At 44.7% G+C, this 57,671-nt stretch carries 54 protein-coding genes (2 of these 54 running past the window's edge); 6 read left to right on the top strand and 48 right to left on the bottom strand.

Annotated elements, in window-relative coordinates; genetic code table 11:
* Together dnaE and HMPREF9698_RS01370 are read right to left on the bottom strand one after the other, a co-directional pair.
* Positions 1-478, bottom strand: partial view of a DNA polymerase III subunit alpha gene (gene dnaE / locus HMPREF9698_RS01375; protein WP_003776548.1) — the start only. 2,801 nt of this gene lie to the left of the window's left edge; the window shows 478 of its 3,279 coding nt (coding positions 1-478); the start codon lies at positions 476-478; its stop codon lies off the left edge, out of view.
* A gap of 138 nt (positions 479-616) precedes the next feature.
* Positions 617-958, bottom strand: coding sequence for a metal-sulfur cluster assembly factor (locus tag HMPREF9698_RS01370; RefSeq protein ID WP_003776546.1), 342 nt, complete (start codon positions 956-958; stop codon positions 617-619).
* A 128-nt stretch (positions 959-1,086) separates the two neighbouring features.
* Between HMPREF9698_RS01370 and HMPREF9698_RS01365 the strand changes: the two genes are divergently transcribed.
* Positions 1,087-1,899, top strand: a complete 813-nt coding sequence (locus tag HMPREF9698_RS01365) for a Cof-type HAD-IIB family hydrolase (RefSeq protein ID WP_003776545.1) — start codon at positions 1,087-1,089, stop codon at positions 1,897-1,899.
* Positions 1,900-1,988: 89 nt separating this feature from the next.
* On the opposite strand, the gene ltrA is transcribed toward HMPREF9698_RS01365, so the two are convergent.
* From ltrA to HMPREF9698_RS01310, 11 genes are all read right to left on the bottom strand, one after another.
* Positions 1,989-3,284 (bottom strand): group II intron reverse transcriptase/maturase, encoded by a 1,296-nt coding sequence (ltrA, locus tag HMPREF9698_RS01360; protein WP_003776543.1) that lies wholly within the window; start codon positions 3,282-3,284, stop codon positions 1,989-1,991.
* A 545-nt stretch (positions 3,285-3,829) separates the two neighbouring features.
* Positions 3,830-5,740, bottom strand: a complete 1,911-nt coding sequence (locus tag HMPREF9698_RS01355) for an oligopeptide ABC transporter substrate-binding protein (protein ID WP_003776541.1) — start codon at positions 5,738-5,740, stop codon at positions 3,830-3,832.
* Positions 5,741-5,768: 28 nt separating this feature from the next.
* Complete coding sequence (locus tag HMPREF9698_RS01350; RefSeq protein ID WP_003776539.1) at positions 5,769-6,728, bottom strand: ABC transporter permease; 960 nt, start codon at positions 6,726-6,728, stop codon at positions 5,769-5,771.
* A 20-nt stretch (positions 6,729-6,748) separates the two neighbouring features.
* A complete protein-coding gene (opp4B, locus tag HMPREF9698_RS01345) occupies positions 6,749-7,711 on the bottom strand; it encodes an oligopeptide ABC transporter permease (RefSeq protein ID WP_003776537.1) in 963 nt (320 codons plus the stop codon).
* Positions 7,711-8,709, bottom strand: coding sequence for an ATP-binding cassette domain-containing protein (locus HMPREF9698_RS01340; RefSeq protein WP_003776536.1), 999 nt, complete (start codon positions 8,707-8,709; stop codon positions 7,711-7,713). Before HMPREF9698_RS01340 ends, opp4B begins: the two co-directional genes overlap by 1 nt.
* Positions 8,706-9,713: an ABC transporter ATP-binding protein gene (locus HMPREF9698_RS01335; RefSeq protein ID WP_003776533.1), complete on the bottom strand. Its 1,008-nt coding sequence runs from the start codon at positions 9,711-9,713 to the stop codon at positions 8,706-8,708. The genes HMPREF9698_RS01340 and HMPREF9698_RS01335 overlap by 4 nt, the downstream gene beginning before the upstream one ends.
* A gap of 163 nt (positions 9,714-9,876) precedes the next feature.
* Positions 9,877-10,119 carry an acyl carrier protein gene (gene acpP / locus HMPREF9698_RS01330; protein WP_003776531.1) on the bottom strand — a complete coding sequence of 81 codons (243 nt, stop codon included), beginning with the start codon at positions 10,117-10,119 and terminating at the stop codon, positions 9,877-9,879.
* A gap of 106 nt (positions 10,120-10,225) precedes the next feature.
* The gene (gene plsX / locus HMPREF9698_RS01325; RefSeq protein ID WP_003776527.1) at positions 10,226-11,230 is read right to left on the bottom strand and encodes a phosphate acyltransferase PlsX; all 1,005 of its coding nucleotides are present in this window, start codon (positions 11,228-11,230) and stop codon (positions 10,226-10,228) included.
* A 10-nt stretch (positions 11,231-11,240) separates the two neighbouring features.
* A complete protein-coding gene (gene recG, locus HMPREF9698_RS01320) occupies positions 11,241-13,268 on the bottom strand; it encodes an ATP-dependent DNA helicase RecG (protein ID WP_003776526.1) in 2,028 nt (675 codons plus the stop codon).
* Between the two features lie 72 nt (positions 13,269-13,340).
* Positions 13,341-15,011, bottom strand: coding sequence for a DAK2 domain-containing protein (locus HMPREF9698_RS01315; protein WP_003776524.1), 1,671 nt, complete (start codon positions 15,009-15,011; stop codon positions 13,341-13,343).
* Positions 15,012-15,035: 24 nt separating this feature from the next.
* The gene (locus tag HMPREF9698_RS01310; protein WP_003776522.1) at positions 15,036-15,398 is read right to left on the bottom strand and encodes an Asp23/Gls24 family envelope stress response protein; all 363 of its coding nucleotides are present in this window, start codon (positions 15,396-15,398) and stop codon (positions 15,036-15,038) included.
* Positions 15,399-15,651: 253 nt separating this feature from the next.
* Between HMPREF9698_RS01310 and rpmB the strand changes: the two genes are divergently transcribed.
* Entirely contained in the window at positions 15,652-15,840 is a 189-nt protein-coding gene (gene rpmB / locus HMPREF9698_RS01305) for a 50S ribosomal protein L28 (RefSeq protein WP_003776521.1), read from the top strand.
* A gap of 39 nt (positions 15,841-15,879) precedes the next feature.
* On the opposite strand, the gene HMPREF9698_RS01300 is transcribed toward rpmB, so the two are convergent.
* From HMPREF9698_RS01300 to HMPREF9698_RS01200, 21 genes are all read right to left on the bottom strand, one after another.
* Positions 15,880-16,521 (bottom strand): thiamine diphosphokinase, encoded by a 642-nt coding sequence (locus HMPREF9698_RS01300; protein WP_003776519.1) that lies wholly within the window; start codon positions 16,519-16,521, stop codon positions 15,880-15,882.
* An 8-nt stretch (positions 16,522-16,529) separates the two neighbouring features.
* Entirely contained in the window at positions 16,530-17,177 is a 648-nt protein-coding gene (gene rpe / locus HMPREF9698_RS01295; protein WP_003776517.1) for a ribulose-phosphate 3-epimerase, read from the bottom strand.
* 18 nt (positions 17,178-17,195) lie between these two features.
* Positions 17,196-18,077 carry a ribosome small subunit-dependent GTPase A gene (gene rsgA / locus HMPREF9698_RS01290; RefSeq protein WP_003776515.1) on the bottom strand — a complete coding sequence of 294 codons (882 nt, stop codon included), beginning with the start codon at positions 18,075-18,077 and terminating at the stop codon, positions 17,196-17,198.
* Positions 18,078-18,089: 12 nt separating this feature from the next.
* Positions 18,090-20,084 carry a Stk1 family PASTA domain-containing Ser/Thr kinase gene (gene pknB / locus HMPREF9698_RS01285; RefSeq protein WP_003776513.1) on the bottom strand — a complete coding sequence of 665 codons (1,995 nt, stop codon included), beginning with the start codon at positions 20,082-20,084 and terminating at the stop codon, positions 18,090-18,092.
* Positions 20,065-20,832, bottom strand: a complete 768-nt coding sequence (locus tag HMPREF9698_RS01280; RefSeq protein WP_003776511.1) for a Stp1/IreP family PP2C-type Ser/Thr phosphatase — start codon at positions 20,830-20,832, stop codon at positions 20,065-20,067. Before HMPREF9698_RS01280 ends, pknB begins: the two co-directional genes overlap by 20 nt.
* Before the next feature lie 5 nt (positions 20,833-20,837).
* Positions 20,838-22,229, bottom strand: coding sequence for a 16S rRNA (cytosine(967)-C(5))-methyltransferase RsmB (gene rsmB, locus HMPREF9698_RS01275; protein WP_003776509.1), 1,392 nt, complete (start codon positions 22,227-22,229; stop codon positions 20,838-20,840).
* Positions 22,204-23,160, bottom strand: coding sequence for a methionyl-tRNA formyltransferase (gene fmt / locus HMPREF9698_RS01270; RefSeq protein ID WP_003776507.1), 957 nt, complete (start codon positions 23,158-23,160; stop codon positions 22,204-22,206). Before fmt ends, rsmB begins: the two co-directional genes overlap by 26 nt.
* A gap of 13 nt (positions 23,161-23,173) precedes the next feature.
* Positions 23,174-25,600 (bottom strand): primosomal protein N', encoded by a 2,427-nt coding sequence (gene priA / locus HMPREF9698_RS01265; RefSeq protein ID WP_003776505.1) that lies wholly within the window; start codon positions 25,598-25,600, stop codon positions 23,174-23,176.
* A gap of 23 nt (positions 25,601-25,623) precedes the next feature.
* Complete coding sequence (coaBC, locus tag HMPREF9698_RS01260) at positions 25,624-26,829, bottom strand: bifunctional phosphopantothenoylcysteine decarboxylase/phosphopantothenate--cysteine ligase CoaBC (protein WP_003776504.1); 1,206 nt, start codon at positions 26,827-26,829, stop codon at positions 25,624-25,626.
* A 177-nt stretch (positions 26,830-27,006) separates the two neighbouring features.
* A complete protein-coding gene (gene rpoZ / locus HMPREF9698_RS01255) occupies positions 27,007-27,231 on the bottom strand; it encodes a DNA-directed RNA polymerase subunit omega (RefSeq protein ID WP_003776502.1) in 225 nt (74 codons plus the stop codon).
* Positions 27,231-27,896: a guanylate kinase gene (gene gmk / locus HMPREF9698_RS01250; protein WP_051011767.1), complete on the bottom strand. Its 666-nt coding sequence runs from the start codon at positions 27,894-27,896 to the stop codon at positions 27,231-27,233. The genes rpoZ and gmk overlap by 1 nt, the downstream gene beginning before the upstream one ends.
* A gap of 4 nt (positions 27,897-27,900) precedes the next feature.
* The gene (locus HMPREF9698_RS01245; protein WP_003776499.1) at positions 27,901-29,253 is read right to left on the bottom strand and encodes a patatin-like phospholipase family protein; all 1,353 of its coding nucleotides are present in this window, start codon (positions 29,251-29,253) and stop codon (positions 27,901-27,903) included.
* Between the two features lie 242 nt (positions 29,254-29,495).
* Positions 29,496-30,161, bottom strand: a complete 666-nt coding sequence (locus HMPREF9698_RS01240; RefSeq protein WP_003776495.1) for a V-type ATP synthase subunit D — start codon at positions 30,159-30,161, stop codon at positions 29,496-29,498.
* A gap of 6 nt (positions 30,162-30,167) precedes the next feature.
* Entirely contained in the window at positions 30,168-31,547 is a 1,380-nt protein-coding gene (locus HMPREF9698_RS01235) for a V-type ATP synthase subunit B (RefSeq protein WP_003776492.1), read from the bottom strand.
* Complete coding sequence (locus tag HMPREF9698_RS01230; RefSeq protein ID WP_040292373.1) at positions 31,540-33,327, bottom strand: V-type ATP synthase subunit A; 1,788 nt, start codon at positions 33,325-33,327, stop codon at positions 31,540-31,542. Before HMPREF9698_RS01230 ends, HMPREF9698_RS01235 begins: the two co-directional genes overlap by 8 nt.
* A gap of 13 nt (positions 33,328-33,340) precedes the next feature.
* Positions 33,341-33,652: a V-type ATP synthase subunit F gene (locus HMPREF9698_RS01225; protein WP_003776488.1), complete on the bottom strand. Its 312-nt coding sequence runs from the start codon at positions 33,650-33,652 to the stop codon at positions 33,341-33,343.
* A complete protein-coding gene (locus tag HMPREF9698_RS01220) occupies positions 33,642-34,646 on the bottom strand; it encodes a V-type ATPase subunit (RefSeq protein ID WP_003776487.1) in 1,005 nt (334 codons plus the stop codon). Before HMPREF9698_RS01220 ends, HMPREF9698_RS01225 begins: the two co-directional genes overlap by 11 nt.
* Before the next feature lie 12 nt (positions 34,647-34,658).
* Positions 34,659-35,240 carry a V-type ATP synthase subunit E gene (locus tag HMPREF9698_RS01215; protein ID WP_003776485.1) on the bottom strand — a complete coding sequence of 194 codons (582 nt, stop codon included), beginning with the start codon at positions 35,238-35,240 and terminating at the stop codon, positions 34,659-34,661.
* Positions 35,241-35,276: 36 nt separating this feature from the next.
* Complete coding sequence (locus HMPREF9698_RS01210; protein WP_003776483.1) at positions 35,277-35,756, bottom strand: V-type ATP synthase subunit K; 480 nt, start codon at positions 35,754-35,756, stop codon at positions 35,277-35,279.
* A gap of 24 nt (positions 35,757-35,780) precedes the next feature.
* Positions 35,781-37,727, bottom strand: coding sequence for a V-type ATP synthase subunit I (locus HMPREF9698_RS01205; protein WP_003776482.1), 1,947 nt, complete (start codon positions 37,725-37,727; stop codon positions 35,781-35,783).
* Positions 37,714-38,040 carry a hypothetical protein gene (locus HMPREF9698_RS01200; RefSeq protein WP_003776481.1) on the bottom strand — a complete coding sequence of 109 codons (327 nt, stop codon included), beginning with the start codon at positions 38,038-38,040 and terminating at the stop codon, positions 37,714-37,716. The genes HMPREF9698_RS01205 and HMPREF9698_RS01200 overlap by 14 nt, the downstream gene beginning before the upstream one ends.
* A gap of 246 nt (positions 38,041-38,286) precedes the next feature.
* Here HMPREF9698_RS01200 and HMPREF9698_RS01195 point away from each other — a divergent pair, with 246 nt between their 5' ends.
* Positions 38,287-38,607, top strand: coding sequence for a hypothetical protein (locus tag HMPREF9698_RS01195; protein ID WP_003776479.1), 321 nt, complete (start codon positions 38,287-38,289; stop codon positions 38,605-38,607).
* Between the two features lie 133 nt (positions 38,608-38,740).
* Here HMPREF9698_RS01195 and HMPREF9698_RS01190 read toward each other — a convergent pair whose 3' ends face one another.
* The 5 genes from HMPREF9698_RS01190 to HMPREF9698_RS01170 form a co-directional block, all read right to left on the bottom strand.
* A complete protein-coding gene (locus HMPREF9698_RS01190) occupies positions 38,741-39,442 on the bottom strand; it encodes an ABC transporter permease (protein WP_003776477.1) in 702 nt (233 codons plus the stop codon).
* 1 nt (position 39,443) lies between these two features.
* On the bottom strand, positions 39,444-40,403 hold the full coding sequence (locus tag HMPREF9698_RS01185; protein WP_003776475.1) for an osmoprotectant ABC transporter substrate-binding protein: 960 nt from the start codon (positions 40,401-40,403) through the stop codon (positions 39,444-39,446).
* 13 nt (positions 40,404-40,416) lie between these two features.
* Positions 40,417-41,058: an ABC transporter permease gene (locus HMPREF9698_RS01180; RefSeq protein ID WP_003776472.1), complete on the bottom strand. Its 642-nt coding sequence runs from the start codon at positions 41,056-41,058 to the stop codon at positions 40,417-40,419.
* 13 nt (positions 41,059-41,071) lie between these two features.
* The gene (locus tag HMPREF9698_RS01175) at positions 41,072-42,253 is read right to left on the bottom strand and encodes an ABC transporter ATP-binding protein (protein ID WP_003776471.1); all 1,182 of its coding nucleotides are present in this window, start codon (positions 42,251-42,253) and stop codon (positions 41,072-41,074) included.
* Between the two features lie 316 nt (positions 42,254-42,569).
* Positions 42,570-44,249 (bottom strand): ribonuclease J, encoded by a 1,680-nt coding sequence (locus HMPREF9698_RS01170; protein WP_003776469.1) that lies wholly within the window; start codon positions 44,247-44,249, stop codon positions 42,570-42,572.
* Between the two features lie 147 nt (positions 44,250-44,396).
* Here HMPREF9698_RS01170 and HMPREF9698_RS01165 point away from each other — a divergent pair, with 147 nt between their 5' ends.
* The 3 genes from HMPREF9698_RS01165 (at position 44,397) to HMPREF9698_RS01155 (ending at position 47,453) form a co-directional block, all read left to right on the top strand.
* A complete protein-coding gene (locus HMPREF9698_RS01165) occupies positions 44,397-45,380 on the top strand; it encodes a biotin--[acetyl-CoA-carboxylase] ligase (RefSeq protein ID WP_003776467.1) in 984 nt (327 codons plus the stop codon).
* Positions 45,381-45,687: 307 nt separating this feature from the next.
* Positions 45,688-47,151, top strand: coding sequence for an SLC13 family permease (locus HMPREF9698_RS01160; protein WP_040292370.1), 1,464 nt, complete (start codon positions 45,688-45,690; stop codon positions 47,149-47,151).
* A 14-nt stretch (positions 47,152-47,165) separates the two neighbouring features.
* Positions 47,166-47,453 carry a chorismate mutase gene (locus tag HMPREF9698_RS01155; protein ID WP_003776463.1) on the top strand — a complete coding sequence of 96 codons (288 nt, stop codon included), beginning with the start codon at positions 47,166-47,168 and terminating at the stop codon, positions 47,451-47,453.
* Between the two features lie 62 nt (positions 47,454-47,515).
* Here HMPREF9698_RS01155 and pnp read toward each other — a convergent pair whose 3' ends face one another.
* The 9 genes from pnp to HMPREF9698_RS08620 form a co-directional block, all read right to left on the bottom strand.
* Positions 47,516-49,636 carry a polyribonucleotide nucleotidyltransferase gene (pnp, locus tag HMPREF9698_RS01150; protein WP_003776461.1) on the bottom strand — a complete coding sequence of 707 codons (2,121 nt, stop codon included), beginning with the start codon at positions 49,634-49,636 and terminating at the stop codon, positions 47,516-47,518.
* Positions 49,637-49,789: 153 nt separating this feature from the next.
* A complete protein-coding gene (gene rpsO, locus HMPREF9698_RS01145) occupies positions 49,790-50,059 on the bottom strand; it encodes a 30S ribosomal protein S15 (RefSeq protein ID WP_003776459.1) in 270 nt (89 codons plus the stop codon).
* Between the two features lie 167 nt (positions 50,060-50,226).
* Positions 50,227-52,221 carry an excinuclease ABC subunit UvrB gene (gene uvrB, locus HMPREF9698_RS01140; protein WP_003776458.1) on the bottom strand — a complete coding sequence of 665 codons (1,995 nt, stop codon included), beginning with the start codon at positions 52,219-52,221 and terminating at the stop codon, positions 50,227-50,229.
* A 263-nt stretch (positions 52,222-52,484) separates the two neighbouring features.
* The gene (gene rpsT, locus HMPREF9698_RS01135) at positions 52,485-52,736 is read right to left on the bottom strand and encodes a 30S ribosomal protein S20 (RefSeq protein WP_003776455.1); all 252 of its coding nucleotides are present in this window, start codon (positions 52,734-52,736) and stop codon (positions 52,485-52,487) included.
* 87 nt (positions 52,737-52,823) lie between these two features.
* Positions 52,824-53,855 carry a DNA polymerase III subunit delta gene (gene holA / locus HMPREF9698_RS01130; protein WP_003776453.1) on the bottom strand — a complete coding sequence of 344 codons (1,032 nt, stop codon included), beginning with the start codon at positions 53,853-53,855 and terminating at the stop codon, positions 52,824-52,826.
* Positions 53,845-56,181, bottom strand: coding sequence for a DNA internalization-related competence protein ComEC/Rec2 (locus HMPREF9698_RS01125; RefSeq protein ID WP_040292330.1), 2,337 nt, complete (start codon positions 56,179-56,181; stop codon positions 53,845-53,847). Before HMPREF9698_RS01125 ends, holA begins: the two co-directional genes overlap by 11 nt.
* Before the next feature lie 15 nt (positions 56,182-56,196).
* Positions 56,197-56,676: a ComE operon protein 2 gene (locus HMPREF9698_RS01120; protein ID WP_003776449.1), complete on the bottom strand. Its 480-nt coding sequence runs from the start codon at positions 56,674-56,676 to the stop codon at positions 56,197-56,199.
* A gap of 58 nt (positions 56,677-56,734) precedes the next feature.
* The gene (locus HMPREF9698_RS01115; protein WP_003776447.1) at positions 56,735-57,373 is read right to left on the bottom strand and encodes a helix-hairpin-helix domain-containing protein; all 639 of its coding nucleotides are present in this window, start codon (positions 57,371-57,373) and stop codon (positions 56,735-56,737) included.
* A gap of 212 nt (positions 57,374-57,585) precedes the next feature.
* Positions 57,586-57,671, bottom strand: partial view of a metallophosphoesterase gene (locus tag HMPREF9698_RS08620; protein WP_003776444.1) — the final stretch only. 3,262 nt of this gene lie beyond the right edge of the window; only the last 86 of its 3,348 coding nucleotides appear in the window; its start codon lies beyond the right edge, outside the window; it ends in the stop codon at positions 57,586-57,588.

Genomic DNA, 57,671 nt, shown 5'->3' with positions numbered 1-57,671 from the left:
AAATTTTTTGATCTTGGTCTGGCACCAGACCCAAATATGCATGGGGCAGGTTCTGAGTCATCGCGGTCAAATTGCTTGCCTGCTTATCTAAGAGGTCTGCTTTCACTTTTGGGTCAGAGCTTGGGAATATTGTATAGAGGTCCTGGGCCACAGAACGGACTTGGTCAAGCTTGATAGCCTGCTTGTTAACTTGAAGGTCAGTCGATAAGGCTAAGAGAGCCTGGTAGCCAGCCTTGTTTTTAGCCAGGAGGGTGACGGTTATTCCTTCGTCTAGGTCAGCCCGTAGTCCCATAATGGGTTTAATGCCATGCTTTTTGGCTTCTTGGTAAAATTCGACCGCTCCATGCATAACATTGTGGTCGGTCAAGGCAACAGCCTCCATGCCAAGCTCCTTCAGGCGGTCCATCAGGAGGGGCAATTGGATGGTCGAAGCCATCAAGGTGTAAGCACTGGTCACTTGTAAGTGGGTAAAAGTCATCTTGTCACCTCTTCGTCTAAGACATATTTGTTTCAATCTTTTATTTTATCTCGCTAGCTCGTTAGAAGCCTGTTGCAAGCAAAAAGAAAAGGCGCATGACACGACGTGGTCATGGCCCTCTTCTTTTAAAATCTTGTTTTACCGAATACCTAGGGCAATACGGGCATACCGGGTCATGCGAGAAGTATCCCAGGCAGGGTACCAGACGAGCTTGACATCCAGTTCATTGATCTCATCAATCTCTTCCATGGCCTTATGGATATCTTCTGTGATCACATCAGCCAAGGGGCAGCCCATAGTGGTCAAGGTTATTTTCATTTCGCAATAACCACCGTTAAAAACATTAACTTCATAAATCAATCCTAAGTTGACAATATCAATCCCTAATTCCGGGTCGATGACGGCTTCCATGGCCTGCATAATTTTATCCTTGATATGGTCGATCTCTTCTTGCGACCATACTTCTTCTTGTTCAGCCATTTCAATCCCCCTCTATCTAAACTTATCTTTAGTTTACCATAACCATGTCTCTTGTCTAGTCTAGACAACTTAGCTTTTTGCTTCGTTTGTGGTAATATTGGTAAAAATACCCTGACTAGGAGGATAAGATGAATCAAAAATTAATTGCCATTGACTTGGACGGAACGACCCTGAACACCCAGCAAAAAATTTCCAAACGGACCATCCGGGTTATAAAGGCCCTCCAAGAGGCGGGACACCTTGTGACCATTGTGACTGGGCGGCCCTACCGGACAAGCTTTAACTATTACCAAGACCTGGGCCTCAAAACCCCCATGGTTAATTTTAACGGAGCCTACTGCCACCACCCCCAAGAAAAAAACTGGTCGCCTGGCTACCGAATCACCCTGCCTAGCGATGTGGTTAGTGAATTATTCCGGCTGAAGCATAATGACAAGGTCAAGCTAGTTTCAGCTGAAGTGGATGATTCAGTTTATACGTCAAGTCACTATATCCCCTACCCTGATTTTTTCCCACATGGACCAGGTCAAGCCAAGTATCTTGGCAACCAGGTCTTTAACCAAGAAGCCACCTGTGTGAATGTCTTTACCCAAGACAAGTACTTGCAGCGGAAGTTGGAAAAAGAAATTATTGCAGACTACGGTAATTTTGTGGAAGTCCGGACTTGGGGTGGCTTTGCCCCTTGCCTGGAAATTGTCTCCTCCGGCACCCAAAAGGCAATGGGTTTGGAACAAGTGGCTAAGTACTACGGGATAGACCGGGATGACATCTTAGCTTTTGGCGATGAAAACAATGACTATGAAATGATCCAGTATGCCGGCATTGGGGTAGCCATGAATAATGCTATTTTACCGCTAAAAGAGATTGCTAACGACATTACCCCCTACAGCAATGATGAAGATGGTCTGGCTAGGTACCTAGAAGATTACTTCAATGTGTAGTTAAATATCTCAAATCGAGTAGGAGACTAGCCATTAATTGGCTAGTCGACCTCTCACACCACCGTGCGTACGGTTCCGTACACGGCGGTTCAATATCTTGCGTAAGCAGACTCAGCGATAGTGCTTAGTGGAACTAAGCCCCACTTGCTGAGTCTTTCTGTTGTTATTGCACGATGAAATTCATGTGTGCATGACAGTCGCCAGTACTTTTTGCGTGAATACGCAATCCGTTTGGCTGAATCTAAGTCCAGTCCATATTGTTCCAACTTTGGTATAATAGTTCGTGGACGTTTCCACCGTTTAAGAATCAGCTGTCTGATACGGTGATTTAACCATTGCTCAACTTCTTTGATAAAGCTTTTAATGAAGCCTAAACCAAAGTAATTAATCCAACCGCGGGTGACTCGATTAATTTCAGTCATTATCTTTTTAAAAGTACCTGGCCGTTTACGACTGGTCAGCTTTCTCAATCTGCGTTTGAATTTCTGCTTGGCTTCTTTGGTTGGGATAAAACGATAATCCCCATTCACTTGCTTCATCAGACAGCTCAAAAACTTTAAACGGGTAGGAGACCCAACCTGGCTTTTGTCTTGATTGACGATTAACTTTAAGTCTTTTTCAATAAAGCGTGTGATGCTGTTCATTACCCGTTCACCGGCTCGTTTTGATTTAACGTAGATGACAAAGTCATCTGCGTATCGGACAAATCGGTGACCACGGTTAACCAACTCTTTATCCAGTTCATGTAAGTACACATTACTCAAAAGCGGTGATAGAACACCACCTTGTGGTGCCCCTGTTTCACTTGCGATAAATTCGCTAGTCAAATCAATTACACCCGCTCTCAAAAACTTACGGATAATTTTCAGTATCATTTTATTTTGGATGTACTGTTCAAGATAATAGATAAGTTTGTCGTGATTGAGCGTGTCAAAGCATTGTTTGAGGTCACAATCAACTACAACACGATAGCCTTCTTTATAATACTGTGCACATTGCTTGAGAGCACTGTGCGTGCTTTTCCCTGGTCGGAATCCGTGACTGTTGTCATAGAAGTGCGGGTCTATAATCGGTTCAATTACTTGCCGTATGGCTTGTTGAACAACTCTATCCCGCACACAAGGTATACCTAACTTTCGTTTTTCTCCATTCGGCTTTGGTATTTCTACTCGTTTAACTGGTTGAGGCTTATACGTTCCATCAAGTAATTTCTTCCGTAAGGGTTGATAATACGCTTGAATGTGCTCCTCTATCTCAAAAACGGTCATACCGTCAATACCTGCAGCGCCTTTGTTCCGTTTAACGGCTTTGGCTGCTGTTTCCAAGTTTCTTCTGTCAACAACTTGCTCCATTAAGTTTGGAGACTTACGATACATTTCTGTCATTTCACCTAAAGTTTACTAGACGCATCGGCTTACCCTTTCGGTTCCACCTATTCTCTCCACCGATTGCCAATCTCTTCGATTGTTTTCTGTCCTATTCGTAAACTTTAACCTCCGTTCTATACTTTGTATGAATATTGTTCAGTCCTTCGCTACAACGTAGCTACTATGACCTCGGCTGACTTCTCACTATTCGTTGTTACTACTAAACGCTAGTGAGACCTCCCCGAGTAAGGTGTGACAACCTTCCACTCATGTCACTGCTTCATTTACTGAAAGGGACTTGTGCAGTATTGGACTTTACTTTGTTATGCAAGCTCATCCATCCCAAATCAGCCTTGATATGAAGTTTCTGTTCGTCAGTGCGAGTGTTTGCCTCCAGCTTCCTTCAGATTCCACCTCACGATGGACACCCTTGCCTTCAGCTAACAGTTCCTACTGCCAGGCCTGCAATGGACTTTCACCACCAAGTTGTCACCCATGCCGGGCGCACATAAAAAAAGCTTGCAAGTCCGTTTTGGCTTGCAAGCTTTTACTTGATATTGACCTTATTCTGTTACAGGTTGATTTGCTAACAATTCAATTTGGTTGAGCCCGTATTCTTGAGGGTCTGCACCAGGGACTGAACTGTGTACGAATTGGGATACCCGGTCGTTAACCAACTGCAACTCTGTTCGCCAGAATGTCGGGATTGTTGGGGCTTCATCCATGAAGAATTCTTGCCAGTCATAGAAGACTTGGGTGCGGTATTCATCATCAAAGGATTCATCCGATACCAGGTCTGCTAGGAATTGGTTGTTTTCTTCACTTTCGTAACGTGGGTAGTTAAATGGCGCATTTGGTCCGTATAGACCATCTGGTGTAGGGTCGGATCCAACTCCCCAACCCGCTTCATAGACATCAATAGCTGGATCGTCCCCTTGAACTCGGTCGTAGAAGGCATTAACTTCGTGGAGTCGTCCTTCCAAGAGGGAAACGTTAAGGCCAATTTCTTCCCAAGCTTGGATATAGTATTGGGCAATTGGTTCAGCCACTTCTGACCCCGCACGAGCGGCATAGGTAATTTCTAATGGATCACCATTCGGGTCTTCCCGGAAGCCGTCCCCATCAGTGTCTTCATAGCCGGCTTCGTCCAGTAATTGGTTGGCACGGTCTGGATCATATGGGTAGCCCTCTAAGTCATCCCGGTGGAAGTCAGCAAAGTTCGGTACAATGTGGGAGTTGGCCCGGCGTCGTAGACCGTTGTAGAAAGTCTCCCCAACCCGGTCAATGTCCAAAGCATATCCCATGGCTTGACGCAAGTTTTTGTCAGCCATTTTAGCATCTGGGTTAAATTGAACACTTTGACTTTCACTGTCCCATTCACCCATCTTAAAGCCAAGGTAGTCGTAAGACTGTCCTGGATAGCCCAGGGTAGTGTAGCCAGGAATGCCGTCCTGGAAGGTATCAAACTGGTCGGTCGGCATGGAATCAACCCAGTCAAATTCCCCGGCTCTAAGGGCTTCGACGGCTCCTGATACCGGAATCCGTTCAATAGTAATCCCGTCGATCTTCGGCGCTCCGTCATAGTAGTCTTCAAAAGCGGATAGCTCTAAGGACTCCCCAGGGACCACGTTGTCAACTTTGAAAGGACCAAAGCCGATTGGGTTCTCACGGATATTAGGGTGGGATTCTAGGTCGGCAGCTGGAATATCACCCAAGTAGTGTCTAGGGGCAGCATAAGACCAAACGCCCCCGCCGGCCTGGGTCATTTTAGGGTTAAAGTCCTTGTAGTGGATGGTAACGGACATTTGGTCCTCAGACAATTCCAAGCCTGAGATTGAATCAGCTTCTCCTGCCTTGAATTCTTCCATCCCTTCAATATTGGTAAATTCATCCCCATACCGGATACCAGTGTAGTCTGGGTCCCCAATAACTTCGTGGGCAAAGACTACGTCGTCTGCGGTAACCTGCTCGCCGTCATGCCAGTAGACTCCGTCACGGACGGTAATGGTTGCGGTAGCATTGTCTTCGTCAAATTCGATATCCGCAGCTGTTCCCCATTCTTCTCCACCCACTAAGGCGAAGTTTTCATCCTGGGTTAATAGATTACCTAAGAAGTAACTTCCGATGGTGGAGTCCGTATTAATTTGATACAATTGGTGGTCAAAGATACCAGTCCAAGCTGTGTCTGAAACGATCCCAACCTGGGCTACACCGCCATCGATAGGGTCGCCTTCATTAGAGACAGTGGATTCAAATTCCGGTACAGAAGCAGCCTGGTCACCTTCACCGGAGTCTTCACTTGAACCTTCTCCTTCGCCTTCTTGACCTGCTTCCTCACCAGTCTCTTCGCTGGTAGTTTCTTCAGTATCTGCGCCCCCGTTGCCCCCGTCATTACTTTCGCCGCCACAAGCGACTAAGAGTAGAGCTAGACTGGCTGATCCGACTAGCATGGCATATTTCTTTCTTAATGACATAATAATTCCCCCTATAAGGTCAATATACTTATCCTAAACGTTGTTTAGCGTCGGTTGACCGTTTAAGAGCCTGTCCGACGTAGTTTATACACAGCATCAAGGTTAGGATAGTCAATGATGCTGGCAACCAAACCCAAGGTCTAAGCTCCAGGTTCTCTGGAGAAGTTGCAGCAGATACCAAGGTGCCCAAAGTTGGGATCTCTGGCGGTAGGCCAAAGCCTAGGAAGGTCAACCCTGTCTCTAAGCCGATATTAGCTGCGTAAGATAAAATCAACTGGATCATAATTAAGGATGCCAAGTTAGGTAACATTTCACTTAGGATAATCTTCCAAGTTGGTGTCCCCATGGTCTTAGAAGCAGAGATATAATCCAGCTCCCCTTCTGACAAGGCCCGACTGCGGATGGTACGGCAGAAACCGGTCCAAGCGAAGATACTCATAATAAAAACAAATGATGCAATTGTTACTTCTGGAATAATAACAATAAATACGATAACGATCATCGTTGTCGGTAAAATCATGATAAAGTCAGTGAACCGCATGATGGCATTGTCAACAGCTCCCCCATAGTAACCTGATATGACCCCTAGTCCAATACCGATAACGGCCATAATAGTAGTTACCAAGAAACCAATTATAACAGAATTACCGGTCCCTACAATTAGCTGGTGAAAAACATCAATCCCACTTTCATCAGCCCCTAGGAGGTAGGTTCGCTCCCCGTTCCAGGCATCGATGAAGTTAGACCATTCAAATTCTACCGGTGGGTGGAAGCGGTTGAAGACATCAACCCGCATAACTTCTGGAACATCTAAGCGGATGGTCCAGGCGACGACAAAAAGTGCAATCAAGATTAAGATGATTAAGGCGGTCAAGGCAACTTTATCTTTTTTAAATTCACGGATGATAACTTTAAAGCCTAAAGGTGGTGTCGATTTTTCAACGTCACTGGCCACAGACTCCGCATAGTTACTATCAACTTTCGGCATATGCTCCGTCCTTTCTAGCTTTAATCTATCCTAATTCTTGGGTCAACCATGGTCATGATGATATCGGATATCAATGAACCGACAATGGCAATTAACCCGTAAAGTAGGACTAAGGATACAACGACTGGATAGTCACGACCAGTAATACTGTTAAGGAAGAGGACCCCCATACCATTGTAAGCAAAAATTTGTTCAATAAAGATGGAACCATTTAGCAAGGTAACAATGATGAAACCAATGGAAGAGGCAATCGGTAAGAAGGAATTCCGGAAAATGTGTTTAGTGTAAACCTTATTGACTGGAACACCTTTGGACCGAGCTGTGCGGACAAAATCCCGACTCTTGGTGTCGATAACCTCACTCCTTAGGGTTTGGGTAATGGAGACAGTCCCTAACACCCCACTGGTAAAGCCAGGTAGGATCAAGCGGTAGATCATATCGAGATAGTATTCTATTGTTCCTGGTCTTAAGTTGACATTAACCGTCCCACGCGTTGGGAACCAACCAAGTCGGTAGCCAAATATGTAGACCATTAACAAGGCTAGGACAAAGACTGGGATGGCATAGGAGACATAGTTATATATCAAGACAAGTGAGTCAAACCAGGAATCCTTGTACCGGCCGGCAAAAAGTCCAAATGGTAGGGCAATCAGGTAGGAGAAGAAGATCGATACAATCCCCAATCGAATGGAGTTGGCGGCCCGCTGACCAATAATGGTAGCGACCGGTACCCGGTGGGTAAAACTTCGTCCAAAGTCTCCTTGCAAGGCATTGGTGACCCAGTTAAAATACCGAACTGGCAAGGGGTCATTTAATCCAGCAGCTTCACGCATCTGTTCAATCTGTTTAGCATCCATATTCGGGTCGATTAGGCCTGTAAACGGATCCCCAGGCATAAAATTAGCAACGATAAAGACTAATAGACTTAACAAAATGATCTGGGGGATCATAATTAAAATCCGTCTAACAACTGTTTTCCACATTATGCTTGTCCCCCTTTTGCAGTTTCGACTTCTTTCGCCTGACGGTCACTATCCTTAGCGTCTGGTTTAAAGGCCACAAAATGGTTGTCTTCATAGTAGGTCAAGTCATAAACTCTTCCGTCAGGATCGTAATATTCTACTTCTTGGGCCCTATATTCAGCCTCTACCCGCTGGCGGTTAGCCTTATGTTCCTCCCGAGTATTGGGATTCATTTCAGGAATGGCCGATAATAGACGCTTGGTGTAAATGTGTTGAGGGTTATTGTAGATCTTGTCCTTGGCCCCCTGCTCTACAAACCGTCCTCGGTGCATAATGGCAATATCATCTGACATGTGTTTGACAACCCCTAGGTCATGGGAGATAAACAAGTAACTCAAACCATATTCAGTCTGGATCCGTCTCATAAAGTTTAAGACCTGGGCCTGGACCGATAAGTCTAGGGCTGATGTAGGTTCATCTGCTATGATTAATTTAGGATTGCAAGCTACGGCCCGAGCTACACCGATCCGCTGTCTTTGCCCTCCAGAGAACTCGTGAGGGTAACGGTACATGGCATTTTCACTTAGTCCGACGATCTCAAGTAACTCAATCACCCGTCTAGTAACTTCATCACTGGAGTAGTCGAAATAGTTATTGATGGGTTCAGCGATGACGTCCCGGATCCGTTTTTTAGGATTTAAGGCAGAGGTTGAGTCTTGGAAAATCATCTGGACATCTTTATTGTAATCGGCATATTCCTTCTTCCGGCTTCTGGCCTTATTGGTCACTTCCTTGCCGTCATAGTAAATGTGGCCGTCGGTAATGGATTCCAAACCGATTAATGCTTTCCCAATGGTTGTCTTGCCAGATCCGGATTCCCCTACCAAGCCGTATGTTTTACCAGATTCAATGGTGATGGATACTCCATCAACGGCCTTGACATAGGTCTGGATGGTATTAAAAATGCCACCCCGGATCGGGTAGTGGACCTTGAGGTTGTCTAATTGAATTAAACTCATTTTTGGTCCTCCTCCCCTTCAAAGTAGAAATGCTTCCAGGAATTCCCTCTGACCTTGTGGTTAGGTGCAATTTCAGTTAATTGCGGGTTCTCGTCAAAGGCTTCATCTGGCAACCAAGGCACCCGGTTACGGAAGCGGTCACCTGTCCGTGGCAATTCTTCTAGAGGGGGGACACTCCCTTGAATCACGTGCAACTCTTCCCCTTCTTCTAATTCATGGGGAACTGACTTGAGTAAGGACCGGGTATAAGGGTGTTTAGGTTCGTTAAACAAGACATCGACTGGTGCTTCTTCCACAATTTGGCCCGCATACATGACTGCTACCCGGTCAGCTGTCTCGGCCACAACACCCAAGTCGTGGGTAATGAGGATAATGCCTGATTCAGTCTCTGCTTGGATTTCCTTCATCAAGTCCAAAATTTGAGCTTGGATAGTCACGTCTAAGGCAGTAGTGGGTTCATCAGCAATAATCACGGGTGGCTTATTGGCCAAGGCGATGGCGATCACCACCCGCTGTCTCATCCCACCAGATAATTCATGGGGGTAAGACTTCATCACTTGCTCTGGTCGGGGAATCCCAACCTGGTTCAGGAGTTCTAAAACCCGGGCCCGTCTTTCTTTTTCATTTAATTCAGAGTGGTAAATCAAAGACTCGGCGATTTGGTCATAAATGGTCATCACGGGATTCAAGGATCCAAGCGGGTCTTGGAAAATCATACCGATGTCGTTACCCCTGATCTTGTTGTAGAGTTTCTCGCTTAAGTTAGTTAAATCTAAATCATTGTAGATGATCTCCCCAGAAATCTTAGTGTTGAGGGGGTCATGCAAGCCAATGATAGCAGTTGCCAAGGTGGACTTACCACAACCGGACTCGCCAACGATAGCTAGGATTTCATTCTTGTCCAAGGTGATCGACACACCATCAACTGCGTTATGGTAGACTTCCCCAAAGCGGAAACCAACTTCTAAGTTATTGACTTCTAATAAGCGGTTTTCAATGGCCACTTTCCTTCCTCCTTAAATCATTTCCAAATTAGCAAAATGAAATAATTTAAGATATCATATCCATCTCATTAATCTCATTTCTTAAAGGTTATATTTATTATTTTAATTATAAAAATTAAAAAAGCAAGTAAAACTTTAAAATAATAAAAGTTTTTTTGAGGATTTAGTCAATATTTTCTGAAATGAAGTCAACAGCCTTACCAACTGTGGTCATCTGCTCTGCTTCTTCATCCGAAATTTCACGGCCAAAGTAGTCTTCCATTTCCATGATGAGTTCGACGATATCTAAGGAGTCGGCTCCGATGTCTTCTTGGAAGCGGGTTTCTCGAGTGATTTTACTTTCATCCACACCTAAGCGGTCTACAATAATACTTTGAACTTTGTCAAAAACTTCTTGGTCTTCCATTTGGTCATTACCTCCGTTTTTAATTCTTACTCATATCTTAAAGGGCTTAATTTAATACATGTATTGTACACTATTTCCATACTTTAGGCTAGAGATTACTGAATTTTCACTTTATTTTCTCTTGTTCAAAATATTGACTTAGAGCTTGAATAGCCTGGCTGTCAATAATGTCTCTGGCTTGTTTGACCGTGTGGTAGAGAGCTTCAGCATTAGCCGATCCATGGGTTTTAATAACTGGTGCCCGAGTGCCAAACAAGACAGCGCCACCAATTTTAGAATAATCCAGGAGGTCTTTTAAGCTGGATAAGTCTTTTTTGATCAAGAAACCGCCTAGTTTAGTCTTGACACTACCTGACTTGAGGGTGGACTTGATCTGGTCAATCACTGCCTTAGCTGTTCCTTCCATACTCTTCAAGACAGCATTTCCGGTAAAGCCATCTGTCACAATAACATCTGCCGGTGCTTGTAGGATTTCTTTGGCTTCAATATTTCCAATAAAATCAATAGCCTGGTTTTTTGACAAAAGTTCAAAGGCAGACTTGGATAGGTCATTGCCCTTGCTGTCTTCAGTCCCATTGTTCAAAAGGGCTACCTTAGGCTGGTCAACCCCCCGCATATTTTTGGCATAATAGCTACCTAAGACAGCAAATTGGTCCAGGTTTAGGGGCTTGCAGTCGGCATTGGCTCCCAGGTCCATCAGTTGAAAGACCTTGTCACTGTATAAAGAAGGGAGAGTCCCCATCAAGGCTGGTCGGTCTAAACCTTTTATTCGTCCAATAATTAAGGTCCCAGCTGTCAGCAAGGCCCCGGTATTGCCAGCAGAAATCAAGGCATTAGCCTTGCCGTCTTTCACATCTCTAGCGGCCCGAACCATAGATGCATCTTTTTTTCTTCTAACTGACCGGACGGGTTCGTCGTCCCCTTGAATAACCTGGCTGGTTGCTACCACTTCAATATTACTAGGTTTCTCACCCAATAATTCATTTACTTTTGCTTCATCACCGTACAAGACCAGGTTTACCTGGTCCAGTTCACTGGCAGCCCTTATAGCTCCAGCTACAATAGCTTGGGGGGCATTATCCCCGCCCATTGCGTCAATTGCAATTCTCATGTTTGCCTCCTTAGTCTAACAATCCTTTGCTATTTGGTTGATTATATAAAAGATAGGTTTTTAAATCAATATTCTGGGACAAGTCTGGGTCCTGGATGAGGTAGTGGATGCTTTCTATCCTGGCCTTTTCCAGAATGGGAGCGTCTTCCACTAGGTCACCAATTTTAAACTGGGGCAGGCCCGACTGGATACTCCCAAGGACATCTCCTGGCCCCCGCATGGCTAGGTCCTTCTCACTGAGGAAAAAGCCATCATTGGATTCGGTCATTACCTGCATCCGCTTCACCCCATTCTCTCCCTTGGGGTCAGCAATAAGGATACAATATGCTTGACTTGTTCCTCGACCAACCCTACCCCGTAATTGGTGGAGCTGGGCTAGGCCAAAACGGTCAGCATCATGGATGATCATGATGCTTGCATTTTGGACATCAACCCCAACTTCTATTACCGTTGTCGAAACAAGAATTTGAACCTGGTTATCTTTAAAGGCTGCCATAACTTGGTCTCTTTCTTCCTTTTTCATCTGGCCATGTAGAAGGCCCACTTGATAGCTAGTAAAGACCTGGTTATAAAGGTCAAAGAGGTCTAAGGCGTTTTGCAAGTCCAGGTTGTCAGACTCTTCAATCAAGGGGGAAACTACGTAGGCTTGCCGTCCTTGGTCCAATTCTCTTTTGATAAAGTTAACCATTTGACTGGAATTTTGATTACGCAACCAAATCGTTTTAACCGGTAAGCGACCCGCTGGCATCTGGTCAATGATAGAAGTATCCATCTCTCCATAAGCGGTAATGGACAAGGTTCGGGGGATGGGGGTAGCTGTCATGGCAAGGACATCTGGATCCTGGCCTTTCTCCCGTAATTTTCCCCTCTGCTTGACCCCAAAACGGTGTTGTTCGTCAATGACAACCAGGGCAAGGTCTTTAAAGATGACATCATCCTGGATTAAGGCATGGGTTCCCACCAACAAGTCTATTTCTCCCTGGGCTAAATCAAGTAAGATTTTTTCCCTTTCCTTGGCGGGTGTGGAAGACTTGAGTAAGGCTTGTTTGAGGTCAGTGCCAGCAAACAAGTCCTGAAAACTTGCAAAATGTTGGTCGGCCAAGATTTCAGTCGGTGCCATGATAGCCGCCTGTTTGCGACCAGTAAAAACCGCATAGATAGCTGCTGCTGCCACTACCGTTTTACCACTACCGACATCCCCTTGCAAAAGTCGGAACATTTGCTTGGGCTGGAGTAAGTCCTTGCAAATTTCATTGACCACCCTTTTTTGGGCCCCCGTTAAGTCAAAATCTAGGCTTTTAAAAAAATTCTTTAAGTCTGGCAAACTGTAATGGAGGGTTGAGCCAGGATTGGTTTGGGAATGGTCCCGACGAATTTTTTGCAGGCTTAATTGGTAAGTAAAAAATTCAGTAAAAATAAGACTGGTACGAGCCCGAGCGAGGTCATCGTCCTGGTTTGGAAAGTGGATTTTCCGTATAGCAGTGGGAAAGTCATCCAGCTGGTATTTTTGAGTCAGGTCATAGGGAATCAGCTGGGGAATTTGGTCCTGGTACTTGTCCCAAGCCTGTTTGATTAACTTAAAAATTGTATTCTGCTTGATTTGCTTATTGGACCGGTAAACAGCCTCTTGACTATCACTTTCTCCAGCTTTTAATATTTTGATCCCGGTTAGGGACTGGCGCTTCAAATCCCAGGTCCCAAAGACCGTTAGTTCATGGTTGGCCTTGACTTGTTTTTTTAAATAGGGCTGGTTAAAAAAAGTTACCGGAATAATGGCCTGGTCAACATTGAGGCGAAATTTTAACCGGCTTTTGGTTCGGCCGAAGTAACTTACTACCCCATCGGAAACGGCAAGCCCTCTTAAGACAACTTTTTCGCGATCTTCAATCTCCTCAATGTTCCGGACCCTTAAGTCTTCATAGCGGAAAGGGTAAAAGGTCAAGAGGTCCATGATAGTCTCAATGCCAAGTTGCTTTAGGGCCTCCATACGCTTGGTCCCTACTCCAGATAAGTTTTTTACCGGGTCATAAATTGACATGGTCTTGCTCCTTTATAAATGAAAAAAGCGGAAATGAACAAGTCATTCCCACTCTTCTACCACCTGGTCTGACTATTCTACTGAGATAAGGTAAGGGTAGACCGGTTGATCGCCTTGGTGTGATTCAATTTCATAGTCCGGGAAGGCTTCAACCAAGCGATCGATCGTAGCTTGGGCGGTGTCTTGGTCGATACCTTCACCGTAGATAATGGTAATGATCTCACTGTCTTCTTCCAGCATGGATTGAATGGTGGCCTGCAAGCAGTCTTCAAGGTCACTTTTGGCTAAGACAATGTCGCCATCCACAATTCCCATGTAGTCATCTTTCTTAATAGCGACTCCATTTATTTCGGTATCGCGGGTGGCCGAGGTGATTTCACCGGATACGACATAGGAAGATTCCTCTGCCATGGCTTCTGCATTAGCCTCTAGGTTCTGGTTAGGGTCATATCCTAACATAGCCGATAAGCCTTGCTGGATGGTCCGGCTTTCTACCACCTTGACATTGGCTGAGGCAACATCCACTGCCTGCTTGGCTGACATGAAGATGTTCTTATTATTAGGCAAGATGATGTAGTTGTCAGCAGGAACCTGGTCCAAGGCCTTCACCAAGTCTTGGGTACTTGGGTTCATGGTTTGGCCCCCAGTTAGAACACAATCGACCCCGATAGATCGGAAGAGGTCTGCTACACCCTCACCTGCTGCCACAGCAACTACAGCCAGGTCTTTTTTCTCTTGGGCTTTGGCTGAACCATCTTGTCCAGCAGATGAACCGCCGGATAATTGAGAGTGTTGCTCTCTCATATTGTCAACTTTAATCTTAATCAAGGACCCAAATTTTTGGCCGTAATTCATGACCTCACCTGGGGTTTCAGTGTGAACGTGGACTTTGATAATTTCGTCGTCTGCCACAACCAAGAGGGAGTCCCCTAAGCCGTCCAAGTAAGACCGGAATTCGTCATAATCAAATTCACTGTCTACAGTCCGGCCTTCTCCGATTCGCACCATAATTTCTGTACAGTAACCATACTGGATGTCTTCTGACTTAACTGCATCATGGACACCACTTTGCTGGTGCTCCGCCTTGATTAACTGGTCTAAGTCAGCCTTGTTGTCATCTTCAACAATCTCTTCTCCAGTTAGGGCTGACAAGAATCCTTCATAAATATAGATTAAGCCTTGACCCCCACTGTCAACGACTCCGACTTCTTTTAAAACAGGCAATAGGTCTGGTGTTTTTTTGAGGGAGGCCTTGCCTTGTTCCAAGACCGCTTCCATCAAGCCAATAATATCCTTTTGACTTTGGGCTGCTTCTAAGCCAGCTTCTGCCGCTTCCCTAGCCACTGTCAAAACGGTCCCTTCAACAGGTTTCATGACCGCATTGTAGGCTGAATCCACACCAGCCTTAAAGGCATCGGCAAAGTCTTGAACACTTAACGTTTCCTTGTCTTCCACCGCTTTAGAAAAACCTCTAAAAAGCTGGGAAAGGATAACACCCGAGTTCCCCCGGGCCCCCATCAAGAGACCTTTAGATAAGGACTTAGCAAGGTCCCCTACCTGGTCGGACTGGGATTCATTGACTGATTCTGTCCCAGTTGAAAAAGTCAAGTTCATATTCGTGCCTGTATCGCCATCAGGTACCGGGAAAACATTGAGTGAATTGACATATTCCGCATTATCATCCAGGCGCTTGCGGCCGGTATTGACCATATTTTTGAAATCTTTTGCTTTTATCTCATTCATCTTATATTTTCATACCCTTTCTGACTAACGATTTGACACACGGACACCTTGGACAAAGACATTTACAGAAGAAGCCTCAATCCCTAAAGTCGATTTCAGCTGGTAGCGTACCCGTTCTTGAACGTTTTTAGATACTTCAGTAATTTTAATGCCATAACTGACAATGATATAGACGTCAATGATGACTTGGTCTCGCTCTTGTCGCACTTCGATCCCTTTAGCGTAATTGTCACGCTTTAAGATCTCGTTTAAGCCATCTCTGACCTGCTTGCGACTAGCCATGCCCACAATGCCGAAGATCTCGGTTGCAGCACCGCCAACGATAGTTGCTATCACATCATTTGAAACTTCAATATTACCATTTTCATTGTTAATTAGGAGTGACATATCCTAGCCCCTTTCAACTCCCCGAACCCTGTCAGGGGAAAGCATTGCTATGCAAATAGATAAATACCCTTGCATTCTACCATATATATGGTCTGTATAAAAGTACAAGGCTAATTGAGCTTATTATACCACATCCAACAAAAAAAGCTTGATCCCAATTAAAATATGTGGTAACTTAACAAGGTATGAAAACTAGCTCGCAGGCTTGTTTTGATCCAGTCAACAAGCTGTTAGGAATAAAGGAGGGAAGACCATGGCTAAAAAATGTCATGTAACAGGACGTAAAGCATCACGGGGTGGCCAACGTTCACACGCCAACAACCACTCTAAACGGACCTTTGGTGCTAACCTACAAAAAGTTAGAATCTTAGTTGACGGCAAACCTAAAAAAGTATGGGTTTCTGCCCGAGCTCTAAAATCAGGTAAAGTTAAACGCGTATAAAAAAATCGAGGGAAAACACCCTCGATTTTTTTATACCTATTATCCCTTACTTTGAACGACCATCACTAAACCTTTTCTGAAGCTTAAGACCATGTCCTCTCCCCCAGCGAATTCGTTAGAGATAAGGGCTCTAGGGACTGCATAATCCTCATCTTCCAAGGGGTATTTAACCCCCGACAGGGATAAACCTGATACTGGCGTCATGGCTATAAAGGATAGGTAGTCTTTGTCTGGCTCTTTTTTTATCTGGTAAGTCCCAGGCTGGCAAAAGGAAACGGTATTAGCAGGATCAAGCAAGTACAAACGTGGGATGAGGTCTTCATATTGGTCTAGGTAAACCACATAACTGATACTGATAAAATGGTCCACTCGACCTCCTTGAAAGTTATAAACATAGATTAAATCGTCCCGGCTGTAGTCCCGGGCTAGGTCTAAGGCCAGTTCAAAATCAGTATGGTCCTGGTCTGGCTTGACATAACGCTGGTTTGCGTAGGCATCCACCTCTTTTAATTCCTGCTGGGTCAAAGAATCAAAATCCCCCAAGGCAAGGTCTAGGGGGTAACCGGCTTGTTTAACTAAGAGGCTTCCTCCGTCAACTCCTAAAACTAGGTCCCCCTCTTGGTAATCTAAATCCAAATCTTGGGCCTTTAAGGGGGCTCCTAAAACAATATGAACCGTCATGACTTGACTCACCCTTCTCTTAACTTGTCTATTTGGTCTTTGGGGCTTTTCCCTTGGGTAAAAATAAAAGACCCAGCCACAAAAATATTAGCGCCAGCATCCCGGGCTTGCTTAACCGTTTGGTCATTGATGCCCCCGTCCACTTGGATTTCAAAGTCTAACCCAAGCTCAGTCCTATCTTGGGCTAATTGATCTATCTTGTCCAGGCAAGAAGGAATAAAGGCCTGACCGCCAAAGCCCGGGTTAACGGTCATCACCAAGACATAATCGAGATCCCTTAATAGGGGGGTCAAGGCTTGGTTGGGTGTTCCCGGGTTAATCACAGCACCAGCCTTCAAGCCCTGGTCTTTAATCATTTGGATGGCCCGGTGGATGTGCTGGGTCGACTCCACTTGGACCGACAGGCAGTCCGCCCCGGCTTCAGCAAAAGCTTCAATGAATTTTTCCGGTTGGTTAACCATGAGGTGGACATCCAAGGGCAAGTTGGTATGAGGCCGGATAGCTTGGACCAAGTTGGGACCGAAAGTCAAGTTGGGAACAAAGGACCCATCCATGACATCAATATGAATCCAGTCTGCTCCAGCTTGGTCTACTTCCTGGACATCCCGTTGCAAGTTGGCAAAGTCAGCACTGAGTAAGGATGGTGCGATTTTCATAATAGCCTCCTCTAGGGTCTAGTATTTTGGCTTGCGTGTCATTATTTCTTCTAAAAAATAGACATAGTGGCGGTAGCGGTTTGAATCCAGATCTCCTGTTTCGACACCTGCTTTGACGGCACATTTAGGTTCCTTGTAGTGGAGGCAACCCGAAAACTTGCATTGGGCCCTTCTTGCCCAAAATTCTGGGAAGTATTGGCTTAATTCTTCCTTTTCGATCCCCTCCAAGTCGAGGGAAGAAAAACCTGGGGTATCAGCAATGTAGCCTTCAAAAATAGGCAGGAGTTCCACATGCCGGGTGGTGTGCCGGCCCCGCCCCAAGGCTTTTGACGTTTGACCGGTCAATAAGTTCAACTGGTCATTAAGCTGGTTGAGGAGTCTTGACTTACCAACCCCTGACTGGCCCATAAAAACCACCCGCTTGTGACCTATAATAGCTTGCATTTGGCCTTGGTTAACCTGGCCGTCCTCCGGGCAGAGGAAGTCATAGCCAAGGTTCTGGTAATAATCTTGCAGGACCTTGATTTCATGAACCAAGTCATGGGGGGCCAAGTCCAGCTTGGAGATATAGATGGCTGGTTGGATGTGGATAGACTCCAGGACAACCAGCATCCGGTCCAAAAGCTGCTGGGAAAATTTAGGGTCGACCGCAGATGAGATAACAAAGGCCAAGTCAATATTGGCAATAGGAGGCCGGACCAGAAGGTTTTTCCGGTCCTTGACTTCAAGGATGGTACCGTCTTGCCCTTCCTCTAAGTCAAAGGTCACATAGTCCCCAACCAAGGGGGTTAGCTCTTTTTTGCGGAAAAGTCCCCTTGCCTTGGTCCGGTAAGTTTGTCCTTTTTGAGTTGTTACATAATAAAATCCACTCAAGGCTTTGGTAATCTGCCCTTCTAGCATAAACCGCTCCTTTTAAATATTTTGAACTTCTTCTTCCTTAATGACCTGCCCATCCCTCACTATCCGGTAAGAGGCAGACTCCCCTTCCTTAACGACAAAGTTAAGGGTCCGGGTAACATCCTCTGTAATTTCAAAGGATAAGACAGGCTCATCCATACTGTTTTCCTCGTCATCAATGTAAACTTCTATTTCATTCGGGACAGGATCTTCTTGGTCATCCTCTTGTCCACTTGGCTGGTACTGGATTTGAACCAGGCGGGAGAAGCTCTCATAGTTAGCTTGGTCTTGGTCTTCTTCCTGGTCTTCTTCCTCTTCTCCTTCGTCTTCTTCATCCTGACCGTCAGCAGGTCCAGTTGAGAAGATAACAGTTACACTATCATTTTCAAACAAGGTGGTCCCTGGCTCCGGACTCTGGTCCACCACCAGGCCTTCTTCCATCTGGTCTGACGATTGATAGTCAACGGTCAGGTTAAGATTATTGTCAGCAATATAATCGTCAACCCCAACCCGGGTATAACCTGTTAAGTCCCTAAAGGCAAAGCCTTCCGGACCTGTAGAAACGTCAAATGTGATCGTCGTATCCTCTGGCTTAACTTCCTGGCCGGGTGAGAGGTCTTGGGAAACAATTTGGCCACTTTCAATGTCATTATGGCTGACCTCCCTGCTTTCAACCGTAAAGCCAATTTCCGTTAAAATGGCCCTGACTTCTTCATAGTTCCTGCCGGTGAAATCCTCAAGGCTAAACAAGTCACTGCCGGTGCTAACAAAGAGGTCAATCTCCGAATCAAGGTCGACCTTGGTGCCAGCACCAGGGTTAGACCGGGTCACATGACCTTCTTCTATCTCCTCACTAGGCTCTTCGATCACTTCACCCACTTGCAACTGCAGGTCTTCTAAAATAGTCTCGGCTTCTTCAAGTGTCTGGTTTTCCAAGTCAGGCAGGTCCACCTGATTGGGAGCAGCATTCATGATAAAGTAAACAATTCCCCCTAGGAGAAGGGCCAAGATGATAAGGGCTAGGACAAGGGGCCAGCGCCTTTTTTTCTTAGGGGCTGGGCTCGGTCGGGGGCCTAGTGAGTCATCATGACTAGCTCCTGATTGGCTCATGCTAGGCTGGTCTCCTATGGGTGACATAACAATAGTATCTTCTTGTTCCCGGGACTCGGGAACAAATACTGGCTCATTTTGCCGGCTTGGGTCTAAAGCTGTCATTAAGTCCTGTCTCATGTCATAAACAGAGTCATAGCGTAAGTCAGAGTCCTTACAGGTAGCCTTGAGGACAACATTGGCCAAGGACTGGGGCACATTGGGATTTTGCTCCCTAATATCCGGTAAGTCCTCTTGAAAGTGCTTGAGGGCAATCGATACCGGAGATTCGCCTCTAAAGGGAACTTGGCCCGTCAACAACTCATACAAGACAATCCCTAAAGAATAAATATCGGACTTTTGGGTCGCCATCCCTCCCCTAGCCTGTTCTGGCGACATATAGTGAACCGTTCCTAAAAGGGAGTTGGTCTGGGTAATGGAATGCTGGGAAACAGCTAGGGCAATACCGAAGTCCGTAATCTTCACCTGGCCATTAGAATCCATTAAAATGTTTTGAGGTTTGATATCACGGTGGATGATGCCCCGGCTGTGGGCATATTCAATCCCGCTTAGGATCTGGCTCATAATGTCGATAATCGTATCATTGGGGATAGGATAGTGGTCTTTTATGTAAGTCTTGAGGTCGGTTCCGTCCACATACTCCATCACGATAAAGGGATGGGCTCCTTCGCCAACATCGTAAATGCTGACGATATTTTCATGGGATAATTCCGTTGTCGAGATGGCTTCTCTTTGAAAACGTTTCAAACTTTCTTGATCATCAATAAAGGAACTAGCCAGTAATTTAACCGCCACATCTCGGTCCAAAAACATATCACGGGCTAGGAAGACCTTGGCCATACCACCTGTTCCAATTAATTTTTTGATCTTGTAGCGGTTATCAATCTTGTTCCTGCTCACTTTGGTCTTCCTCCTCTCCATGAGCTAATAGGTCAACTAGGACTACTGTAATGTTATCGGTTGACCCTCCATCGTAAGCTGTTTCAACTAATTTGGTTAGTTTATCCTCTAACTTTGACTCTTGTCCCAAAATTTCTCCTATCGCCTGGTTGGTCAATACGTCCGACAAACCGTCCGAGCAAAGCATGACATAGTACTTGTTTTGGATGGGAATGTCAAAAATATCGACTTGGGGGGACTGGGGCAAACCTAAACATCGGGTTAGCATGTTTCTCTGATGATGGGTTCGGGCCTCTTCTTCTGTGATTTGACCATTTAAGTATAATTCATAGGCAAAAGAGTGGTCTTCAGTGACTAATTCAACTCCGTTCTGGCTAGCCTGGTAGGCCCTAGAATCTCCAACATTGGCAAAAATAACTTCTTTATCTAAGAAAACCGCCAAAACCGCCGTCGTTCCCATGCCAAAAACTGATGGGTCTTTCAAACTTTCTTGGTAAATCAGTTGATTGGTCTGGTTAAGCTTGTCTTTCAACCATAAAATGATATCCTCTTTGGAAGTTAAGTAGGATTCTTGCCATAACTTAGCCAGGTTCTCGGCTGCTATCTTGCTGGCCAAGTCCCCTGCCTGATGTCCTCCCATGCCGTCACACAAGATTGCTAGGCATAAGTTACTTTGGCTCTTAGTCACCCGAATATAATCCTGGTTAGACTCCCTTTTACCTTTGATGGATTTAAAAACGACTTGCATATGAGTCACCTCTTTTCATCTTCTCTCTGCCTACTCCCACTTGCCTCTTTTCTTTTTACCAAACGAGCCAGGTAAAAGCCGTCTGAATCAAAGTCACTAGGCAAAATAGTCACCTGGCCTTCATTATCTAGGTACTGGCTTTGGTCAAAAGGAATTTTTTCCAAGAAAAATTCAGGATTTTCCTTTAAAAAAGCTTGAGTGACTGCCTGGTTTTCCTCTTGCAAAATGGTACAAGTGGCATAAACCAGCTTGCCTCCTTCTTTCAACAAGGGACCGGCTGCATTTAAAATAGCCAATTGAAGCTCAGGCAAGGCAGTCAGGCTGGCTACATCCTTGCTGTAGCGCATGTCCGGTTTCCTACGCAACAGGCCCATTCCGGAGCAAGGGGCATCAATTAGGATCCGGTCAAAGTAGTTGTCTGGATATACCTGACCAGCTATACGCCCATCCAGCTTTTTGACTTGGGCCAAGCTAGCATAGCCTTGACTTTCTAGGCTGTCTTCAATTAAGTCCAGCTTGTGGTCATAAATATCTGAGGCATAGAGTTGACCACCCGCTTCAGCTTTAAGATAAGAAGCAATGTGGCCTGATTTGCCTCCGGGTCCAGCACACAAATCAGCCACCTTATAATGGCTCTTTAAATCCAAGGCTAGGCCCACCAGCATTGCCGACTCATCTTGAATTCGGATAGCTCCTGCCTGGTAGAGCGGGTGGCTGGTAGGCAATCCTCCTGCCACAATAAGGCCACAAGGAGCCAGGTCACTCTTTTGAACCTGGTAACCACTCGCTTCAAGTTGGGTACAGGCCTCTTCCCGGCTGACCTTGTCCAAGTTAACCCGCAGGCTTAACTTGGCCGGCTTATTATAAGAGGCTGCCATGTCTATAGCGGTCTTTTGACCGTATTGGGTAATCAATTTGTCAACCAACCACTTGGGCAGGCTATAACTGACCCTTATTCGGTCTACTGGGTCTGCTAGGTCTTTTGGGTTCCTCAAGTCGTGGCGGAGGAAGTTCCGTAAAACTCCATTGACCAGGCCAGACACCCCCTTGTGGCCTCTTTTTTTGGCATACTGAACTGCTTCGTTGATAGCTGCATAGTCAGGAATATGGTCTAAAAATACCAGCTGGTAAACGGCTAGGCGGAGGACTTGCCGGACCCAAGCCTGGAGCTTTTTAGGCTTTTTAATATAGGGTTCTAAATAAAAATCCAAGAGGTATTGGTGTTGGAGGACTCCGTAAACTAAGGCAGTCATTAAGTTCTTATCTTCCTGGCTGGCATTCATCTTGTCCAGTCTCGCATTTACTTCCAGATTGGCGTAACCTGCTTCTTGGTCGACTTTCTCTAAAACCTGGCAGGCCACTTGTCTTGGGTCATCTTCTTTCATTGATTTGGCCAAATTCCATCCCTTCTTCTAATTTTGCTCCAGCCAAGTAGCTCTTAACGGGCATCTGACTCTTGCCAGCAGGTTGGACCTGGTCTAAGGCTAAAATTGTCTGGTCCCCGCAAGCAACCAGGAGTTGTTTTTTACTAGCTTCCACGATTTGGCCAGGCTTTTTGTCCGTTTTCTGGTCAACCAGATGAGAATCCCAAATTTTGAACCGGTCGCCCTCAAACCAGGTGTAAGTTCCAGGAAAAGGTCTAAAGGCCCGGATCTTATTGTAGAGGTCTTGAGCTGGTTCTTGCCAGGAGATCTCTTCTTGGTTCCGGCTAATCATAGGGGCATAAGTGACTTGGCTGGGGTCTTGTTTGACCCCCTGTCCTTCCCCTTTAAAAATCTTGACCAATGTGTCTTCTAACAAGTCCCGGCCGAGATAGCTTAATTTTTCAAACAAGATCCCGGTATCATCCTCTGGTCCAATCTTTAATTTAGCCTGGCTAATGATATTGCCAGCATCGATTTCTTGGGTCATATGCATAATGGTCACCCCAGTCTCCTGATCCCCATTCCATAGGGCATAATGGATGGGGGCAGCCCCCCTGTAGCGAGGCAGGAGGGAGGCGTGGACATTGATACTGGCAAACTTTGGCAAGTCCAAGATCTCTTGCGGTAGGTACTGGCCAAAAGCAGCTGTCACAATCAAGTCTGGTGCAAGTTTTAGTAAGTCTTTTTCCTGGTCTGATCCTTTTAGTCGCTCAGGCTGAAGGACTGGGATAGCCTGGTCTTGAGCTAGTCTTTTGACCGGTGGCGGGGTTATTTTTCCCTTGCGACCAACTTTCCGGTCGGGTTGGGTCACGACAGCAACTACTTCTAGGGATTCATTAGCTAGGAGACCCTCCAAAATCGGAACTGCAAATTGGGGTGTCCCCATAAAAACAACTCGGTACAAGTTAGTCACATCCTTAAATAAAGTTCATGGGTTTGGGGTCGATCGAAATAAACAAGCCCTGAGCCACTTGCTTTTGGCTAGCTTTCAAAAGCTGGTGCAAGCGGTTTTGCATCCGGTCTTCGTGCTTGTATTTAATGATAGTCTGGAAGTGGTAGCGGTTATGGGTCCGGGCAATCGATCTTGGTGTAGGGCCTAGGACAATAGCCTGGTCGCTTAAGGCAGGTTTGATAAAATGAACAATTTGGCCCATGGTCTTGCTAGCCTTGGCCTCATTTTCATGGCTAACCGTAATCCGGACCAGGAAGTAGAAAGGCGGGTACTGGCTGGCCTTGCGCAAGACCATCTCTTTTTTGAAGAAACTTTCATAATCATGGTGCTTGGCTAACTGGATGGCATAGTGGTCCGGGTTGTAAGACTGGATAACCACCTGGCCAGTCACCTGACCTCGCCCTGCCCGGCCTGAGACCTGGGTTAAGAGGTCAAAAGTAGACTCTGGAGCCCGAAAGTCTGGTAGGGACAAGGCAGTGTCGGCATTAATCACCCCAACCAGGCTGACATTGGGAAAGTCCAAGCCCTTGGCAATCATCTGGGTTCCAAGCAAAATATCTGCTTCTTGATTTCTAAACTTGGCCAAGAGTTTTTCATGGGCCCCTTTTTTCCGAGTGGTGTCCACATCCATCCGAATAATCCGGGCTTCAGGGAAGACTTGGCCTAATTCTTCTTCTATTTTTTGCGTTCCAGTTCCGTAATAGCGGATGGACCGGCTGCCACATTCAGGGCACTGTTGGGGAATGGCTTCTTCATGACCGCAATAGTGACACTTCATGGTTTTGGTATCCATGTGGAGGGTTTGAGAAATGTCGCAATTAGGGCACTCTAAGACAAAGCCACAGTCCCGGCACATGACAAAGGATGAAAAGCCCCGCCGGTTGAGCAAGAGGACCACTTGTTGCTTTTTGGCTAACCGGTCTTTGATTTTCTCCTGTAAGTTCAAGGAAAAAGAAGACCGGTTGCCCTGGCTGACTTCTTGTCTCATGTCTACAATATCAATGTCAGGCAAAGGCTGGGCATTGGCCCGCTTGGTTAGGCTTAATAGGGTGTAAACATTCTTTAAAGTCCGGGCCCGGGATTCCAAGCTCGGTGTAGCACTGCCTAAGACAACCGGGGCTTGATGGTATTCCCCGCGCCAAATGGCAATGTCTCGGGCATGGTAGCGGGGAGTCTCTTCCTGCTTATAGGTAGATTCGTGTTCTTCATCTATGATAATAATTCCCAAGTCCTTGATGGGGGCAAAAATACTGGACCGAGCCCCGACCACAATCTTGGCTGACCCTTGTTCAATCCGGCGCCATTCGTCATATTTTTCATTGTCTGACAAGCCAGAGTGGAGGATGGCGACCTGGTCCCCAAAGCGACTTTTAAATCGTTCTACCATCTGGGGGGTAAGGGAAATTTCAGGCACTAAAACGATGGCTTCCCTGCCTTTTTGAACAACTTCATGAATGGTTTGCAAGTAAATCTCGGTCTTACCGGACCCAGTCACCCCTTCCAGTAAGAAAACTTCATGGGAGTGGTCTTGAATGCTTTGGTTAATGGCTTCAAAGGCAGTCGCTTGTTCTTCAGTTAAGGGCAAGGGCTTGGACTCTTTTATTTCCCTACCTTTGAGAGGGTCGCGGAAGACTTCTTTATAGGTCACTTCCAGCCAGCCCCGGTCTTGGCCTGTCTTGACCTGGGCATTGGTTAATTTGTGTTTTTTCCGCACTTCCTGCCAGTTGAGGGGGTCAGGGTGGTCAGCCAAAAGCTTTAAGAGCTCTGCTTGGCGGTAAGCATTGCTTGGCAAGTCTGCTAGAATGTTCTGATAGGCATCCGGAGACAAGCATGCCTTGATATACTTTTCCTTTTTCTTGTTTTGCTTATCCGTCACTAGGTAGTGGACTGCCACTTGTCCTTCTTTTTCTAGTTTCATTAAGTGGGATAGGATCCCCCGGTCTTCAGCTTCCTGCCAGTCTATGCTTTCCTTGCCTTGGAAAAGGTCGTAAAGCAAGTTGTCATCTTCAGTGTCTAGGAGCTGGATCCGTTTATTATACCGGGCTCGGTAAACAGCAGGCAGCATAGTTTGGTAGCAGTTAATCTGGAAGCTATAGGTAGTTTGACTCATATATTGGCCCAATTGCAAGAGTTCTTCATTTAAAAGGGGCTTAAAATCCATTACGGAAGCAATGTCTTTAAGGTCTTGGCCCGGGTCTAGGTCCAAGTCGGCCTGATCACTTAGCAAGGAGACGACAAAAGCTTGGACTAGTCGGTTCCCCTTCCCAAAAGGGACCACCACCCGCATGCCCGGCTCAATATTGGCTTCAAGGTCTTGGGGAACCCGGTAGGTATAAGGATGGTTGGTCTGCATCACCGGAACGTCCACAATTACTTCTGCTAGGTCGGTCATTCAAACTTTCCTTTCCAAGTTGATTATTTGGGAGAAGCAGGCAATTTACTGGCCACCACTTCAATAATCTTTTGTGCCATTTCTTTTTTAGACTGGAGGGGAAGCTCAAGCGGATCTTGGCCCCTAGAAAAAACAAGGGCCGCATTTTCATCCGCATTAAAGCCCCGGTCTCCCCGGCCCACTTCATTGGCTACGATCAAGTCAGCTTGTTTGGAGGCTAATTTTTTTTTGGCATATTCTTCAAGGTTATGGGTTTCTGCTGCAAAGCCGACATTGATTTGTTGGTCTTTCCGCCGGCCCATTTCGGCCAAAATATCAGGATTTTTTTCCAGTTCAATGGTTAAATCATCTTGCTTTTTCATCTTTTTATCTGACCGGTTGACTGGCCGGTAGTCAGACACCGCTGCGGCCATCATGAGAATGTCATGGTGGTCATAAAGGTCACTAACTGTTTGGTACAGGTCTAAGGTGGACTCCACCTGAAAGCGGTCAATAAAGGGACTGGTCGGCAAGTCACTGGCTGTTACCAAGCTAACCTGGGCCCCAGCTTCATAGGCCGCTTGAGCAAGTTGATGGCCCATCTTACCAGAAGAATCATTGGAAATATACCGGACTGGATCAATCCGCTCCACCGTCCCACCTGCTGTGACGAGGACTTTTTTACCTGATAGGATACCTGGATTCCTTGCAATAATGAAATGGTTAAATTCCGCCATAATCCGGTCTAGGTCTGGAAAACGACCCAAGCCTTCGTAGCCCTCTGCTAAAAATCCAATATCCGGCTCCATCCAGTAATGACCCTGTTCAATAAGGAAGGCCTTGTTGTGCTTAAGAGCGGGATTTTCATACATCTTGGTGTTCATGGCTGGGACTAAAAAAATGGGGTGGTCCGTTGCCAACAAGGCTGTTGAAACAAAATCGTCCCCAATCCCATTGGCCAGCTTGCCGATGATATTGGCAGTTGCCGGAGCCACGATGGAGTAGTCGGCCCAGTCCGTCAAATCAATGTGACTGACCGATTCGGGCTGACCTTCTTCAAAAGTGTCAATCTGAACCTTTTTTTGGCTTAAAACCTGAAAAGATAAGGGGTTAACAAATTGACAGGCTGCTTGAGTCATGGCAACCCGGACCTCCCCGCCTTGTTTGATGATTTCCCTAAGTAAATAAAGTGATTTGTATACTGCTATACCACCAGTAACATATAAGGCTATCTTTTTATTTTTCAGCATCTTAGTCTACCCCTTTATATGATAGTCACTGCTTATTTTAACAAAAATAAGAAAAATTTACCTTATCTTGCTCAGTTAGAAAAGTGGCCAGACCCATCTTCTATCCTGTGATTGGCTAAATTAAAAAGAAAGGACCCTTTACCAAGGCAGGCAACTGGTTGGTAAAGGGCCTTTATCTTATTCGCCTTTTAACTTGCTTGAGTCAATCACAAGATCACCTGACTCTATTTCTTCCAGGGCCTTGCCGATATTCCGTTCAGACTTGTAGTGGTCAAGTAAGCGCTCATCAGCCAAGTCTTCCGCTTCATCTAACTGGTGGGCCCGTTTGGCTGCTAGCATGACCAGAGAATACTGAGAATCAATCCGGTCCATCAAGCGGTCTAATGAAGGTTCTAATAACATTATTCCATCTCCTCAATAATTTCTGTAAAGTGTCTAAGATTGCGGTGGACTTTCAAGTGCTCACTTTCAATGATGTGACGGACTTTTTGGGCTGCCTGGTCCACACTGTTGTTTTCGACAACATAATCATAATATTGGATTAACTTAAGTTCCTGAACAGCCTTTTGAATTCTTTTTTGGATCATTTCAACGCTATCGGTTCCTCGACCGATTAGCCGGCTTTCCAGTTCTCCAAGGTCCGGCGGTGAAAGAAAGATAAAGATACCATCCTCTTTCATCTGCTTCCTAACCTTTAAGGCACCCTGGACCTCAATCTCCAAAAAAACATCCCGGCCGGAATCAAGAGTTTCTTGGACGTATTGTAAAGGTGTACCGTAATAATTGCCAACGTATTCAGCATACTCTAGGAGACCATTATTTTCAATCAGGTCTTCAAATTCTTCCCGAGTCCGAAAATAATAGTCCACTCCTTCTTTTTCCCCAGCCCTCTGTTTCCGGGTGGTCATCGAAATGGAGTAATCAAAATCATTATTGTAATGCTCGAATAAGTGCTTCCTTACCGTACCCTTGCCAACGCCTGAGGGACCGGATAGGACAATGAGTAAACCTCTTTCCACAGTACATTTCCTTTCACAATACAAACTACTTATTGACAAGTGTAACATAAATTTAGGATTCTTGTATTAGATTTCTTTCATTTTCCATTAGTTCATAAATAAAGACAGCAAAGGCAAAACTAGTCGGGTCTACTTGGAAAAACAGGCGGTTGGCCAGGCTGTCTAAGGCCCAATCCCCTTGCTTAAATTGCTCAACCAAGGTCAAAATCCGGTCTTGGTCTGGCAAGGGAGCCAGGCGTTGGTAAAAATAAGTCAGCCACTCTTGGTAGCTCAATTGATAGTTTGGCATGTAGATTTGGCTTATATTATCCTTGTCCATTTGTTGGACTTGCTTAATTCGGCTGACCAATACTTGGATAAAGCCTTTGACTGTATAAACCGGCTCTGGAGGTAGAGAGAATAGTTTACCGCAAACTTCTAGTAGGGCTAGGTGGTAATTGTTCCTTCCTATCTTCCAATCCCACTTGGACTCAACTTGTTTTTGGATTTTTCGAGCATTTTTTAGGATAGCTAGGAGGAGTTGGGCCCGGCTTCCCTCCTGCTTTCTGGCAGCGACTAGTATATTAACCAAGTTTTGCTTGAGGAAGATCCCCTGGTCGTAAAAACTGTAATAATAGCCGTAGTAATGACCACAAGCCTTCATAAAATCATTATAGCCTAGTCTAATATTGCGTTGGCTCCGCCTCCAGTCAAAAATCAACATATCTCCTAATGGCCAGGTCGGTCTGACAAGGAGGACATTGTCTAGCCTACCCTCTAATTCCGCTTTCTTTTCTGGAAAGATGTCGACAACGACAATAATGTCAGGGTCTTGACTCTGGGCTAGGGAAAGGGGAATATGGTTGCGGTACCCCCCGTCAATATAGTCTTCCTGTCCAATTCTAGTTTTTTTCAGGAGGGGAAAGAGGGAGGCCGAAGCCATCAGGAGGTCGCAAATTTCCTGGCGCGGTCGGTTATTCACAAAGTATTCTTCTCTTTCTTTTGTCTCATCATTGGTCACCACCAAACCAAATTGAACCGGCAATTGGTCCAGTTGGTCTTGGTCCATCAGGTAATTGTCAATCAAGCGACGCAAAGGACCGGTCTTGATTCCTCCTTGGCTGAAGGCCTTGACCGCTAGGGAAATTAAGTTCCTGGTATAATCTGTAAAGTCCTCTGAACTTTTAGGGTCATAGTCAATAACGTCTGGTGTGGAAATGGTCGACCACATCTTCTCCGCTTGGTCGAAATAATCTTGCATGACAAAGGCCCCGTTTAAAGCCCCAACTGATATTCCAGTCACCAAGTCAATTGATAAGCCAAGCTTGCGCATGGCCTTCCAAACGCCTATTTGGTAGGCTCCCCGACTTCCGCCACCTGCTAAAACTAAGGCTAGTTTTTTGCCTTCTTCCTTCTTTTTATCCATAACCTAGCCTCCTCCACTCTCTATCAGCTTGGTTACCCTTATTATAACACCTTTAAACTTTAGACCGGACTTATATGGATGGTCAAATAAGGTCTACCGTTGGAAGGCTAAGTGCTTTATCTACTTCTCTGGTAAGATAATCTGACTCACTTATTTTTAGCCTTTGCAATCTTACGACTATCTAACTGACCTGAATATTAAAAAAAGACCTTGTTTGACAAGGTCTTTTATAATGGAAATCATTATTCTTTTTCCTCAGCTTCTTGGTCTTCCGCTTGGCCCATATCCTTAATTTTCATTAAGCGGGTAATTTCAGCCCGTTCACTTTCATCCAGCTTCATCTGAATAAAGTAAATAGTATTTTCTAACTGAGGGATGGTCAAGTGTTCCAAGGCATTAACCCGACGTCGCGTTTTTTCGATTTCACTTGCCATCAGTTGGCAAGTTTTTTCGATTTCAGCTAGGTCCAGCATCTTGGACATGACGTTATTGAACTGTTCAAAGGTAGCATCCAATTCACTGTTGGAGTTGAGATAACCATACTTGAGTGGTTCATCTTCTTGAGACTTATTATGATAGTCAAAGTTCATTTGCGGAACTTGAACTGACATAATATTTTTTCGGTTAATGTTCATCTCCACCGACCGTGAAGGAATGGCCATAATCTCTTCCAGGTAATTTTCATGCAAGAGTGACTTAGCGACAGAGAAGGATTTCATCCCTTCTTCCAGATCGTCTTCTACTTCCTTGCGCAATTGGTCGTTTTTTCGGACAAGTTCAATGAATTGCCGCATGAGTTCATCTTGCTTGTCTTTGAGGAGTTTATAACCCCGACTAGCTAGCTCAAGCCGGTCTTTCAAGTTGGACAATTCCATCCGGGTGGGGTTGACATTCAGTAAATCAGCCATCTAGTCTCACCCTTCTTCCTTAGGCAAGTACTTGTCTAGTAAGTCATCTTTAATCCGTTTCAATTCTTCACGAGGCAAGATTTTGAGCAAGTCCCAGCCTAAGTCTAAGGATTCTTCGATGGCCCGGTCAGTATAGTTCCCTTGGTTGACATACTCTTGTTCAAAGCGGTCGGTAAATTCAACATATTTCTTGTCTGATTCTGACAAGGCTGAGTCACCCAAGACATTGGCCAACTCCTTAGCATCTTTCCCTTGTGCGTAGGCAGAGAAGATTTGGTTCATGGTTGGGGCATGGTCTTCTCTTGTCTTGCCTTCACCAATCCCCTCATCTTTCAACCGAGACAAGGAAGGGAGGACGTCAATCGGAGGCTCAATTCCTTGGTTCTCTAGCTCACGAGAGAGGATAATTTGCCCCTCGGTAATATAACCGGTCAAGTCAGGGATAGGGTGGGTAATATCCTCTTCAGGCATGGTCAAGACAGGGATTTGAGTGACAGACCCCTTAGCTCCTTCCAAACGACCTGCCCGTTCATATAGGGAAGCCAAGTTGGTGTAGAGGTAGCCTGGGTAACCACGACGGCCAGGGACCTCACGTCTAGCGGCTGAAACCTCACGCAAGGCGTTGGCATAGTTGGTCATGTCTGTTGTAATGATTAAAACGTGCATGTCCTTTTCAAAGGCCAAGTATTCCGCTGCAGTTAAGGCCATCCGAGGGGTCGCAATCCGTTCAATTGCCGGGTCATCGGCTAGGTTAATGAAAACAACAGACCGGTCGATCGCCCCTGTTTCTCTGAAGTCATTCATAAAGAATTCAGCTTCTTCATAAGTGATCCCAACGGCCGCAAAGACAACCGCGAACTCTTCATCCGTTCCCACAACCTGAGCTTGGCGGGCAATTTGGGCCGCTAACTCCTCGTGAGGGAGTCCGGATGCAGAGAAAACCGGTAATTTTTGGCCTCGAACCAGGGTGTTTAGGTGGTCGATGGTTGAGATACCTGTTTGGATAAATTCATCAGGATAGTTACGGGCTACTGGGTTGATGGCCTGGCCATTGATATCCATGGATTTTTCTGGGATTAACTCTGGTCCCCCATCATTGATTTGGCCCATGCCATCAAAAATCCGGCCAATCATATCTTCGGAAACATCCAGGGACAAGGGCTTGCCTAAAAAGCGGACCTTGGTTTCTGGTAGGTTAATCCCTGAAGACCCCTCAAAAATTTGAACGACTGCCCGGTCACCATCTATCTCCAGGACTTGGCCCCGTCGTCTGGACCCATCTTGGAGCTCGATATCTACCAGCTCATCAAATTTAACTCCCTCAACGCCTTCAACGGTCATCAAGGGACCAACAACATCTGAGACTGTTTTATACTCTTTAAGCATTGGAGTCAACACCACCTTTTTCAACAAGTGATTTCATAACATCTTCCAAAGAATTGTGGATTTCGTCAAAGCTGTCCATATCGTCAGCTTCAATATATTTCATCCGACCAATTTTTTCTCTGACTTCACCAGTCCCCTTGGCTATTTCATCATAGTAAGAACCTACGTCAAGCGCTTCTCTTGCCTGGCTTTCGAAGTCCATGATAATCTGCATCATTTTTAATTGCTTGGATAGCGGAGTGTAAGCATCCACATCATCATAAGCGTTCTGTTGGAGGTAGTCTTCACGAATCATGGAAGCTACAAGCATGGTGATTCGGTCAGATTCGGATAGGGAATCCACCCCAACCAAACGGACAATTTCTTCTAATTCAGACTCTTCTTGTAAAATGACCCGGGCACGTTTGACAATGTCATTCCAGTCTAAGTCATTGTCTTCCCCGATATATTTGTTCAAGCGGTCAGAATACAAGGAGTAGGAATCTAGCCAGTTGATGGCAGGGAAGTGCCGTCTTTGAGATAGGGAAGAGTCAAGCGCCCAATAGACCTTCGCCACACGAAGAGTGTTTTGGGTAACCGGTTCAGAAGTATCCCCACCTGGAGGCGAAACGGCTCCAATGGCTGTAATGCTACCGCGACGTTCTTCATCACTGCCAAGAGGTTGGACCATACCCGCCCGTTCATAGTACTCAGCAATTCGAGATCCAAGGTAGGCAGGGTACCCTTCATCCCCAGGCATCTCTTCCAAACGACCGGACATCTCACGCAAGGCTTCGGCCCAACGAGAGGTGGAGTCCGCCATGACAGCCACAGAGTAGCCCATGTCCCGGTAATATTCAGCAATGGTAATACCGGTGTAAATAGAAGCTTCACGGGCTGCCACTGGCATGTTAGAGGTGTTGGCGATCAAGATGGTTCGCTCCATAATAGACTTACCAGTTTCTGGGTCAGTCAATTCAGGGAACTCGTTAATAACCTCGGTCATCTCGTTACCTCGTTCACCACAACCAATGTAGACAACTAAGTCGACGTCGGCGAATTTAGCAATTTGGTGTTGGACAACCGTTTTGCCAGCACCGAAAGGACCTGGAACGGTTGCCGCCCCACCTTTTGCTACTGGGAACAAGGTGTCAATAACTCTTTGGCCAGTAATTAAAGGTTGAATCGGGTTTAATTTCTGAGCCACTGGACGGCCTTGACGAACAGGCCATTTTTGAATCATATTGAAGGTTTTTTCGCCATCCTCTGTTTCAATGGTGTACAAGTCATCTTCAATTGTATATTCACCAGACTCGACCGAGCTCACTTTGCCACTGATGCCATGTGGAACCAAAATCCGGTGTTCAATAACAGCAGATTCTTGGACAACCCCAATAATGTCGCCAGTTTCGACTTGGTCACCTGGCTGGACCTTGGCTTCAAATTCCCATTTTTTATCGCGGTCTAAGGCTTGCACCTCTACCCCGCGTTGTAGGAAACTACTTTCTGTTTTTTCAACGAATGATTTTAAGGGACGTTGAATCCCATCAAACATTTGCGAAATCATGCCCGGTGCTAATTCAACTGACAAGGGTTCACCAGTGATGACAACATCTTCTCCAGGTCCAACCATGGAAGTTTCTTCATATACCTGGATGGAAGCGACGTCGCCTCTCATGTCAATTACCTCGCCGATCAGGCCGAATTCACCGACACGGCAAATATCTTGAATATCTGCTTCTTCCATTCCTTTAGCTGTTACTAAAGGACCTGAGACACTAACAATCGTACCTTTACTCAAATCCATCACCCTCCTAAAGTATGTTTTGACCCACAGCTTTTTCGACGTTCTTCTCGATCCGTGATCTCCCTATACCCTGTGAGCCATTGTGGTTCGGGATTAAAATAACAGCCGGTGTCATCATTGTGTCATAACGATCGATCGCTTCAGGGATTTCTTGGGCCAATTCTTCGGTTAAAAAAATCACACCGAAATCTTCTTTAGCCATTTCATCAATTGTTTTTTTGGCTGTTTGACCATCATTAACGAATCTGACATCAAAGCCTAACATCTTAAAGCCAAGGATTGAGTCTTTATCGCCAACTACTCCAATTTTACTGGCCATAATTCAGTCTCATCCTTTCTCTAATTGTATCGGCATCAATACCGTTTTCTTTACCAGCTAAGACAAGCCGCAAGTTAGTAACCTCTACCTCTTTAGCATGGATATAAGCAATAGTTGGTAAGGGACCAAAGGCTTGTAACTTAGCCTCTCTCATTTTCTTCATATAAGCATCGTCTGTCAACTGATCTACCTTGATAGCAGATACTTCATTGTTATCTGAGTCAGTAGCTGATTCAATCAGGGACCGGTAAGAACTGGTCCGCAAGTAGCGTTCTAGCTCTGACAGGCCTAAACCAGCACTGGATACTAATTTTTCCTTATCCAAGTAGCCAACTTCCGTTAAAATACCATCTATAAAATTACGGTTGTGGCCTTGTTTGCTGGCACGGATGGCTGTTGAAATATTGAAATAATCAGCTTCTTGCTTAACCAAATTTATGATATCTTCAATTCCCAGGCGGTCAGCCAAGCTTTTCAAGTGGTCAAAGTAATGGCGGTCTAAAATTACATCAATAGCATAAGCTTGCTTGCTTTCCTCAAGTTGGGCTTTGACCTCTGAAATACTCTGCAAGTATTCTTCAGGTAGGAGATCTGATTGCCCTTCCTTGATGGCCCGTCGCAAGCTTTGGATACTAAAGCGACCAATATTGATATAGAGGTCTGAAAAGTCTTGATCAGCAAATTCTTCTTTAAATAATACTTTTAAATTATGATAGGTGTATCTTAAAGCTGCATATTCAACCAATTCTGGATTGGGGGTTGAAGTGAACATCTCTTGGTAGACCCGCTCTAATTCATGGGTCAGCATCAAGTCGTAGTCCCGACTTTCTTTTATATCGTCCACGTCATTCCGGTAAACCGTCTCACGCAAGATATTCACCGCATCATCATAAGATTCTGCCGCAATCATCCGGTCAAAATGGCCTTGCTTAAGGAGTTTGTTTTCTTGAGCACGTATGGTGACGTTCAATGATCCATAATCATTGTCTTTCATGTCCTCTCCTCCTTAAGAAAATAGTTCTTGGTTAATTTGTCTGACAAAGTCATCTCTTCGGTTAGCAATCAATTCGCTAAACAAGTAGTTGAATTCAATCCCCTTTTTAGAAAGGGTAAAACCAGACTCACCCTTGATGGTGGTCTCAGCCAAGGTCACATTTAGTCCTTGAATGTCCAAGTTTGAAAGCCATGCTTGGTCCACTAAGCCTTGAGACTTGTCGCCTAGGTAGAGCTTCACATCCCCTTCTTGACTAAAGTTACTCAAAACCCCTTGGGCAAACTTTTGGAAATCTTCTGAACTCAAGTCGTCCAACTTATCTTGAACGCTAGCTAAGACTTGTTTGATATAGTCTTGCTTGATTTTTAACTTCTCGTTTCGTTCCTTGATCGCAATGGAATTGACCTCAATGTCATATTGGTTGGAGGCTTCTTGGTCAAGGCGTTCCAATTGTCTTTCCTTGTCTTGAGCCGCTTTTTCCTTGGCAGCTTGAATTTCTTCATCTGCAGCTTGCTTCGCTTCTTCAACCTTGCTATCTAAAGATTTTTTTTCTTTGTCGATAACCTGCTGGGTAATCTGCTTTAAGTCAGCCATTGTCATCCTCCTTTATCATGACTATCAATCAGGCTTTTAAGCAAATAGAATCATGAATAATGCGATAAGGAAGCCTAAAATAGCGTAGGTTTCAACCATAGCAGAGTAGATAGCAGTTTGGATGTTGACTTCTTCTCTTTGGGCAATGGTTTGGATACCAGAAACGGAAACTCTACCTTGGGCTGGACCAGATGTAATACCAGCAATCCCAACGGTTAAACCAGACATAAGGTAGTACCAACCCATTGATGGGTCCATACCTGCTTCAATGTTTAACAAGATAAAGAAACCAACAACGAATCCATAAATCCCTTGGGTGGAAGGGAGAGCTTGTAAGATCAAGGCTTTTGCGAAAAGTTCTGGGTTATCTTTCAAGAGGGCGGAAGCCGCTTCACCTGCAACACCAACCCCTCTAGCAGACCCGGTACCTGAGAGGACAACAGCTAGGGCAATACCCAAACCTGCCATGACCATACCTGTGTTTTCACCAAATAGCTCTAAAATACTAATATCCATTATTTTTCCTCCTATTTTTTATGGTTATTTTTTAATCCAAATATATTTTTGTAAGGTTCCTAGAGGCTCTAACTTACGTCCCCCGCCAGTATAGAACTTGCCAAACATTTCAACGAAGTGGAGTCTGAGGGAGTGGACGTATGCCCCAAGGAAGGCAATAAAGATGTTTAAGAAGTGTAGGGCAATAAAGACGATGATACCGAGTGTGAACCGGACGACTGGTGGGAAGACACTAACCAGTAAGTTAAAGGCCATCCCAATGTTAGCCGATGCCACACCCAAGGCCATGATACGGGAATAACTGACTATGTCCCCTGTAATCCCTGCTACATCGGTTAAACCGAGCAAGCCTTGGCCGAAGCCAACGAAGATATTGCTACCGGTTATCATAGAGGCTATAACAATGCCGATTGCGTTGATGACAATGAGGGCAATGCCGATGTTTTCCACGATAGAAGGCAAGCCTAACATTAAACCTGCTGCAAAGACGACAGCTCCAATTATGATCATGGACCAGGAGTGGTCATCGATATAAGCTTGGAGGTGGTCGCCATCCTTGTGTTTAAAGTAGGCATCCAACTGGAAACCAAGGATAATATGGATGACACCCAGGATAATCGAAATAATTAAGACAGTGATAACATCATCTTGAAGGTTTAAGACTTGGAAAGGCAATTCAAATCCGAAGAAGGATCCAAATATTAAACCTAAAATAATGGTGGCCACTGTGTTATACATAAAGAACCGAATATTTTGTTCTTGGTCAGGGCCTAAATCCATAATCTTCAAGCCTGCAAATGTCACCAAGAATAAGAGCAAACCATAACCCGCATCAGCTGACATCATGCCAAAGAAGATGAAGTAAAATGGTGCAATCCAAGGCGTTGGGTCAAGACCCCCGTATTTGGGGTAGCTAAACATCTCAATCAGCATTTCAAATGGCTTGACTAGGCCATTATTTTTCAGAACAACAGGGACATCATCGTATTCTTCTTCCATGACATCCTCGGGTATCACAGCCACATTATCCTCTAAGTCCTGGTTGAGTTGGTCGGTTACGAGATCAACCTGGTCAGCTTCAATCCAACCGCTTGCCAAAAAGAGGTGCTGGCTATTTAAGACCAGGTCTTTGGCCTTAATCCGTTGTCCCTTATTATAAAGGAATTCAATAGCTAATTCTAAAGACCGTTTTTCGTCCTTCCAAGTTCTCAAGTCTTTTTTAATGGCCTTACGTTCCTCAACAAGTTGAACCCGCTTGTCTTGGTTGTCCTTCAGTTCTTCCTCGGGTAACTTGTCGTATTTATAATTTAATTCTCTGAAACCAGATTGGGCTAGTTCACTCCGGACTGACTTGGCCTGGTCTTTGGGTGTAATTACATACAAGCCAAGACTTTCCTTGCTAGAGTATACTTCCTGCCAAGTGGTATCATCTAGGTCTTCAACAGCTTCTTTAAAGGGCTTAATATAGTCCTCATCCACCGAACCTAAGATCACTTCTAGGAGGTCAAATTCCTTCAATTCCTTGGGGTGGTGGCTGAGTTTCTTCCATCTTCTAAAGAAGGCTTCTTCCTCTCGCAAGGCTTTGAGGTCTTCTTCCACTTTATTTAATTGATCTTCTTTTTCAGATACCCGGTCTATGATGGCTTGGATCTCATCCAAGTCAACTTGATCTTGCAAGTCCTTCAAGGTCAAGACTTCCCTTTTAGCTTTCAGACTGGCAATTAAACCCGGTTTGGGAACAAATTGACTGAGGTAGTCTAAAGCATATTCTGCATCTTGAAAAAATTGGTCATTGTCCGATTGTTCGTCCCTAGAGCTAGTGACTTCAAAATCATCGACAATGGATTCTTCAACCACCTTAGGCAAAGGAATCACTTCAACACTTTGCAACTGTTGAATGGATTGCAAAAGCTGGTCTTTGTTTTCTTGTTCCGCAAGAAGGGTCAATTTTTTCATTTTAGAAATTGCCATATGCTTTGAGCACCTCCTCTGTTAATTCTTGTGACAATTGGTCGACCTTGTCTTCATAACTAGACCGAAAGCTTTCTTTCGCCTGGTCTATATTTTTTTGGGATTGGTCGCGCTTGTCATCCAAACGCTTGCTATCCTGGTCTTTACGTTCTGACCGATAATCCTCCAATTCTTGATCCAAATCTTTTTGAATACGGTCAAGTTCCTTGTCCTTTTCTTGATTTATTTCTTTAATAGACTGGTCACTTTCCTGACGCAGGTCTTTGGCACGTTTTTCAACATCCTTAACCTGATCAATTGCATCTTGGTTCACTACTAGCCCCCCCTTTCGATTATGACTACTTTATCAAATCGACATTTAGAAGCTAAAATATCCATCAGATATAGTCTTCACTTATAAGTTAATTTTATCAATCTGACAGTATTTGTCAATTATATTGTGACGACCAAGACCGAATCAGGTTTACTAGTTCAATTTTTAACAAGATATTTTTTATTGACACGGGAACGAAAGTTCGGTAAACTATCTTTGCAAACATTTGTTCGGGGAGGAAGAAATATGGAAAAGCCAATCGATAGAAGTTACGGACCAAGTAACTTATCTAAGCTAAAAGATCGTCTCATGAACCAGTCAGAATTTATGTCCTTTGATATTAAACCGCAAATGCCTAAGAAGCAAGTTTCCCACTTTGTCAAGCAAGCTGTCCGCCAGGGTCGTTTGGTTGCTATCCAAATCAACCAAGGAGACGGCATTATCAGTGAACTTGTCGGCACTCCTAGCAGGTCTAAACAGTCCCACCACCTGGTCATAAAGGGACGAAAACATAAGACCCTCTACCTAATCTCAGGCAGTCAAATCCGCCATATCCGCTACCTATAAGGCAAGCTACAAGACATGTTTTGCTATAAAAAAGAGGCTAGAAAAACTAGCCCCTAGGAAAAAACCGGCGATTTTCCATGAAATCGCCGGTTTTTGATTGTGGAATTGGACTTTTTCCTAGCCCTACTTTTAGTTAATTGGTCTTCCCTTTAACTGGGTCAAGGTAACGTTCAATCAAGCCAAAGACAACGTCCATGATAACGGCCATTAAGGCAATAGGAATAGCTCCTGCTAGAATGATGGCTGCCCCATCAGTTGCATTGACACCTCGCTGGATAATGTCGCCTAAACCACCAGCACCGATAAAGGTCCCAATGGCAGCAATCCCAATCCCAACAACGAGGGCATTACGGACGCCTGCCATAATAACGGAAAGTGCCAAGGGAAGTTCAACCTTGTAGGTTTGTTGCCAACGGGTCATCCCCATTCCTTTCGCTGAGTCCATCACGGCCCGGTCTACATTTCTAACCCCGGCATAAGTGTTTTTCAAAATGGGAAGGAGAGAGTAGACAAAAACTGTTGCAATAACAGTGTTGGGTCCCAAACCCATTGCCAGCATAAAGAGGGACAATATAGCAATAGAAGGAATGGTTTGGATCAAGTTGGCAATAGTAATCACCCAATCAGCCAACTTGGACTTTCTGGCAATGTAAAAGCCTAAGGGAATGGCAATAACAGCTGCCAGTAAGACACCATAAATAGAGATTAAAAAGTGTCTAGCAAATTGGTCCCAAACATAGGCTCCATTTTGCTGAAAATAGTAGAAGAACTGTTGGAAGACCGACATGTTGGCAACATCTTCCAAACCTTCAAAGTTTTGAATGATTGTGTCCATCTTACTCGCCTCCTTGGGGTTCTAGGTAAGGTTCAGCATCTTCAAAATAATTGTGCTCTTGTAAGAAGGTTTGGGCTACAATAGCAGGCTCAATCAACATGTCGTCAGCAATATAGTTCATCTCCTGCATCTGCTCGGGTGAGATTTTTTCTTCCAACTTGAGCATGATTTCATTGAGCTCAGGATAGTCTTCCAAGAGGTCTTGGTTGACAGCTGGACTGGCATCATAAGGTGGGAAGAAGTTCAAGTCATCTTCTAAAACCACCAAGTCATAGCTGGCAATCCGGCCGTCTGTAGAATAACCGAGGACAATATCCATCTCTCCGGTTTCAACGGCGTCATAGACCAAACCAATCTGCATGAGGTAAACAGTCCCGAAGTCAAAGCCGTATTCTTCAACAAAGTCATCATAGCCGTCCCCTTCCCGGGCTAGCCAAGAAGAGTCAACACCTGCTGTTAATTCGTCAGCATAAGGACCGACATCAGAAATTTTTTCAAAACCGTATTCATCCGCAACATCCTGGGTCACCATGAAGGCATAGGTGTTAGCAAAACCATAAGTTGGATACCATTCCATATCAAATTCTTGGTCAAAGCCTTCCACCACAACTTCAAGGGCCTTGTCCGGTTCGGTAATGGGGTCTTGGTTCATTTCCCCGGTTAAGGAGGTCCCGGTATATTTTGCAGCCCCTACATTAGCATCCCCTAACAACATAGCTTGGTGGACCATGGTTGATGAGCCTAGGTTGATGATGGTTTCAACGTCGGTGTCAATATAGTGTTCAATCATGTCTTCCAGTAAATAAGTTAGGATCGTTGCTTCAGTTGAAGCCTGGCCAGCAACCCGGATGGTATTTTCATCTTCTGCTTCAACATTACCCAGGCCGGGAAAAGTGCAAGCTGAAAGTACCAGGGCTGATAGACCTAAACTAGCTGTTTTGATCATCTTTTTAAAATTCATCCTGACATCCTTCCTATCTTAAGTTCACCGGTGTAACGCGTTTTTCCAATAAGCTTAGGAGAAAATCAACGAGTAAGGCCAAGATGGTAACTGGCACAATACCCGCAATAATTAATTCAGGTACGTATAGACTGAGTCCACCGAAAATATAGTCACCAAGGCCACCTGCCCCAATATAGGATGCCAAAGTGGTCCAAGCAATGACGTAAGTAGTGGACAAGCGGATACTAGCCATAATAACGGGGGCCGCTTGAGGAAGTTGGACCTTGGTCAAAATTTGGCCATTTTTCATCCCCATTCCCCGGGCTGCATCCACTAAGTTGTCATCGACTGACTTAATCCCGGTATAGGTATTGCGGAGAATTGGCAATAGGGAGTAGATGAAGAGGGCTAAAATAGCTGGTACTTGACCAACCCCTACAAAAACGATCATCAAGGCAAGCAAGGCCAAGGAAGGTAGGGATTGTAAGATTGAGGCTATGGTAATCACCACATTAGCTGCCCGGTCATTCACCCTGGTTAGGAAAATGCCAAGCGGGACAGCAACGATAATCCCCAAAAGGATAGAAATGAATGATAAATAAATGTGCTCCCAAATTAAGCGAAGCATGGTCGGCCCATTTTGGGCGAAAAACTCTTGTATAGCTGAAAGCATCGTATCCCCTCTCCTATGCTTGTTCTAGTTTGGCTGCATTGTAGTCTTGAAGTCCGTCCTTGCCTTGGTCTTTCGGACTCTCTCCGCCCCAAATAGAATGGTAGACGACTTCAACCAGGTCAGTGTGGGTTAAGTAGCCTTGCAGAGAGTAATCATCTTCTAAGACAAGTTCGAACTTGCCACCACGTTTGAGCATTTTTTCTGCAATTTCTCTAATATAAGAGTTAGGCTTGATATAGGTTTTAGGCAGTTCCATAACGTCATCAACCAACTTGTCTTTATTAGCTTGGTTGATTTTCTCTAAGTACAAGACACCGTAAACAATATTGTTGTCGTCGGTTACAATCAAGTTGGTTAATCGTTTATCCCGCATCACAGCGACAGCATCTGAGATGGAAGTCCCCAATTGAACAGTCACTGGGTCTGTCGACATGACATCAGCTACCAGTTGGTCATTTCCAGCCTTGCTGAGCCGGTCTTCCCCAATCAATTCTTTGACAAAGTCATTGGCAGGGTTGGCCACAATATTGTGGGGGGTATCATATTGGATTAACTTCCCTTCTGACATAATTGCCACCTTGTCTGCTAAGTCCAAGGCTTCGTCCATATCGTGGGTGACAAAGATAACAGTTCGGTCATAATCCTTTTGCAGTTGAATGACTAAGTCTTGCAAAGCCTCCCTCGTGATCGGGTCCAAGGCTCCGAAAGGCTCGTCCATTAAGATGATTTCTTGGTCAGCTGCTAAGGCCCGGATGACTCCAACCCGCTGCTGCTGTCCACCAGATAATTCAGAAGGATAGCGGTCTAAGTAGTCGTCTGGGTTCATATCGACAGCTTCTAGTAGCTCTCTTGCCTTGTCTTGCATGTCTTTCTCGTCCCATTTTAAAAGCTTAGGAACTAAGACAATATTTTCATAGACGGTCATGTGGGGCATTAAACCGGTTTGTTGAATCACATAACCAATTCCTCTTCTAAGGTCAACTGGATCTTTGTCTTTGATGTTTTCACCATCAATCAAGACATCGCCTTCAGTTGGGTCGATCATCCGGTTGACCATCCGCATGCTAGTCGTTTTCCCACTACCGGATGTACCAATAAAGACAACTAGTTCACCCGATTCAATGGTAAGATTCAAATTATCAACAGCCCGGGTCCCATCGCCGTAGACTTTACTGATATTTTTGAACTCGATCATTTTGCCACTCCTCCATTAAAGTCTAGTAAAATATTTTAATGTAATGTTCACATCGTTACATTTCAACAACACTATAATTATTACAAATATTAAGGGAACAATCAACTTTTAAGAGCCTAAATAGGGACATAATGGGAAAATGTAATATTAAAAATATTTCCTGCCACTAATGCCCTTTCATTATTTTTCCTATACTAGCTTTATTTTGTAAAAAATTGACCTAGTAAAGAGCCCCATGGAGGGAATGTCCATGGGGCTCTTTAGTTTTTTCAATTTTCATTAGAAATTTTAATTATTTAGAAAAAAGTTCTCTTAACTAGTTGTCATACCAACGTCTTTGGTTGACCTCCATTATAACGGGGAGGATAATAGGGTTCCGTTTGGTTTGCTTGAAGAGGTAGTCGCTCAGGTCATCTCGGATGTCTGATTTGATGGAAGACCAGTCAAAATCATTGTCTTTGAGGTTCTTTTTGACAACCTTTTTGACGATAGCATTGGCTTCGTTAATAAGATCATAGTTTTCTTTAACGAAGATAAAGCCCCGGGTCACAATATGGGGGTCGGCCACAATTTTTTGTTTCTTCCGGTCAATGGTAACCACGGCAACCAAGATCCCATCATCCGACAAGAGTCGGCGGTCACGGAGGACAATATTGCCGACATCGCCAATCCCGATCCCATCTACCAGGGTATCGTCAGCTGGCACCTCTCCAGTTGATGACATTTTACCTTTATGGTATTCAAGGACTTCCCCATTACTCAAGAGGAAGATGTGGCTATAATTGATGCCGGCTTCATGGGCCAAGTCAGCATGGGCTGCCAACATCCGGTATTCGCCCTGGACCGGGATAAAGAATCGAGGGTTTAAGAGGTTGATCATCAGCTGTAAGTCTTCTGGGGTAGCATGGCCTGACGCCTTGATTTTATCTGAAATTTTCTCCACCCTGGCCCCAGCCCGGTAAATTAAATTTTCTGTTTCGGCCACGGTAACTTCCATGGCAATAGAAGGGCTGGTAGCAATATAGACCAGGTCATCTTCTTTGAGGTTAACGTGCTGGTGTTGCTTGGTAGCCATCCGTCTGAGGGTCTTAATAGGCTCCCCACTGGACCCAGTTTCTAAGACCACAATCTGGTCGTCTCTGTACTTGTCAATTTCTGAAATTGGCTTGATCAAGTTCTTTTCGGGTAAGAAAAGTTTTTTCAATTTGACAGCTGTATCTAAAATGTCGGTTAATTGGTTACCAGTGACAAAGATTTTCCGGTTGGTTAAACTAGCGGCATTGAGGATTTGCTGGATTCGTAATATATTACTTTTCACCGCTGCAACAATAATCCGGCCATCGGTTTGGATGAAGGACTCATTGACCACTTTTTGAACCCGTTTGTCCGACACATTCTCTTCTTGACTTTCGGCTTCAATTGAGGAACTTAAGAGGGCAAAGACCCCTTCCTTGCCGATATCAGAAATCCGGTTAAAGTCCGTTTTATAGGGCCCATGGGCACTCTGGTCAAACTTAAAGTTACCAGTGTAGACAATATTCCCTTCATCAGTCCGGATAGAGATCCCCATTGATTCTGGAATGGTGTGGGTCACTTGGAAAAAGTTAATCAAGATCCCGTCAAAATCAATTTCTGTATCCTGACCCACCACATGGAAGTCATCAAAATTGCTGTTGCCATGGTTTTGGTTTTGCAACTTAGCCAATTCAATGGTCAATTCAGAGCCAAAAACAGGGAGGTCAAACTCATCCAAGAGGTAAGGCAAACCACCGATGGCATCCTCGTGGCCGTGAGATAAAAAGACCCCGGCAATCCGGTCTGCATTTTCCCTTAAATAAGTAAAGTCTGGGATGACAGCATCAATACCAAACAATTCATTTTCCGGGTACATGAGGCCGACGTCCAGGATAAATATCTGGTCTTCTACTTCAACAATATACATACTCTTACTGTTTTCTCTGATCCCGCCTAAGGGGATGATTTTAATTTTCGACAAATCTCTCACCTTTATGTTTTTATTTTTTCAGTTCTAAAAGCTAATAGCTATTATAGCATAAGTCTTGGAGCATGACTAATGGCTGGGACTAGAATATTGTAGACTAGTCATTAATCTTGTATACTACAAACAAAAAGGAGGAGCAAAATGGACCAGCAAACACTTATCTACCGGCTCAACCAGGCCTTTCCTGAGGGCTTAACCATCCAAGAACTCAATCAAGCAAGCTCTAATTCCCCAAGTCAAATTCAAGACCTTATCCTAGAGGCCAAAAACCTTGGCTTCCCCCTTGTGACAGGAGATAAGCAAGTATTCCTAGGCCACCCCCTCTACTCTCAAGCTGGAATTGAAGCACATTTTTCGCCGGACTTTTCCTTGCCTATCCAGTTAGAAGAAGTAACCGACTCCACCAACACCTTAGCCCGTCAGGCAGCAAACCACGTTCAGGAGGCAACCGCCTTTATGGCCTACAGTCAAAGAGCGGGTGTCGGCCGGCTCAACCGTCCTTGGCAGTCCCCCATGGGTAAAAGTTTGTCCTTATCCTTACTCCTGCCAGACTTCCCCAAAGACCTACCTGTTTATCTTCTAAGCCAAATTACAGCTGCTTCTCTTTGCCAGTCCTTAGACCCCTACCTTGACAACTTAGGCATTAAATGGCCCAATGACCTTATTGCAAACCAGCGAAAAATCGCTGGCATTCTCCCTATTTTTGACCAGGATGAAACAGGTCGTTCCTATGTCATCTTAGGCATTGGTCTCAACCTCTTCCAAGACCTGGAAGATTTCCCTAAAGACCTCCAAGACAAGGCTGGTTCCCTTAAAATGGCTGTCGGCTTTGAGATAGATATCGACCAGCTCTTAGCTAAGCTGATCGAGGATTTAGTTCGGGCAATCCAGGCCTTTAAAGACAGGCAAGATGGTCAAGCCTTTCTAGCTATTTGTCGGGAGAAATCCCTTTTAATCGGCAAGGAAGTCCTAAGCTATGAAGGAGATAAGCCGGCCCGTCAGGTTAAAGTGCTAGATATTGCATCCAATGGCGGCCTAAAAGTCAAGGACTTAAAAAGCGGGCAAGAAGAAGTCCTCTTGTCTAGTGAGATTTCCATCCGAACTCAGTATGGTCACTATATCTAGGCCAGTCTCTATCAAAGTTAATCTAGGAAAGACTTGGCTAATTAGACCGAGATCCTCCTTTCATTTTAACCAAGCAAGTAATACTTCTTTAGTTGACATTTACACAATTTTAATCTTTTTTGTTACCACCTTGGGGTCTAACCTTAAAGGTCAGCCTCCAAGGTGGATTTTTATTAATTTAAATTAATATATTTCTTGCAATCCTAAGTAAGACCAGGTAGACTCTAATTTAAAGTAGACTTAAGCCAACAGAAGCGGGCAAAGTTTGGAGGCCTGTAGATATGACTCAAAAAAGCAAGCCAATCAATTGACACTAGGCCAAGTGGTCAGCCTATTCCTGGCTTTTATGATTTTATTCTCCAGCTTAGTTAACAGCTTGACCTCTGCCAACTTTTTAAACTTGCCAACCTATACATATGCAAGTCTAGCTATTTTCCTAGCTAGCATAATCCTCTGGCTCTTTGTGGCCATTGACTGGCCAAGTCTAGTCTGCTTAATTTGCTTGGGCTTTCTACCAGAGATTAGTTATAACCAAGTATTTGAGTTATCATTCGGAAATACTACTTTCGTTTTCTTGTTTTTCACCTTTTTAGTCACTCATGCATTACAAGAGACCCACTTTCTTAACCGGTTAACTTCACTTGCCATTAACAATAAGTGGGCCCAGGCCAATCCTTGGCGGTTTACCACTGCCTTCTTGGCAATTAGCTTAGTTATTGCGTCTTTTATTTCACCCACAATCTTATTCATGATTGCCTTTCCGGTTTATGAACAAATTGTTGACCAATTCGGCTTTAATAGAGGGGATAAAAATGCTTCCAAATTACTCATTGCTCTTTTTTCGACCATTGCCATAGGAACAGCTATGACCCCCATTAATCATATCTCTGCCCTCACAGCTATGGGTCTTTACAATTCGGCTTTCAATGTAGAATTGACCAACGGCATGTACATGAGCTTTGCTGTCCCAGCAGGCCTAGTTATCTTTATCTGCCTCTACCTTTCGTTAAGATGGGTGTGGAAATTGAAGTTAAGTGGAGTATATTTAACAAGCGTTCGTTTGCTAACTAATATTCCTAAAGCGGATAGAAAGGAAAAGTGGACTGTTTCTATTTTTGCTTTGGTGGTCATACTATGGATTCTCCCAGAAGTTTTAAAGCTATTTGATCTTCAAGCTGGACTATTTTTAAGTCAGGCTGGGATAGCCTTCCCCCCTCTACTTGGTTCTTTCCTCCTAGCCTTCATCCGGATTGAAGGCCAGTCCCTTATTCATTTGGACCAGGCTATTCGAAAAGGGGTCTTTTGGCCTAGTATGTTATTGGTTGCTGCTAGCTTAGCCTTAGGGAGCATCATGGCCATGCCAGAATTAGGAGTTGTTTCTCTAATTGAACATGCCCTGGCCCCCATCATCGGTCAACTATCTCCTCTGGTCATGGTCTTCGTTTTTGTCACCTGGGCTGGACTCCAAACCAACTTTTCCTCAAACCTGGTGACAGTATCTTTAGTCACAACAATTATACTGACAAATGCCCGAACAGGAGAAGGACTCCCAGTAAATACCGGAGTAATCGCATCTTTAATTGGTTTTATGGCATCTCTTGCCTTTATGACCCCACTCTCTATGCCTTATGTAGCTATTGCCATCGGATCAGGCTGGACGAATGCCAAAGACTGCTTTGTCTATGGTTTGTGGCTACTTTTAATCAGCATCTTATCCGCTAGCTTTGTCGCCTACCCCATTGGATCTACCCTCTTGTCAAACCTACCTTAAAGGAGTGAACTGCCATGTTAGAAGACCAACGCAAGGAAATCGACCGGATTGACCAAGAAATTGTCAGGCTCTTCGAATTACGGTGCCAAGCTATCGAAGCCATTGCCGAACTCAAGCTAAAAAACAAGATTGCTGTTCTGGACCAAGACCGGGAAAAGCAAGTGATTGCAAAGGTCCAATCCTTCCTGAGTGATGACAGCCTTAAGGAAGAGATTGCAGACTTATACCAAAACCTGATGCGGATCTCCCGCCTCCACCAGACTAAATGGATAAAAAAGCGGGAAAAGTCACAAGAATCTTAACTTGAAAAAGCTTGACTAGGACTCCTAGTCAAGCTTTTTGCTTTTTTCAGATTGGTTTTATTTTATGACTCTTTTTCGAGTTTATGAAGGGCCTGTTTACGGGATAAGTTGACCCGGCCCTTGCTGTCTATTTCAGTCACTAGGACTTCCAGCTCTTCTCCTAACTTAACAACATCTTCGACATTTCTCACAAAACCGTCTGCTAGTTCTGAGATGTGGACTAAGCCATCAGTTCCCTTGATAATTTCAACAAAGGCCCCGAATTTTTCAATTCGAACAACCTTACCCTTGTAGATTTTGCCGACTTCCACTTCTTCGGTTAATTCTTCAATAATTTCAATAGCCCGGTCAATCATGGCCTGGTCTTGACCATAAACAGAAACATTTCCGTCATCGTCGATATCAATTTTAACACCAGTTTCATCAATGATTTCGTTAATTTGGTCCCCGCCCTTACCGATGACAATTTTAATCTGGTCGGGCTTAATTTTAATCGACTTGATTTTAGGCGCATAAGGGCTGAGTTCTGGGCGAGGCTGGGCGATTGCTTTTTCCATATTGTCTAAAACGGACAAGCGTGCCTCTTTAGCAGAAGCCAAGGCCTCTTTTAAAATCGCCTCGGTGATCCCTTCAATTTTAATGTCCATCTGTAAGGCTGTAATACCTTGCCGGGTCCCAGCTACCTTAAAGTCCATGTCTCCTAGGTGGTCTTCCAAACCTTGGATGTCTGTTAAGACAGTATATTCTTCAGGGCTATTCATAACAAGCCCCATGGCAATCCCACCTACTGGCGCCTTAATGGGAACCCCACCGTCCATCAAGGCAAGGGAGCCGGCACAGATGGAAGCTTGGGAAGAAGATCCATTGGATTCAAGGACTTCTGCTACCAGTCGAATAGTGTAAGGGAAATTTTCCTGGCTTGGGATGATGGGTTCTAAAGCTCGCTCACCCAAGGCACCGTGGCCAATTTCCCGCCGGCCTGGTGACTTCGGCCGACCGGTCTCCCCGACTGAATAACTTGGGAAGTTATAGTGGTGGATAAAGCGTTTTTCTTCTTCTGAACTCAAGCCGTCAATCACTTGGTGTTCATTTAATGGGCCTAGGGTTAAGGCGGACAAGGCCTGGGTTTGCCCCCTTGTAAAGAGACCGGATCCATGAACCCGGGCAAAGAGGCCTACTTCTGATTCTAGGTCACGGATTTCATCGACTTTCCGGCCGTCTGGTCTCACTTTTTCTTCAGTGATCAAGCGTCTAACTTCTTCTTTTTCCAGGTCATCAGCTATTTCTTTGACATCAGAGGCTAAGTCGGCCAAGAATTCCTCGTCTTGGTCCTGGTATTTTTCCTCGTAGTAAGCCAAGATGGCCTCTTTAACGGCCTCAATCTTGGCACCCCGCTCTTGTTTGTCCTTGGTCTGGATGGCCTGGGTCATTTGGTCGTTAAACTGGTCTTTCACTTCAGCTACCAATTCGGGATCCGGCAAGACCAGGTCATAGTCCATTTTTTCTTGGCCAATTTCAGCGATAATCTCTTCTTGGAAAAGACACAAGTCTTGGATGGCTTGGTGGCCAAACAAGAGGGCCTCTAGCATATCTTCTTCAGAAACCTGGTCAGCTCCAGATTCTACCATATTGATAGCTTCCTTAGTACCAGCTACAGTTAAGTGGATATCAGAGGCTGCATCCTCTTCTTCAGTTGGATTGATGATCAATTTCCCATCAACCCGACCGACATTAACACCAGCTATGGGGCCATTAAAAGGCAGGCTAGAAATGGAAAGGGCTAGAGAAGAGCCAAACATGGCGGCCATTTCAGGCGAACAGTCAGGGTCAACGGACATCACCGTGTTGTAAATTTGTACTTCATACTGAAAGCCTTCTGGGAAGAGGGGACGAATAGGACGGTCAATTAAGCGGGCAGTTAGAGTGGCGTGTTCTGACGGACGTCCTTCCCGTTTAATAAAGCCACCTGGAATTTTACCCACTGAGTACATTTTCTCTTCATAATTCACCATGAGGGGGAAGAAGGGCATGGTGCTGGGCTCATCCCCGTTGACTACTGCAGTCAAGACAGCAGTGTTGTCATACCGGATTAAGACTGCTGCATTAGCCTGCTTAGCAAGCTGGCCCACTTCGACTTGGAGGGTTCGTCCAGCAAATTCTTTGGTAAATACTTTTTTGGTCATAGTCTACTCCCTTTCTGAACATTACCCGCTACTCTACAAATATCAATATTCTCGCCTAAATACTCATATTTGTATAGTAGCTTGTGTAATGCTATCTTGTTTGCTTAAAAAATAAGCGAGATTCACCCGAACCCCGCTTATCTTTACTTTATTTTAACGACGTAATCCTAAACGATTAATCAATTCACGGTAGCGTGTAATATCTTTATTTCGCAAGTATGCTAACAAATTACGACGGCGACCGATCTTTTTCAATAAGCCTCGTTTTGAATGGAAATCTTTTTTGTGCACTTTAGAGTGCTCGTTTAATTCCGTGATTTCCTCAGTTAAAACGGCAATTTGGACTTCTGGAGACCCAGTGTCTCCTTCGTGAAGTGCATATTCCTTAATGATTTCGTTCTTTCTTTCCTGAGAAACTGCCATAAGTTCCACCTCTTTCTCTTCATTGAATCCATTCACTGAGATGGCGTTGGTGAATCGCCCATCCAAGCGAAGGTCTGTGCTTACTTGGCTTGTTCAACACGGTAAATATCATACTATACTGAATGGTTAAAATCAAGCCTTTGACCCTTAGCACTTTGCCTAGAGACTTAAGCTTTAAACTTACTCTTAATTTCCATGACAACATCCCTTAAATTAGCTGCTTTCTCAAATTCAAGGTTCTTAGCTGCTTCTTGCATTTCATATTCCATACTGTCGATCATGTCCCGTCTTTCGTCTACGGACAATTTTTTGATTTTTTCTTCGGTCAAACCTTGGCCATCGTCGTCTTCCACCTTGGCAATACTAATGAGGTCAGGGACTTCTTTGCGGATGGTTTGAGGAGTAATGCCGTGGTCTTCGTTAAATTGCTGTTGGATGGCCCGTCTTCTTTCCGTTTCATCGATTGTAGTTTTCATGGAATCCGTCATATGGTCGGCATACATGATGACCTTACCACTGGCATTCCGGGCTGCCCGGCCTGCTGTTTGGATCAAAGACCGGGTGCCTCTTAAGAAACCTTCCTTGTCCGCATCCAAAATGGCGACTAAGGAAACTTCCGGCACATCCAACCCTTCTCGTAGCAAGTTAATCCCAATCAAGACATCAAAGTCCCCACGGCGGAGGTCCCGGATGATTTCAGTCCGCTCCAAAGTTTTGATATCACTGTGGAGGTAGCGGACCTTGATCCCTACTTCTTTCAAGTAGTCGGTCAAGTCTTCTGCCATCTTCTTGGTTAGGGTTGTGATAAAGGTTCTTTCATTCAAGTCAATCCGTTTTTGAATTTCATTAATGAGGTCATCGATCTGACCTTCAATCGGCCGCACTTCAATCTCTGGGTCTAAGAGGCCAGTTGGACGAATGATTTGTTCCACCACTTGGGAGGACCGATCTAATTCATAATCGGCTGGAGTGGCTGAAATATAGCAAATTTGGGGCACCCGGTCTTCAAATTCTTCCAAGCGCAGGGGCCGGTTGTCTAAGGCAGAGGGTAAGCGGAAACCGTAGTCCACCAGCATTTCCTTCCGGGCCTTGTCCCCATTGTACATACCCCGAATCTGGGGCATGGTCATGTGGGACTCATCGATGATAAAAAGCGAATCTTCTGGGAAGAAGTCAAGCAAGGTGTAAGGGGGTTCTCCCGGCTTTCTGCCATCCATGTGACGGGAGTAGTTTTCAATACCTGAACAATAGCCCATTTCCTTGAGCATTTCAATATCGTATTCCGTTCTTTGCTCTAGTCTTTGGGCTTCTAACAATTTATTTTCATCATTCAGTTTGCTCAATTGTTCTTTGAGTTCCACCCGGATGGAGTGAATAGCTTCTTCCGTTTGTTCCTTGCTTGAGACAAAGTGGGTGGCAGGGAAAACGGCAACATGCTTGAGGGATTCTCTTACTTCACCTGTTACAACGTCCACTTCCCGGATCCGGTCGATTTCATCCCCAAAAAACTCAACCCGGATGGCCTCTGAACTCCGGGAAACCAAGAAAATCTCCACGATATCGCCCCGGACTCGGAACCGTCCCCGTTGGAAGTCAATGTCATTCCGTTCGTATTGCATGTCAACCAAACGAGCCAGTAATTCATCCCGGCTCATTTCAGTTCCTTCTCTTAAAGAAAGGACATGGTCACGGTAGTCGAGAGGATTGACCAAACCATAGATACAAGAAACAGAGGCAACAACAATGGTGTCCCGTCGCTCCAGAATGGAAGATGTGGCAGAGTGACGCAATTTATCAATTTCGTCATTAATAGAAGCATCTTTTTCAATAAAGGTGTCCGTTGAAGGGACATAAGCTTCAGGTTGATAATAGTCATAGTAACTAACAAAGTACTCTACTGCATTATTAGGGAATAGTTCCTTGATTTCCGTGTAGAGCTGTCCGGCTAGGGTCTTGTTATGAGCAATAACCAAGGTGGGCTTGGAGACTTCCTGGATGACATTGGAGATAGTGAAGGTCTTACCTGTCCCTGTCCCCCCTAGTAGGACTTGTTCTTTTTGGTGGTTTAAGATACCTTGAGCAATTTTTTTAATAGCTTGGGGTTGGTCACCTGCAGGTTGGTATTTTGACTGTAAATCAAAAACTGAATCTGGGTTGGTCATGGCTAATCTCCTTACTTATCTCTCTATATCGGCTTACGTAAACCAGCTAGGACCAAATGACCGAAAGCGAGCAAGTGGATCTTCATACAAAGCCGGAAGGGTGGTCTTCGCTTGGTCCTCTCCTTGTATAGCTAACAAGGGCCAGGTCCGGTCCCTGCCCTTTCAGATTGATTTCAAGACTAAGTAAAAGAAAAACCTATATTATTAGCTTACCCAGCAAGCAAGTTGACTGGCTGGGTAGACCATAATATAGGAGACTTTATTTAACCTAATTTTTTAGCTAAACGTGACTTGTCACGGGCAGCTTTATTCTTATGGATGTGCCCTTTTGTCACAGCCCGGTCTATAGCAGAAACTGCTTGTCGGTATAGGTCTTGGGCATTGTCCTCATTATTTTGAGCTGCTTTTAAGAATCGTTTCTTAGCAGTTCTCATCCCGGTAATTTGACTTTTATGCAGTTGACGTTTTTTCTCATCTTGGCGAATACGTTTAAAAGTTTGTGGATTATTTGCCATATTGTAACACTCCTTGTCTAATCTAACTGAGCTAGTTGCTAGCTTGCTAACTCAATCAGTTTACAAAAAATACAAGTAAAAAGCAAGTTAATTCATGACAGAATCTTTAAATTGTAGGGCAAAAAGTTCAAATTGCAATTGCGAGGTCACCTTGCCCGTTTTAATCAAATGATCTGACTCAATTAAGTAGCGGTAGGCGGTCGATAGACTTTGCTTGGAAAAAATCTCCTGTTTCTCTATGGCTAGCTTAACCCGGTAGGGGTGAACTTTTAAGATTTTAGCGATCTCTCCTTGTTGGTAGCCCTTAGTCCGCAATATTTTAACCTGCAATAATAAACGGAATTGGTTCATCATAATGGCGATGATTTTAATTGGCTCTTCCTTTTGTTGAATTAAGTCATTAAAGGCCCGTATAGCAGCCTGGCTTTGCCCGCTTAAAATATAGTCATTAATACTAAAGACATTACTTTCCAGGCTTGGTGATACGACCTGGTCAACTGACTGGACGGTGATGATTTTGTCATCTAAATGGTACAAGAATAACTTGTCCAACTCTTGCATGACCCGACTTAAGTTGGCATTGGTTTTTTCAACCAGGGCCTTTAAAGCTCCTTTGTCAAACTGGTAGCCTCGAGCCTTTACTTTTTTCTGGACCATATCTTTTAGATCTCTTTGGTCTGGGGAACTGGCATCTATAATCTCAGCTTCCTGCAATAGGGCTTTGGTGACCTTCTTCCGCTTGTCCAGTTTCTCATAAGGAGCAAAGAAGACGAGAACAGTAAAGTCGGCTGGGTTTTGGAGGTAAGCCAGCAAGCGATCCAAGTCATGGTCCAGATCTGTTTTCCGCTTCTCCCCTGTTAGGAAAAAGGGGTCTTGGATGTAAACCAGGCGCTTGTCCCCAAAAAAGGGATAAGATTCCGCATCAGACAAGGCCATGTCTAGGCTATCTGCCATCATATTAAATTGACCAAAATTCATAGAAGCTTCATCCTGGTCCAAAAGGGCCTGGCTCAAACTTTTTTTAACCTGGTCTAACAAGTACTGGTCATCTCCCTGGACCAGGTAGAGGGGAGCCAAGTCTTGGTCTTTAATTTTTTTGAGTTGGTCTTCAATTTTCATCAGTCTTCCTCCCTTCTTCTTTTATTACTTGGTCATATTTTTTAACTAGCTGAATCAAGCATTCTAGGTCACTGTAAGTATAAATCAAACCACCGGCTTGGTCAGTCCGAAAGACCTGAGTCCCCACCCCCTCTAAACGGTCCAAGACCTCAGAATGGGGATGGCCGTAGGGATTTAAGCGACCGGCAGAAATATAAGCCCGCTTAGGCCGGTAATGGTCGATAAAGGCCTGGCCTGAGGAAGTTTTACTCCCATGGTGGGCTAGCTTTAAGTTATCAATTTGTAAGTTGGGATAGGAGGCCATAATCGTTTCCTCCCCACCGGCTTCAATGTCCCCTGTAAAAAGCCAACCTTCACCCCCAAGCTTGCCATACAAAACCAGGGAAGCATCATTGCTGTCTTCTGTTAGCTCTTTGGGGTGAAGAACAGCCAAGGTCAAGGAATGATGACGGTAAACTTGACCAGCCTCAACTAACTTAAAGTCGATTCCAGCCCGGGCAAAAGCCTGGATGATATCTGACTGGTAAGTCGTTTGGCTGACCCGAATTTCTGAAACAGGGAAATGGTCAAGTAAGGCCTGGGTCTCCCCCACATGGTCATAATCACCATGGGTCAGGTAAAGGGCCTCTAAATGACTGATGCCCATGGATTTTAGAGTGGGGACAATTTCATCCCGGGCTAAGGAAAAATCTCTTTCCCGCTTTTGCCAGTCTTCTTTTTCCTGCCATTTGAACTGACCCCCTGTGTCAATCATAATTCCGGAAGCTGACATTGGAGGTTTGACCAAGATCGCGTCCCCCTGGCCAACATCAAAGACATAAACCTGACCAAGAGGGGAGAATTGCTGACTAGACAGACCTAAAATAAAAAGTGTAGCTAAACCCAATAAGGCCCAGATTTTCTTCCTCTTGGCTTGCAAGTATACCAAGACCAGGTAAAAAATGACAGCCAAGCCGAGGTAGACCGGCCATGATAGGCGTCCTGGAGTGATGGTAAAAGATCCGTAGTTATGAACCCAGGATAATAGGTCTTCCATGGACTCTAAAACAAAATTGGTGTAAGCCATAATCCAGGCCCCAAAACCAGTCTGATGCAGAACTAGACCTAGGAAAAGAGTGACCAAAACCATGGGAAAAATAACTAGGGAGAAGATAGGGACAAAAACGATATTTAAGAAGTAAGAGATCAAGGGAAATTCAAAATAGTGGTAGCTAACAAAAAGGATAACGAACATATTCACTAATAAGTTAAGGACCAAAAGCTGGTTGACTGGTTTATAGGTCTTCAATAGCTGCCTTTCTTCAATTAATAGAAGAAGGCCACTGATCCCATAACTTAATTGAAAGCCAATCCCGAAAATAACTAAAGGGTTAAGCAATAAGGCTAAGATCAAGGTTATGGACCAGGCATCACTTTTAGCTAAATTGACCCCCTTTAAGCGAAAAATAAAGTACAAAAGGTTTGACACGACTGCCCGAAAGACACTTGTCCCCAAGCCTGCCAGCAGGCTAAAGAGAGGCAGGACTAAGATAAGGAAAAACAGGCTTCGGTCTCGGCTGACCCGGAAAAAGGACAAAATTTGAGATAAAATTTGAACCAATAAGTCTACATGGAGCCCTGAAATACTGATAATATGGATAATACCGAGTTCTTTAAACAAGTTAACCTGGTCTCTTGCCATAGCTTTTTGATGGCCAAATACCAAGGTTTGGATATAGGGCAAAACAGGGCCAATAAAAACGTCTTCCAGCCCTTGCAAAATCTGGTGTCTAGCCCGGTCTAGGTAAAGGAATAGTGGCAGTTGGCCTCCTGAATCAGGTAGGGGCTGGAGTTTTTCAGCCTTGAAAATATAAAAAATCCCTTGTCGAGCCAGATAGGACTGGTAGTTAAACTGGTTAATATTGGTATTGGGTTGGGCTTGTTCAAGCTTACCTTGGATGGTAAAGGATTGAATGGCGTCAATCTGGAAGCTTTCTTTTTCGGCTTGACTAGCAAAAAGGTGGTGGACCATCACTTTTTCTTGGTAGTCAGGAAGGTAGGCTTCAAAGGTTAACTTGTCTCCGTCAAGCCTGGTTGTGGTCGGCAAGCCTAGACCCTGCGCCTGGTCTAAGTCAGTAGCGAGGCTGGACTCATTTTTGATGAAATTGTAACGGAAGACTAAAAGAGCAGATAAAAGTAAGGCCAGGCTTAAGACTTTTTTATTATTAAAAGATAGTAGTCGGCCTAACCAAAAAATTGTCACAAGCCAAGCTAGGAAGTGGCCAGTCCCTAGAAGACAGGCCAGGGCTAAGACCATAATGGCTAGCAGTAACCACTTATACTTCATGCAAGTGCTTATTGCTTAGGGCTGGTCTGGAGTGAAGGACTGAATAGCATTGAAAACCTGGTCATCCATCTCAACTTTTTTGAGATGGATACCTGCATGGTCGATTAATTCCATGGCATAAGGATGGTTGTGGTAATCTTTCAAGTAGTAAATTTCTTTTATACCGGCCTGGATTAAGTGCTTAGTGCACTGCAGGCAGGGAAAGTGGGTGACGTAGATAGCTGCACCATCAGTAGAAGATCCAAACTTACTGCATTGTAAAATGGCATTTTCTTCAGCATGAATAGTCCTTAGGCAATGGCCATCTTCTATATAGCAACCAACATCGATACAGTGGGGCTCCCCGCTGACCGACCCATTGTAGCCGCCAGAGATAACCCGCTTGTCTTTGACAATGGTTGCCCCGACAGCTAGTCTTTGACAGGTAGACCGCATGGAAATTAAAATGCTTTGGGCCATAAAATATTGGTCCCAAGGAATGCGTTTGGTCGTCATGGCCTAACCTCCTTACTCATTTATTGCTTCACAAAGCCTATTCTACTACATTTAACTTTTAGATTGAAAGATTATCCTTAAGGTTTTCAAATGTTTTGTCTCCGATGCCGGACACATTCTTCAGTTCTTCAATTGTTTTAAAACCACCATGGTCTTCTCGGTATTGGATGATATTGTCCGCTTTGGCTGGCCCAATACTATTTAATTGCATTAATTCTTCCTTGCTGGCTTCATTTAGATTAACGACCAGGCTCTCCCCTTCTTCACTGGTCTCAAAAGCTTGACTGGTCACTTCTGGATCATCCGGTCCCCCGATATAGATGACCATTTCATCACGAACTTTCTGGGCTAAGTTAAAGGTCAAGGGGTTGGCTTCAGGACTGAGGCCCCCAGCAAGTTCGACGACATCCTGAATTCTAGAATCAGCCAAAACTTCATAGACCCCTGGATACTTGACATGGCCTTTAATGTCTACCATAATCCATCCAGGCTCCTCTTCTGCTACTTCCTCCAGATCTTCCTGGTCAAGTTCGTCCCCCATCTCTTCCTTGCCTTCTACTAAGCTAGCAAAACTCTCTTCTTCCTGGTCCTGACCCTTGACTTGGTTTAAGAGGAAAAAAAGAGTCATAAAACTAAGAACTAGGACAGCTAAGATGATTTGCCAATAGTCCTGCCAAAATTCTTTTACTTTTTCCATGGATCACCCTCCTTTTCTGTCCTAACTATTAATACGCAAAAAAATCCATTTTTTATTTTTTGCTAGAAAATTAAAATTATTAATTTGTCATTAATCCTTTTCAAAATGCGATAAAAAACCAGCCATAGACCTATCTTGGGATAAGGCCATGACTGGTAGCTAGCAATCTTTAATAGAAAGTAACTCGTTAGGCTAAAATTTTATACATCTGGTTAATTTTCCTTGTTTTTACTGGTTAAGAATCCGGTAAATAAAGTGGTTAATCCAAGTAAACCTAAAGCCCAAGTCCCTGTGGCAG

This window comes from Alloiococcus otitis ATCC 51267, from assembly GCF_000315445.1.
Classification (GTDB): Bacteria; Bacillota; Bacilli; order Lactobacillales; family Carnobacteriaceae_A; genus Alloiococcus; species Alloiococcus otitis.
The sequence above is the reverse complement of the archived record's forward strand: the minus strand, read 5'-3'. Positions and strand labels throughout refer to the sequence as shown.

Excerpts from the sequence above, each read along its gene's own strand:
- HMPREF9698_RS01370 (WP_003776546.1), bottom strand. The coding sequence starts at position 958 with ATGGCTGAACAAGAAGAAGTATGGTCGCAAGAAGAGATCGACCATATC.
- HMPREF9698_RS01365 (WP_003776545.1), top strand. The coding sequence starts at position 1,087 with ATGAATCAAAAATTAATTGCCATTGACTTGGACGGAACGACCCTGAAC.
- ltrA (WP_003776543.1), bottom strand. The coding sequence starts at position 3,284 with ATGACAGAAATGTATCGTAAGTCTCCAAACTTAATGGAGCAAGTTGTT.
- HMPREF9698_RS01355 (WP_003776541.1), bottom strand. The coding sequence starts at position 5,740 with ATGTCATTAAGAAAGAAATATGCCATGCTAGTCGGATCAGCCAGTCTA.
- HMPREF9698_RS01350 (WP_003776539.1), bottom strand. The coding sequence starts at position 6,728 with ATGCCGAAAGTTGATAGTAACTATGCGGAGTCTGTGGCCAGTGACGTT.
- opp4B (WP_003776537.1), bottom strand. The coding sequence starts at position 7,711 with ATGTGGAAAACAGTTGTTAGACGGATTTTAATTATGATCCCCCAGATC.
- HMPREF9698_RS01340 (WP_003776536.1), bottom strand. The coding sequence starts at position 8,709 with ATGAGTTTAATTCAATTAGACAACCTCAAGGTCCACTACCCGATCCGG.
- acpP (WP_003776531.1), bottom strand. The coding sequence starts at position 10,119 with ATGGAAGACCAAGAAGTTTTTGACAAAGTTCAAAGTATTATTGTAGAC.
- plsX (WP_003776527.1), bottom strand. The coding sequence starts at position 11,230 with ATGAGAATTGCAATTGACGCAATGGGCGGGGATAATGCCCCCCAAGCT.
- recG (WP_003776526.1), bottom strand. The coding sequence starts at position 13,268 with ATGTCAATTTATGACCCGGTAAAAAACTTATCTGGAGTAGGGACCAAG.
- HMPREF9698_RS01315 (WP_003776524.1), bottom strand. The coding sequence starts at position 15,011 with ATGAATGAGATAAAAGCAAAAGATTTCAAAAATATGGTCAATACCGGC.
- HMPREF9698_RS01310 (WP_003776522.1), bottom strand. The coding sequence starts at position 15,398 with ATGTCACTCCTAATTAACAATGAAAATGGTAATATTGAAGTTTCAAAT.
- rpmB (WP_003776521.1), top strand. The coding sequence starts at position 15,652 with ATGGCTAAAAAATGTCATGTAACAGGACGTAAAGCATCACGGGGTGGC.
- HMPREF9698_RS01300 (WP_003776519.1), bottom strand. The coding sequence starts at position 16,521 with ATGACGGTTCATATTGTTTTAGGAGCCCCCTTAAAGGCCCAAGATTTG.
- rpe (WP_003776517.1), bottom strand. The coding sequence starts at position 17,177 with ATGAAAATCGCACCATCCTTACTCAGTGCTGACTTTGCCAACTTGCAA.
- rsgA (WP_003776515.1), bottom strand. The coding sequence starts at position 18,077 with ATGCTAGAAGGGCAGATTACCAAAGCCTTGAGTGGATTTTATTATGTA.
- HMPREF9698_RS01280 (WP_003776511.1), bottom strand. The coding sequence starts at position 20,832 with ATGCAAGTCGTTTTTAAATCCATCAAAGGTAAAAGGGAGTCTAACCAG.
- priA (WP_003776505.1), bottom strand. The coding sequence starts at position 25,600 with ATGACCGACCTAGCAGAAGTAATTGTGGACGTTCCGGTGATGCAGACC.
- coaBC (WP_003776504.1), bottom strand. The coding sequence starts at position 26,829 with ATGCTGAAAAATAAAAAGATAGCCTTATATGTTACTGGTGGTATAGCA.
- rpoZ (WP_003776502.1), bottom strand. The coding sequence starts at position 27,231 with ATGTTATTAGAACCTTCATTAGACCGCTTGATGGACCGGATTGATTCT.
- gmk (WP_051011767.1), bottom strand. The coding sequence starts at position 27,896 with ATGTTACACTTGTCAATAAGTAGTTTGTATTGTGAAAGGAAATGTACT.
- HMPREF9698_RS01245 (WP_003776499.1), bottom strand. The coding sequence starts at position 29,253 with ATGGATAAAAAGAAGGAAGAAGGCAAAAAACTAGCCTTAGTTTTAGCA.
- HMPREF9698_RS01240 (WP_003776495.1), bottom strand. The coding sequence starts at position 30,161 with ATGGCTGATTTACTGAATGTCAACCCCACCCGGATGGAATTGTCCAAC.
- HMPREF9698_RS01235 (WP_003776492.1), bottom strand. The coding sequence starts at position 31,547 with ATGCTTAAAGAGTATAAAACAGTCTCAGATGTTGTTGGTCCCTTGATG.
- HMPREF9698_RS01225 (WP_003776488.1), bottom strand. The coding sequence starts at position 33,652 with ATGGCCAGTAAAATTGGAGTAGTTGGCGATAAAGACTCAATCCTTGGC.
- HMPREF9698_RS01220 (WP_003776487.1), bottom strand. The coding sequence starts at position 34,646 with ATGAAAGACAATGATTATGGATCATTGAACGTCACCATACGTGCTCAA.
- HMPREF9698_RS01215 (WP_003776485.1), bottom strand. The coding sequence starts at position 35,240 with ATGGCTGACTTAAAGCAGATTACCCAGCAGGTTATCGACAAAGAAAAA.
- HMPREF9698_RS01210 (WP_003776483.1), bottom strand. The coding sequence starts at position 35,756 with ATGGATATTAGTATTTTAGAGCTATTTGGTGAAAACACAGGTATGGTC.
- HMPREF9698_RS01205 (WP_003776482.1), bottom strand. The coding sequence starts at position 37,727 with ATGGCAATTTCTAAAATGAAAAAATTGACCCTTCTTGCGGAACAAGAA.
- HMPREF9698_RS01195 (WP_003776479.1), top strand. The coding sequence starts at position 38,287 with ATGGAAAAGCCAATCGATAGAAGTTACGGACCAAGTAACTTATCTAAG.
- HMPREF9698_RS01190 (WP_003776477.1), bottom strand. The coding sequence starts at position 39,442 with ATGGACACAATCATTCAAAACTTTGAAGGTTTGGAAGATGTTGCCAAC.
- HMPREF9698_RS01185 (WP_003776475.1), bottom strand. The coding sequence starts at position 40,403 with ATGAATTTTAAAAAGATGATCAAAACAGCTAGTTTAGGTCTATCAGCC.
- HMPREF9698_RS01180 (WP_003776472.1), bottom strand. The coding sequence starts at position 41,058 with ATGCTTTCAGCTATACAAGAGTTTTTCGCCCAAAATGGGCCGACCATG.
- HMPREF9698_RS01175 (WP_003776471.1), bottom strand. The coding sequence starts at position 42,253 with ATGATCGAGTTCAAAAATATCAGTAAAGTCTACGGCGATGGGACCCGG.
- HMPREF9698_RS01165 (WP_003776467.1), top strand. The coding sequence starts at position 44,397 with ATGGACCAGCAAACACTTATCTACCGGCTCAACCAGGCCTTTCCTGAG.
- HMPREF9698_RS01155 (WP_003776463.1), top strand. The coding sequence starts at position 47,166 with ATGTTAGAAGACCAACGCAAGGAAATCGACCGGATTGACCAAGAAATT.
- pnp (WP_003776461.1), bottom strand. The coding sequence starts at position 49,636 with ATGACCAAAAAAGTATTTACCAAAGAATTTGCTGGACGAACCCTCCAA.
- rpsO (WP_003776459.1), bottom strand. The coding sequence starts at position 50,059 with ATGGCAGTTTCTCAGGAAAGAAAGAACGAAATCATTAAGGAATATGCA.
- uvrB (WP_003776458.1), bottom strand. The coding sequence starts at position 52,221 with ATGACCAACCCAGATTCAGTTTTTGATTTACAGTCAAAATACCAACCT.
- rpsT (WP_003776455.1), bottom strand. The coding sequence starts at position 52,736 with ATGGCAAATAATCCACAAACTTTTAAACGTATTCGCCAAGATGAGAAA.
- holA (WP_003776453.1), bottom strand. The coding sequence starts at position 53,855 with ATGAAAATTGAAGACCAACTCAAAAAAATTAAAGACCAAGACTTGGCT.
- HMPREF9698_RS01125 (WP_040292330.1), bottom strand. The coding sequence starts at position 56,181 with ATGAAGTATAAGTGGTTACTGCTAGCCATTATGGTCTTAGCCCTGGCC.
- HMPREF9698_RS01120 (WP_003776449.1), bottom strand. The coding sequence starts at position 56,676 with ATGACGACCAAACGCATTCCTTGGGACCAATATTTTATGGCCCAAAGC.
- HMPREF9698_RS01115 (WP_003776447.1), bottom strand. The coding sequence starts at position 57,373 with ATGGAAAAAGTAAAAGAATTTTGGCAGGACTATTGGCAAATCATCTTA.